Source organism: Serratia grimesii NBRC 13537, from assembly GCF_001590905.1.
Lineage (GTDB): Bacteria > Pseudomonadota > Gammaproteobacteria > Enterobacterales > Enterobacteriaceae > Serratia > Serratia grimesii.
The window spans coordinates 113,089-170,575 of sequence record NZ_BCTT01000006.1; the positions used below are offsets into that span (position 1 = coordinate 113,089).

Here is a 57,487-nt window from a genome sequence, read left to right on the forward strand (position 1 = left end):
TCTTGATATAGCGCCCAAATCTCTTTGGCGTACTTGCTGCCAAGCAGTTCAGGCGCATACTGGCCGTAATAATGCGACATGTTATTGATGTCGCGTTCGAACATGCTTTTGGCGTGGTTATTGGCGGCAGCGTCCACGACCTGCGGCAGATCGATAATCACCGGCCCATTTTTGTCCATGAGCACGTTGAATTCCGACAAATCGCCATGTACCAGCCCAGCGCACAGCATGCGCACCGCGTAGTTCATCATCAGTGCGTGATCGGCCCGTGCCTGTTCCGGCGTCAGGGTCACATCGCTCAAACGGGGCGCTACCAGGCCTTCTTCATCGGTAATGAGTTCCATCAGCAACACGCCATCCAGACAAATGTCGGGTTGTGGCACGCGCACGCCAGCTTTGGCGAGCAGATACAGCGCATCGACCTCGGTGTTCTGCCAGGCTTCTTCCTGCTGCTGGCGACCGAACTTAGAACCTTTGCTCATGGCACGTGCATCGCGGCTGTTACGTACTTTACGGCCTTCCTGGTAGTTCACGGCCTGTTTGAAGTTACGCTTGTCTGCTTCTTTGTAAACTTTGGCGCAGCGGATCTCTTCGCCGCAGCGCACGATAAAGACGTCGGCTTCTTTGCCACTTTTCAAACGGCGGATGACGTCGTCGATTAAACCATCATCTACCAATGGCTGGAGTCGTTTTGGAATTTTCATGCAGCCTTGTACCCTATTTAGGCTCCGGTGTGAATGGTTTGCTAAGGTGTTACCCTAATTTAGACCCGAAAGGCAAAATTTAGTTTGTTGCCGCCGCGACACATTGCCGCCGCGGCGCATTATCTACAGGGTTTCTGCCAGAACCCAAACGCTGACGCTGCCGCCGTTAACCGGAAAAGTAGCATTCCCGTGTTCGTCGGTGGTGACATCATCTTGCCGATGACCAAGCAGGTCACGCCAGTTTTTATGTGCCAGTTCAGCGCCCAACGAAACCGTTTTGCTGCTTTCAGCGCCATTGGTGAGCACCACGACGCAACCAGGGGCGTCAGCGGTACCGCTGCGACTGAAAGCCACGCAGTTTTTATCATCAAAATAATCGGTTTGCACGCCGTTGGCAAAGCGTTGTCGTGCTTGAATCAACTTTTCCAGTTCAGGGATAACCGGCATATCAATTTGGTATTCCTGGCCGTCGCTCCCTTTATCTTTATAACTGGCGCCGTACAGATCGGGATAGAACACACAGGGCACGCCTTGTTCGCGCAACAGGATCAAGGCGTAGGCCAGAGGCTTGAACCAAGGTTCGACCGGTGCTTCCAGTGATTGCAGCGGTTGCGTGTCGTGGTTGGCGACCAGCGTGACCGAATGTGCGGGATCGGCGGCGGTAAGGGTATCGGTGAAAATGTGCGCCATGTCGAACCCGTCCCCCTGCTTCGATGCCTGGTGAAACTTTAGGTGCAAGGCTACGTCGAACAGCATCACTTTGCCCTCGACCAGGTCAATATACTGCTGTAGCGCGGCCAAATCGTGTGACCAGTATTCGGCAACGATAAACAGATCACGTTGCGCGCTGTCGCGTACGTGGTCAGCCCATTCTTTAAAGAACCAGGCCGGAATGTGTTTAGCGGCATCCAGACGGAAGCCATCGCACGGCAAGGTTTCCATCAGCCACCGCGCCCAGTATTTCAGTTCTTCCACGACCGCTGGATTGCGAAACTCGACGTCGGCACCCATCAGGTAATCGTAATTGCCTTTTTCGTCGCCGACCTGATCGTTCCAGCCGTCGTCGCCATAGTCATTGGCGATTTTAAATACGCCTTTTTGATCGGGTTGTTCAACATAATCAACGCCACCAAAGCAGGTGTAATCCCAAATGAACTTAGAGTAGGTGCCTTGTCGGCCGGGGAAGGTGAAGCGGGTATAGGCCAGCGCATCGAAGCCCTGATCGTTAATATCATTGCGATTGTTGGCGTCCGCTTTATACACGTGCACCTGTTCTTTCTCGTCGGCACCGAGTTTATGATTGAATACCACGTCATAAATCACTCGCACGCCATTGTCGTGTAACGTTGTGGCAGCATGGGCCAGCGCCTCTTTGTCACCGTATTTGGTGGCGCGGCTGCCTTTTTGATCGAACTCGCCTAAATCGAATAAATCGTAGCTGTCGTAACCGACCGAGTAGCCACCGGAGGCGCCCTTATAAGCAGGGGGGAGCCACAGATCGGTAATGCCCAACTCGGCAATATGTGCAGCGCGTTCGGCGGCTTCCTGCCATAACTTACCGCCGTCGGGGTAGTACCAATGGAAAAACTGCAGCAACGTGGTTTTTTTCGTCATGAGCCAGCGTCCCTATTTGCCAAAAGAAGGTGCAAGATGAGCCGCAACCCATCCCATCCTGTTACAGCATGGGCTACTTTTGGCAAAAGGGAAACTCGGTTTGGGCGGCCGGATGTGCCGCCCTGAAGGTTAACGCTGACTGGCGTAATGCGGTGAGCGCGGGCCATACAAAATGGCACCGTTTTTACCGTTTGCCGACAGTAAGCGCGTATTGGCAATAGCGCCAATATCGAAGCCTTTGTCGCTGATGGTATCGGCGATTTGCGCGATGGCCGCGCTGATCACCATACCCAGCAGACCGCCACCGGAGTTGTTGTTATTTTCGTTGCTGGAGGCAGTGGCGCTGCCAGCCCAAAGCTGTTTACCGTTACGCAGATCGACCAACCTGGCGTTTACGGTGACGCGTGTTTCACTGCTAATCACTACATAGCTGGTGCCATATTGAATGACGTCCAGATACAGTACCGCGTCGGCACCGAAGATCTTATGCAACTTTTGAATGCTGACTGCGCGGATATCGTTGGCGTTAGTCAGGCCATTTTGCTGGAACGTTTCCTCGACCACGGCGACGGGCAGGACATAGTAACCGGCTTCCGCAAGCGGCAGCGTAGTGCTGGCAAGCACGCTGTGGCTGGCTTTGACATCCGGCGACTGATTGACCGGTGGCAGTACCAGGATTGATTTCGGCTTGCTCTCGTGGAACGCAGCATAATCGTAAGGAGCCTGTTTGGCGCAACCGCTCAGCAGCAGGGTGACAGCGATACCGAAGAAACCTAATGCACGTTTCATTTAAAGCTCCCCTTATCCTTGGCCATCAGGAAATTCATAAACGGCGCCGATTCCGGGAACAGTGATTTTTCCGTATTGAATTCGGTCATGGCGTGCTCGGTATTACCGGTTTTGCTGTACAGCAGGCCCAGTTGCGCATGCAGGCCTGGCGGTACGGCTTTATTCTTGGCGCGAGATTTTTCAACGATTTCTTTTAGCGTCAAAATCTGTTGCTCAGGGCTGAGGCCATCCTGCTGGTAATATTGATAAATCGAGGTTTGGTAGCCATCCCAGTTGTAGAGCGTTTTTGGCGCGGCACAGCCGGCCAGCAGGGTTGCTGCGACCAGCACCCCACCCATTTTTTTAGTTATCATATTTCTGCTTCTATTCCGTTAGTTAGCAGGGCGCCATGCGCCACTTTCGATACCGGCAACCAGGTTATTGACTGCTTCACGTACTGCCAGATCCAGAACTTTACCGTTGAGAGTGGAATCGTAGCTGGCGGTGCCGCCGAAGCCGATGATTTCACGGTTGGACAGCTGGTACTCACCGGCACCTTGCGTGGAGTAAACCACTTCTGAGGTTTGCACGTTGACCACGTTCAAATTGACCTTGGCATAGGCCACCTGTGTTTTGCCGCGTCCCAGAATGCCCCACAGTTGGTGATCGCCCACTTCTTTACGGCCGAACTCGGTAACATCACCGGTGATCACGTAGTTTGCGCCTTTCAGCGTCTGGGTTTTGCCTTGAATGCCGGCTTCAGTTTTCAGCTCATCCATATTGGCGCGATCCAGGACGTTAAAACGACCGGTCTGCTGCAGATGGGTGATCAGGATGGTTTTGGACTGGTTACCCAAACGATCGACGCCATCGGAGAAAATACCGTTCATATAGCTGGAACGATTATCGAATTTGCCGACGGAAATAGGGCTGCGTTGACCTTGGTAGCTGGTGTTGTAGGACGCCACTTTAGGTACGTCCAGTGAACGCGAGGATTCTGTGGCACACCCGGCCAGCAGGCTGACAGAAAGGGCGACTGAACAGATAACGAGTGATTTATTCATTGAAGTGCAATCTCTCCATGATGATAAAACAGCATAAGACATACCGCCTTACGCCCACCGTTTAAACAGATGGGGGGAATAACTGTGACTATTTAAACGCCGTAATCCTGCCATGGATGTGTAACAAAATACAACTTAATATCGACATAATGGTTGTTATTAGAGGTTTAATAACTCATTTAAATACAATGGATTGAGCAAGTGTATTATTCATATTTTATCTGCTTTGCTTTATTGTCTACTTTTGACTGATTAATTATTTATTTAATTTAAGTTAATTGGTTTTTTATTTTTTCAATTTAGCTAAATGAAGAAGGTAATTCTGTTAGCCTTGTCGTAGGAGCGTCGATGTTATGTCGGATCAATATTTATCCCTTATCAAATATCCGTTATGGTAGTGAAAATTAGGTAACACTATCAACTAACTGATGGGTTTCACTGCCCACAGAGACAGGATGATTGACTATGGACATCAGAGATTTCAGGGCGTTGTCACGCAATCTGGTTAGAGAGCTGGGCATGTTGAATAAACAGAGCAATGGGTCGCGTTTTTCACCGTTGCAGATCCACATTCTGATTGAGGTCAGCACGTTGCCACTGGGCGTTACCGATCTGGCAACCCGTTTGTGCATTGATAAAGCCAGCGCCAGCCGGGCTGTGCGTAGTCTGGTTGCCGCCGGCATGATTGAGGCTGTGGATTATCCCCATGATAAACGACACAACCTGAATCAGCTCACTAAGCTGGGGCGTAAAACGCTGGCGTCGATTGATGCTAATGCCGACGGTTTTATGCAGGATGCGTTGGCGCAGCTGGACGACGATGAATTGGCTGATACGACTGCGGCGATGAAAAAGATGGCTGCGGCATTACGCAGTGCTCGCAAACAACGTGAGGCTGCCTTGCAGGTTCGTCCAATAACCGAGGCGGATGACGCAGCGATGGCGGGTATTATTTGTGCGGTATTCCGCGAGTACGGCATGGACAAAATGGACGGTGTTAGCCTGCACGATCCCGACCTGGATCGCCTGACGGGCGTTTATCACGATCAGGGCGGCAAGTATTGGGTGCTGGAACAAGAAGGAAAGGTGGTGGGCGGGGTTGGCATCGCACCCTTGGTGGGTGGGGATGCTGGTTACTGTGAGTTACAAAAACTGTTTTTCAAACCCAGCGTTCGTGGGCTGGGTATGGCGCGCTATATGGTTGTACAGGCACTGAAAACGGCGCGTGCAGCAGGGTTTCGCTATTGCTATCTGGAAACCACTGAACAATTGAAGGAAGCACTGGGATTATATCGTGCGCTGGGCTTCACTTTGTTGACGGAGAAGCGTGGTAATACCGGCCATCACGGTTGCAATATCTACATGCTGAAGGATCTGCAAAGCGACTGAATGCTGCCGCAGATTACATAAAACAAAAGGCGGCCAAGGCCGCCTCTTTGCACAATTGCTGAATCAGCAATTAATTGTAGATGATCGCAGTACCGTGCAGTTTGTTGTCGCCGGTTGTTGAGATGATCTGGAATGATTTAGCGCCCGCTTCATCTGCTTTGGCCGCCAGCTTGTTTTCCAGGCTGGTCAGGTCGGAAGCACCACTGACGGTAACCACGCCGACTTTTTGCAAATCTGTCGGTTGAGCGTTAACCAAGTCTGCGGCGAAGCTGCCGAAAGAGGCAGAAGCAAGTGCGATAGCAGCGATGGTGATTTTCAGGTTTTTCATGATCTTATTTCCTATCTCAATATTCTGTACGATGTTTTTTTGTTGGGTCGTTAAATTAATTAACGATCGATAATTTAATGTTAGACGCCTGTTCGGCGGTTTGCAACTATTTTTTTAGTGTTCGTTAATTAATTCTTTTTTTGCCTTCTTTCGACGAGACGTCAGTCACGATCATCTAGGCAACGAATGAAGTCTAACTGATTGTTATTGATAAATTACTGCGGTTCCGTGAAGTTGGTTATTACCCCCGGCTCCAATGATGCGGAATGATTTTGCACCGGCTGCATCAGCTTTGGCTGCCAAACTGGCTTCCAGAGAGCTGAGATCGGAAGCGCCACTGACGGTGATCACACCTGATTCCTGCTGATTTGCTGGTTGGTTATGGACCTGGTCAGCTGCGAAGCTGCCGAAAGAAACCGAGGCCAGAGCGAGAGCTGAAAGAGTCATTTTTAAGTTTTTCATGATGTTAATTCCTATGCTAGAAGCGTAAACTGAGTGAATAAATGTGTGTCGTTATGATTACTTAACGATCGATAATTAAATGTTAATCGCTTCTCGACGGGAGCGCAATATTTTTTTATAATGATCGTTAATTTAATTCGTGAGCCCTGCTGCGGGGCAGGATAAGAGAGGGTCTATGAGTATCAATGAAGACGTCTGCGCCAAAAAAACGCGTGGCAGACCGAAACAGTTTGATCGTGACCGTGCGCTGGATAGTGCACTCGATCTGTTCTGGCGGCATGGTTATGAATCTACGTCGCTGTCCGATCTGGTCGAGGTGACTGGGGCCAAAGCGCCGACGCTGTATGCGGAGTTCGGCAACAAAGAAGGGTTATTCCGCGCGGCAGTGGAACGTTATCTGCAAAAATACACCACCTGCACTAATCAACTGTTGGAGCGGGATCTGCCGGTCGCTGAAATCGTGGAAGCCTATGTGCGCTCTTCGGCGGAGGTGTTTACCGATCCGGATACGCCTTCTGGTTGCTTTATGGTGTGTGCGTCTGCGGCACTGTCATCATCATCTGATGACGTTGCCGAGATGCTGCGCAAGAAACATCATTCGAATGAAGCCAGCCTGCGCGCCTGCTTTGACCGTAAGGTGCAGAAGGGGGAGTTATTGGCGAAAACCGATACCGCACTGTTGGCCAAATATATCGTTTGTACCATCGAAGGGATGTCAGTTCAGGCGCGTGAAGGGGCAAGCCGTGAGGATTTATTCCGTTTGCTGGATGCATTGATGCTGGTATGGCCGCGCCTGAGTCAGGTGGGCAATAAAGTCTAGGGAAGGGCGATACGGTTGAATAAGGCTAAAGGCCGCATTGCTGCGGCCTTGCTTTGTATTACTGGTTTACGGGGATCACTGCGCCTTGGTATTTTTGGCGGATGAAGTCCTGAATCGCTTTGGAGTGCAGCACTTTTACCAGTGCCACAATTTCGGGTTTATTCACGTCGGCTTTATGCACGGTGATGATGTTGGCATAAGGATTGTTTTCACCGCTTTCGACCGCGATCGGGTCTTTGGTCGGATTCAGCCCTGCATCGATGGCGTAGTTGGCATTAATCACCACGGCATCACCTTCATCATTGTTGTACATCTGCGGCAACAGTGCGCCTTCCACGTTTGCCAGGAACTTCAGATGTTTCGGGTTTTCCACCACGTCGGAGATGCGCGCATCGACCTTGTTTACGCCAGGTTTCAGCTTAATTACGCCTTCATTCTCAAAGATTGACAGAATACGCCCTTCTTCTGCCACGGCATCACGCATGATGATTTTGCCGTTGTCTGGCAGATCCTTCAGGCTTTTATACTTCTTGGAGTAAATGCCGATCGGCTCGATATGGATGGCGCCAGCGCTGACGAAGTCGTAGCTCTTATCACCAGCATGATCCTTCAGCACCGAATTTAGATATGGCACATGCTGGAAATAGTTGGCATCAATGTCGTGGCTGGCCAGCGCGGTGTTTGGCAGGATGTAATCCTGGAAAGGCTTAATCACCAGATCAATGCCTTCTTTTGCCAAAATCGGTTTCGCTTGTTCGAGGATTTCTGCGTGTGGCACATTGGACGCGCCGACCACCAGCTTGGTTTCTGCCGCTGCACTAAAAGAGGCCAGTGCAGTCAGAGAGGCGAAAGCCAGCATCATCATTTGCTTTTTCATCATCATTATTCCCTGGTTATTTATCGTTTATCGAGCATTGTTGTAATGGTGTCGCCGATGAATTGGATAACGAAAACGATCAACAGGATCGTCAGCGTTGCCACCAGCGTTACGTCACCGTGATTGCGTTGAAAACCTTCCAGATAGGCCAAATTACCCAGACCACCCGCGCCGATTACCCCAGCCATCGCGGTGTAGCTCACCAGGGCTATCAGCGTCACAGTCATACCGGAAACCAATGCCGGGGAGGATTCTGGCAGTAGCACGCGGAAGATAATGGTGCTGGTTTTAGCGCCCATGGAACGGGCTGCTTCAATAACCCCTTTGTCTACCTCACGCAGACCAATCTCAACCAGTCGCGCGTAGAATGGCGCTGCGCCAACAATCAGCGCTGGCAGCGCAGCATCGGCCCCTAAAATGGTACCGATCAGCGTCTTGGTAAATGGAATTAGCAACACGATTAAAATGATGAATGGAATGGAGCGGAACACGTTGACCAGCACTGAGATTAGTGAGTAGACGACGCGGTTTTGCAGTAACTGCCCACGTGAGGTCAGGAACAAAAGCACGCCCAATACAATACCAAGCACCAGCGTTGCCAACCCGGCAATGCCCGTCATATACAGGGTTTCCCAGGTGGCGTTCAGCAGTTGGTCAATACGCAGATGAGGGAACAGTGATTCAATCATGTTTAATGACCTCAACGGCGATCTCTTGTGCTTTCAGTAAGTTCAACATGCTGTCGATTTGCAGATCGTTGCCCTCGGCGTGGATATACAGCTCACCAAAGGACCCATTCAGGGTTTGGCTTATTTTGCCGTGCAGGATGTTAATGCTCACCTTGTAGCGCAGGATCACATCTGAAATCACGGCCTGATGGGTTTGTACACCGACAAACGTCAACTTGAAGATTGCACCTGGCAGATGTTGCGCGAGCAGCGGATTGAAACTTTCCTCTGTTTCTTGGTAATGCGAGACCTGCCTGACGAACTGTTGGGTAATCAGCTGCTGTGGCCGGGTGAAAACAGCGATCACCGGGCCTTCTTCGACGATACGGCCGTTTTCCATGACGGCCACGCGGTGGCAGATTTTTCGCACCACGTGCATTTCATGGGTAATCAGCACAATGGTCAGGTTCAGTTTGCGATTGATATCCAACAGCAACTCAAGAATCGAATCGGTAGTCTGAGGATCGAGCGCCGAGGTGGCTTCATCACACAGCAGAACCCCTGGATTATTGGCTAATGCGCGGGCGATGCCGACACGCTGTTTTTGCCCGCCGCTGAGCTGTGACGGGTAAGCATCTTCGCGGCCTTGCAGACCAACCAGTGCGATCAGTTCTGCCACTCGCGGTTTAATCTGTGCCTTGGGTACGCCGGCAATTTGCATTGAGAACGCGATGTTCTGGCTGACGGTACGTGACCACAACAGATTGAAGTGCTGAAACACCATGCTGATTTTCAGCCGTGCCTCGCGCAACGCGTTACCTTTGGCGCCGCCGATATCGAAACCATCGACCTGAATGCTACCGCTGGTGGGGGACTCCAACCCGTTAAGCAAACGGATCAGGGTACTTTTACCGGCACCGCTGTAGCCGATAATGCCGTAGATCTGCCCGGCTTCTACCGCAAGGCTCACATCATCCACCGCGACAACGCGGCCCTGTGTGCTGTCAAAAGTTTTGCAAACGTTCGAAAGAACGATCATAGAGAAGCGAATCCTTATTAATACATCACAGCATTCCGCCTGGAACGCGTAACACCGGACAGGGTTCGGTTTCTGGGAATAAGGGGCAGGCGGGACGTCTGTTGCTGGTGAATACAGGGCAATCCTACCGGGGGTTGATAGTGACAGGAAGAATGTAAATTCTATTAGTTATTCTGATTTGATATATAAAATGATGAGCAGAAGTGATGGGAAAATAGCGGTCAGCGTGCACGCTGACCGCTTGGAGTTATTTAACGTTTGGTCAGTTTCATGTGCAGTAACGGGAAGGGATTACCCTGACCGTCGAGCGCAGAGCGCCCCGTAATTTCAAAACCGTAGTGGCGGTAAAAACCGCTGGCCTGCGGGTTTTGCTCATTGACGTCCAACTGCAATTCGTTATGTAACGATTCGGCGTGTGTCAGTAGGGCTTTGCCAACGCCTTTGCCACGTTGCTCAGCATCGATAAACAACATCTCTACCTTATTGCCATCCAACCCGATAAAACCGCAAGGATGCCCGGGCCGATCCTCCGCAACCCAGACGTTGACCGACGGCAGATAGTCGTTGAGTACCAGCGGGTAAAGCTGGGCGATGTTTTCTTCAGTGAGAAAATGGTGGGTGGCGCGTACCGAACGCTGCCAAATCTCCGCCAGTTGCGCATTATCTTCCGCTGCGCGTGCTCTGATAGTGATCATAGAAATCCCCATGATTGAACCCATTAATTTTAAACGCGCCCCCACAGTTTGGCGACGGTCAGGGCGATAAAAGCTTCCAGTTTGGGTGACTGTCGTCGTTCAGGCAGATAGACCAAATGCATCGATCGCGGTTGTGGTGAATAGTCGGGTAACACCTGTATTAATCGGCCGGCGGCGATATCGTCATCCAGCAACATGCTGGCATGTAACACAACGCCAAAACCGGCGAGCGCTGCCCGACGCACCCCTTCGCCAGAGTCCATCCGCAGACGTGGCCTTACCGGCACGCTGATTTCCCCTTGTGGCCCCTGCAACCGCCAAACGTGGTTGCCATCCCACTGGCTGAAACCAAAACAGCTGTGAGTGCTGAGTTGTTCCGGTCGCTTTGGTGCACCATGCTTTGCTAAATAGTCCGGCGAGGCGGCCAATGTCATGCGGTAATCGGGCAAGGCACGTGCGACCAAGCCATCATCCGCCACTGGCCCAATGCGAAACGCGGCTTCGTAGCGTTCCTCAATCAAGTCCACCTTACGATCCGACAGCACCACTTCGGCTTCTACTTCCGGGTGGTGCTGGAGGAATTCGGTCAGGATCGGCGTTAAAACGCGGTTGCCAAACGTGACGGGCGCACTGATGCGCAGTAGACCACTGGGGGAACTCAACAGGGCCCGTGCACTTGCTTCAGCGGCATCGGCATCGGCCAGCAGGCGGCGGCAGCGTTCATAGAACACCCGACCGGCCTCGGTCAGCCCTTGCCTGCGGGTGGTTCGGTTCAGCAGTGGTGCATTCAGCCGGTGCTCCAGGTGGCGGATATGTTTGCCAACCATGGTTGGGGAGATAGCCATCTCCTCGGCCGCGGCGACAAAACTGCCTTTTTCCACGACTCGTACAAACACCGCCATGCTGGTTAATCGATCCATTATAAACCCCTGGTGTTTTCTGAACGCTCTGTGGGCCACTTTGCTTGATTATAGCGCTTTGCGATAATCATTCTATCGACCGTCAGTGCGTTATTGGCGGAAATTTCCCGGAGCAGCAACATGCATGCATTAGCGTTTGAACAATTTGGCGGGCCAGATGTGCTCGAATACCTTGAACTGCCGACGCCTGCGGTAGCGGCGGGCGCGGTGCAGGTGCGAATGGGGGCTGCCGGGTTGAATTTTGCCGATATTTACCGTCGCAAGGGCAATTACGTACTGCATGGCAATCCGCCACATATTGGCGGTTACGAAGGTGTGGGCACCATTATTGCTGTGGGTGCCGGTGTCAAAGGTTGGCAGGTAGGGGAGCGAATTGGTTTTGCTGATGTGCCTTTCTGCCATGCTACGCGCATCAATGTGCCGATAGAACATGCGTTACGGCTGCCGCAGGCGCTAAGTGATGTAGAAGCCGCGTCTATTTTGTTGCAGGGGCTGACGGCACAATATCTGATTAATGACAGCGTGCAGGTAAAAGCGGGCGATCGTACATTGGTGCATGCAGCGGCTGGCGGTGTTGGGCAAATCCTGACTCGCATGCTGGTTGCACGGGGTGCGCAGGTTTACGCTGTGGTGTCTTCGGCACATAAACAACAGATTGCTATGAATAACGGCGCAGCAGCGGCCTTCACCTATCAGCAAGACTGGGTTGCGCAAATTGCCGCGTTGACCGACGGCGGCGTGGAGTATGGTTTTGACTCGGTGGGTATCACATTGCAGCAGAGCATTGACGCACTGCGCCCCGGTGGTCGTGTGGTAACTTTTGGGATGGCGGGCGGCGAGGCCCCGGCAATTTCTGCTTATAGCTTGATGATGGACTCCAAAGGCGTAGTCGGTGGCGACCTCTGGACGTATCTCAACAGTGGCGAAGCGCGACGTGATCGCGCCGAACGCTTGTTCAGCAGCTGGCAGAACGGCGAATTTGCTGTGCCGCATATCGAAACCTTCCCACTTAGCGACGGGGCGGCGGCCCATCGTCGACTGGAAGACCGTAGTTTTGCCGGCAAAATTGTCTTGCTCAACGATCGCGACCCGCAGAGTTAAAAGCGCCGCTTGCCGACATGCTACACTGACCGCCGAAAGGTAAGCGGGGTCAGCAGGATGGAAGTCATACGCGCAGCAATAGAAAAACAGGTGATCAGTCTGACCGGGCTGGCTCTCGGCGGTGTCGATTTTGAAAATCCGCCGGGTGATCCGGGCCTGTTTGGTCCACAGTCGGTCATCTGGCGAGTACACAGTGACTTTACCTCTATGTTGTGCGGCGGTGTCAGCGCCTTGTTATTGCAGATGCTGCACCCCTTGGCGCTGGCCGGGGTGTGGGATCATTCCAACTTCCGTGACGATATGCTTGGCCGTTTGCGACGTACCAGCCAGTTTGTGTCTGTCACCACCTTTGGCCCTACCGCAGAGGCCGAACGGTTGATCGCCAAAGTGAAAGCGATTCATCTGAAGGTCAACGGGATCAGTAGCGACGGCAGGCCCTATGCCGCCAGCGATCCTGACTTACTCACTTGGGTACACGTGGTGGAAAGCAGCTGTTTTTTGGCCAGCCATTTGCGCTATCGCAACCCGCATCTCTCCCGAGACCAGCAAGACCGCTATTACGGTGAATCTGCGCGTGTAGCTGCCGCCTTGGGTGCACGCGATATTCCTACCTCCTGTACCGCGGTGGAGGATTACCTGCAACGGATGCGGCCTCAGTTGATGTGCGATGAACGCACGCGGGAAGTGGCGCGCATTCTGCTGGCAGCCCCGGCACCGAGCACGCTGGCGCGGCCCTTTGGTGCCCTGGTGATGCAGGCTGGTATCGATTTGTTGCCGGATTGGGCGCAACAGCAGTTTGGTTTTTATCCCAGTGCATTGCGGCAGCGGCTGGTGAGAGTCGGTGCCGGTGGCGTCGGTAAAGTGCTGCGTTCTTCGATGCGTAACGGTTCCTATCAGCGAGCCTTACGCCGAATTGGTCGGTCTGCCTGAGTCATCACACACTATAATTGTCATCAATAACCCAATGTTTAGGACCACTTTTGAGACTTTTACGGGTGATCCTGTCGCTAATGCGCTTTACACTGGGCACAAGCCAAATTCCATTTTATTTAGCGTGCAGCATTATTCTGCGCCTTGACCCTATTTGAGGTTATATGAACGAGTCACACGTACTTGCTGAAGTCAGTAATGAGAACCAGACGCTGGTGGCGGTGGTTCAGCAAGATAGTCGGGCTGCCTATTTTTATATTTATCCTTCAGAAGAAAATAGCGAACGTTTCCAGGTGCGTGCCTGTTGGTTACGCAACCTGGCGGCTGCGCCACTGCAAGAAGACAGTGCAGCACTGGCGCTGGGCCAGCCACCGATGCTGGCGGCCGAATTTTGCCGCAATCTGGAAGGCGAAGCGCCATTGAATCCGGAAGGATTGATGGTGGTATGGACAGAGAGTGATGACGGTGCGGCGCTGTGGTATTACGGTCAATTGTTGGCGGTGATCCCTGGCTGGAGTCTGTATATCGACCATTCGGTATGCTATTCCGCCAGCTGTATCAAAGAGAGCCCGTTGGCTTATCCACTCGGATCCGCGTCGACCAATACCCAGTATGCGCTGGCGGAAAACACCCGTCAGTTCTGGCGCAGTTGGCAGCGGGAAGAGGGTAACCCATGGCCAAAAATGCAGAACGACTATCAGGCGATTTACGATCAGCATTTTGGCCCTTCGGTTAAATACTATGCGATCGATCAGGGTAAATGGCCACCGATGGCGATTACTCAGCATGAGCGTGATGGTATCTACTATTTTCTCACCATGGGTGTCAGCATCCGACCGATGCCGTGGGTGGAGATTTTGTTTAATGACGACACGTCCCGCTATCGCCGTATGGAAATGGGCATCGCCATCGATGGCCAGTACATGAACGAAGAGAATGCTGTGCAGATGGCCAGCGCACTGGCCGGGTTCGCCCATGCGCCATGGGCTAAAATTACGTGGTTTGGCGAAGGTCATACTCTGGAATCGGAGGTGGCACCTCAGGGTTATGAGGGCTACGTGCTGTCCTCCTCGTTTTACCCCTATAGTGAACATCTGAACCTGCCGAAACAATATGGCGACCCGGTGAATATTTTTTGGGCCAGTCCGGTATTTGAAGCCGAGCGCCTGCTGGCGCACGCGACGCCGAATGGCGGTCACGATCTGGTGAATAAGTTGCGTGAACAGGGGGTTGACCATATCTTCCGCCCACGCCAACCGGTATGCTAATTTCCGATTCTATTCACGGGGGTTATCATGAAGTCAGCGCTGTTGATTATTGATGTGCAGAAAGGATTATTTACGCCGCCGCCAGCAGATGCAGAGGCGACGATTAATCGCATTAACAGCTTGAGCACCGCTGCCCGTCGGGCCGGAGTACCTGTAATTTTTATCCAGCACCAGACCCCGGACGACGAGCTGGCGCACGGCAGCGATGCCTGGCAGATTGACCGCCGTTTGCAAGTGCAAGACGGCGATCATCGGGTGGAGAAAACCACGCCGGACTCCTTCCTGCGGACCGGGCTGGGGCCGTTGCTGGTGGCTAATGGTGTTTCGCACCTGGTGGTCTGCGGCTACTCCAGCGAGTTTTGCGTCGACACCACCACCCGTCGTGCCGCTGGGTTAGGCTACCCGGTGACGCTGGCCGCCGATGCACATACCAGTCACGACAAAGCGCACGCGACCGGTCAGCAGATTCGTGATCATCACAATGCCACGTTATCTAGCATCGAAAGTTTCGGCGTACTGATCAACGCACTGCCGACGGCGGAAATTCACTTTTGAGCGCCGGATAAAAAGCGGGCCCGATATATGCGTTGGGCCCGCTAACGTTATTTCAATCCCGCCCTGCGTGCTGCCACTTTGGCCAGCGCTGACCAGTCCAAATCTGCATCGCCCTGCGCCACCGCATCAAGGAAATTGTCCTTCAACACGCTGGCGAACGGCATGGGGGTGTGGCTGTTGGCACCGGCCTCCAATGCCAGGCTCACGTCTTTCATACCCAGGCTTAATTTGAAGCCGGCCGGTTCGAACTTCTCTTCGGCAATCAGGGAACCATAACCCTTGTAGGCCGGGGAAGCGAACAGGGTGCTGCTGAGCATTTGCAGATAATCCGCGCCGGAAACCCCATAGTTGCGCACCAGCGCACTGCCTTCGGCCATCGCTTCAATCGCACTGGCCAGCGTGAAGTTGGCGGCGATTTTGACGATATTGGCCTGTTCGGGCTGTTCGCCAAAATGCCAGGTCTGCTGGCCGAGTACCTCAAACAGCGGCTGCACTTTGGCGATCAGTTGCGCATCGCCTGCCGCCAGAATGTTCAGCTTACCGGCTGCGGCAACGTCTACCCGCCCCAGTACCGGTGCGGCGATATAGCCAATATTGTGTTGCGCGTGCAACGCAGCCAGTCGCCTGGCCAGTGCGACCGAGACAGTCGCCATGTTGATGTGGATGGTTCCCGGTTGCAGTCGTTGCAGCAACCCGCTTTCCACCACCACCTGTTCGGTCGCGGCGTCATTTGCCAGCATGGTGATCAGCACATTCACGTCGGCCAGTTCATCAGCCTGCTGTACCTGCTGGGCTCCGGCGGCGGCCAACGGTTGTGCTGCCTGAGGGGAGCGATTCCATACTTTCAGCGTATAGCCCGCTTGTAACAGATTGGCAGCCATCGCGCTGCCCATACCGCCAAGTCCGGCAAATCCGATCTTCATACTGCGTTCCTTTTTCAGGTTGGATCCCTTCACCCTAACGCGATGGGCCAGGAACGCAAATGGCGCAATGTAACGCTTTCTTAACCGACCCGCGCGCCGCCGTTAATCGAGGTGATGGTGCCGGTAACGAACGAGGCTTCTTTTGACGCTAACCACAGTGCGGCGCTGGCGATGTCTTCTACCCGGCCGGTGCGGCCCATCGGCGTTTCAGCGGCGATGGCGTCAATGCGATCCTGCGGTAGCCCGGTGCCGAAGAAGCGAGTATCGGCGATAAAGCCCGGCGCAATGGCGTTGACAGTAATCCCCAACTCGCCAAGTTCACGCGCCAAACTGAGGGTAAAAACCTGCACGCCGGCTTTGGCGGCGGAATAACCTAATGCACCCGCGCTGCCGCTGCCGCATTGGGCGGCAATCGAGCTCAGATTAATGATGCGGCCGCCCGGTTTGCTCAGGTGTGGCAACATCGCCAGGGTAAACAGGAAGGTACTTTTCAGATTCCCTTCGATCACCGCATCCCATTCTTGTTCGGCCTGCGCCAATGGCGTATTGCCGCTGAACAGGCGCTGAATTGGCAACCTGCGGTGATTGACAACCCGCATACCGGGGGGATACCTTAAAAGCATGAATATACCGATGCAATCCACACTCAATCAGTCTTGGTGGCGCCTCTTCTAAAGGCGGCACGGGTATTCACACCTCTTTTTTAATGCCGCCGGTTCTGGCGGCATTTTTATTGCGTTGTTCCGGCGGTTTTTGACTTTCAGGAGCAATGCAATGAGCTATACCATTCTGACCGGCGATCGTCCCACCGGATCCCTGCATTTAGGCCACTACGTCGGTTCACTGCGCCAGCGCGTTGAGTTGCAACAGCAGCATCAGCAAACGGTATTGGTGGCCGATTTACAGGGGCTGACCGATAACGGCAGCAATCCGCAAAAAATCAGCACCAATGTGCTTAATCTGGTGGCTGACTATCTGGCGGTGGGTATCGACCCGCACAAAACCACAATTTGCCTGCAATCTGCACTGCCTGCGTTGGCGGAACTGACGATGTATTACCTTAATCTGGTCAGTGTGGCGCGGCTGGAACGCAATCCGACGGTGAAAAGTGAAATCCTCGAAAAGGATTTTTCTCGCAGCCTGCCGGCCGGTTTTCTGGTCTACCCGGTTAGCCAGGCGGCGGACATTACCGCCTTTGGTGCCACTCACGTGCCGGTCGGCGACGACCAACTGCCGATGCTGGAGCAAACCAACGAGATCGTCCGGCGTTTCAATCGCATTGCCGGCCAAGCGGTATTGACGGAATGCCAGCCTTTGCTGAGTAACGTGAGCCGTCTGCCGGGGTTGGACGGGCAGGGCAAGATGTCGAAGTCGCGTGGCAATACCATCACCTTGGGTGCCGGTGCCGACCAGGTGCATAAGGCGGTAATGAGCATGTTTACCGATCCGGGTCATCTGAACGTCAACGATCCTGGCCGGGTTGAAGGCAATATGGTGTTCACCTATTTGGATGCTTTCTGTGAGGATGCTGCGTTGGTGGCAGAGCTGAAGGCACATTACCGCCGTGGTGGGTTAGGAGATATGAAAATCAAACGTCTGTTGGAAGATTGTCTGCAAAGCTTGCTGGAGCCGATCCGCACCCGACGAGCGGAATACATGGCCGACAAGGGCGAATTGCTACGCATTCTGCAACAGGGCACTCAACGTGCCGATCAGATCAGTCGACAAACGCTGGGGCAGGTGAAGGCCGCTCTGGGGCTGGATTTCTTTACTCTGAATTGAACTGAAACGCACCGGGATGCTTCCGTCATCCCGGTGATGAGCTTGATCACGCGTCATTTCCCAGCCATAAAACCATCATCCCGTTGTCACAAAGTTATTCGTTAATAGGTGCCCATAATGATTAGCCACTGAAACCAGAGAAATCATATGGCTCAGGCACTGTTAAAACTTGCACCGACTGACTTTCCAGGGCAACAAGCGATTCCATCTCGTAAGGTGTTATCGGTAAAAGGCTTAGGTAAAGCATATAAATCTCAGCAACGGGTATTGGACGATATCAATTTCGATCTGCACGTTGGTGAGTTTGTTGCGGTGATCGGGCGTTCCGGCGCCGGTAAATCCACGCTGCTCCATACCTTAAACGGGACGATTCCTTCGAGCTGTGGCGAGATGCTGCATTTTGAGGACGATGGCGTAGCGCAGGATATCGCCCAGCTTTCCGCCCGTCAGATGCGTCAGTGGCGTGCCCGTTGCGGCATGATCTTCCAGGATTTCTGCCTGGTACCACGGCTGGATGTGATGACCAACGTGCTGTTGGGCCGTCTGAGCCACACCTCTACCCTGAAATCCTTCTTCAAAATGTTTGATGACGCCGACCGTGCTCGTGCTATCGAACTGTTGCAATGGCTCAATATGCTGCCGCATGCCCTACAGCGTGCCGAGAACCTGTCAGGTGGCCAGATGCAGCGTGTGGCGATCTGCCGGGCGCTGATGCAAAACCCCAAAATCCTGCTGGCCGATGAGCCGGTGGCGTCACTCGATCCGAAAAACACCCGTCGCATTATGGATGCGCTGCAAAAAGTCAGTGAAAACGACATTGCGGTCATGGTGAACCTGCATTCGGTCGAGCTGGTGAAAGAATATTGCACCCGGGTGATCGGCATTGCCCAGGGCAAGATCGTGTTTGACGGGCACCCTTCGCAATTGAACGAACGGATATTGCACCAGCTGTATGGCGAGGACGCCAATCAGATCCATTGAGTATTTCTTCACTTTTACCTTTACACACACAAGGCATCGTAATGAAAAAAGTATTGAGTCTGACCACCCTGATGGCTGGCGCGATGATGGTCTTTAATGCAACGGCAGCGGATGTACCTAAAGTACTGAATCTGGGGATTCTCGGCGGGCAAAACGCCACCCAGCAGATCGGTGATAACCAGTGCGTGAAGCAGTTCCTGGATAAAGAACTGAACGTGGACACCAAACTGCGTAACTCTTCTGACTATTCCGGCGTGATTCAGGGCCTGCTGGGCGGCAAGATTGACCTGGTGCTAAGTATGTCACCGTCGTCATTTGCGTCGGTGTACATCAAGGATCCGAAAGCCGTAGACATTGTGGGTATCGCGGTTGATGACGTTGACCAGTCACGTGGTTATCACTCGGTTGTGATCGTTAAAGCCGGCAGCCCGTATAAAAAGCTGGAAGACCTGAAAGGCAAAGCTGTTGGTTTCGCCGATCCGGATTCCACTTCCGGCTTCCTGATCCCGAATCAGGAATTCAAGAAACTGTTCGGCGGTACCGTCGACAACAAATACAACAACACTTTCTCTAGCGTCACCTTCTCTGGCGGCCATGAGCAAGATGTCCTCGGTGTGTTGAATGGTCAGTTCGAAGGTGCCGTAACCTGGGCGTCGATGATCGGCGACTACAACACCGGTTACACCAGCGGCGCGTTCACCCGCATGATCCGTATGGATCATCCAGACCTGATGAAACAGATCCGCATTATCTGGCAGTCGCCATTGATCCCGAATGGCCCGATCCTGGTAAGCAACGCGCTGCCAGCGGAGTTCAAAGCCAAAGTTGTCACCGCGATCAAGAAGCTGGATAAGGATGACCACCAGTGCTTTATCAAAGCGATGGGCGGCAAACAGCACATCGGTGAAACGACGCTGGCAGAGTACCAGAACATCATCGATATGAAGCGTGAGCTGACCAAAGGCGACCGTTAATCATCGGATTACGTCCTGACCGATCCAAAGGGGTTCAGCGTGCTGAGCCCCTTGTTTCATAAGATGGAAACCTATTTTGAATAAAGATTTTGCGCACTATTACCAGCAAGTCCGCAGTAAGCAAAAACGCGAGACATTGATCTGGTCGCTTGGCCTGGTGGTGCTCTATCTGGGTGCCGGCAACATCGCCGAGTTCAACTTGCACACCGTATGGGTGTCGATCCCTCACTTCTTTGATTATCTGGCAGAAACTATCCCGACATTGCATTGGTCGTTGCTGTTTGCCGATAGCCATACCGAAGGGTCATTTGCCTACTGGGGCTATCGACTGAACATCCAATTGCCGCTGATTTGGGAAACGCTGCAACTGGCGCTGGCGGCGACCATCCTTTCAGTGCTGGTGGCGGGAGTCCTGGCGTTTTTGGCGGCCAATAACACCCATAGCCCGGCATCACTGCGCATGGCGATCCGCACGCTAGTGGCATTTTTGCGCACCATGCCAGAATTGGCCTGGGCGGTCATGTTTGTGATGGCCTTCGGCATCGGTGCTATTCCCGGCTTTTTGGCACTGGCGCTGCACACCATCGGCAGCCTGACAAAACTGTTTTATGAGTCAATTGAAACGGCGTCCAACAAACCGGTACGCGGGCTGGCCGCCTGCGGCGCAACGCCGTTGCAACGCATGCGCTTCGGCATGTGGCCACAGGTGAAACCGGTATTCCTGTCATACAGTTTTATGCGACTGGAAGTTAACTTCCGCCAGTCGACCATTCTTGGACTCGTGGGTGCAGGTGGCATCGGGCAGGAACTGATGACCAATATCAAGCTCGATCGCTATGATCAGGTCAGTATGACGCTGTTGCTTATTATCGTGGTGGTTTCGTTGCTGGATTATGCCTCAGGTGAACTACGCAAACGGGTCGTGGAGGGGAAAAAATGATGTCAGCACCAACCATCTCGGCTGAAAAGCTACAGACTCTTAAACAAGAGCACCCAGAGATTTTTTCACAGCAGCGCCGTTACCTGCGTACTGTCGGGATTATCGCCACGGCTATCGTTTTATATTATCTATTTTTCTTCCAGTTCTTTGGGATCTCCTGGCCGCAGTTTATTAACGGCTGCCAACAGCTCGGCCGCTACTTTATGCGCATGTTCGTTTGGCATGATTTTGTTAACTGGCCGTTTATGTACTACTTCCAGCAAATCTTTATCACTATCGGCATTGTGTTCGCCGGTACGATTACCGCGTCATTGATTGCATTGCCGCTGTCATTCTTTGCTGCGCGCAACGTGATGTCGACACCATTACTACGGCCGCTCTCCGTGGTCGTACGCCGCTTGCTGGATATTCTGCGCGGTATCGACATGGCCATTTGGGGTCTGATTTTTGTACGCGCCGTCGGTATGGGGCCCTTGGCCGGTGTGCTGGCGATCGTGATGCAAGACGTTGGGTTACTCGGCAAGTTGTATGCTGAAGGCCATGAAGCTGTGGAGAAATCCCCAAGCCGTGGTCTGACGGCAGTCGGTGCCAACGGTCTGCAGAAGCACCGTTACGGTATCTTTACCCAGTCGTTCCCCACTTTTCTGGCACTTAGCCTGTACCAGATTGAATCCAATACCCGCTCTGCAGCGGTGCTGGGCTTCGTTGGGGCAGGGGGGATTGGTCTGGTGTATGCGGAGAACATGCGGCTGTGGAACTGGGATGTCGTGATGTTTATCACCCTGATACTGGTGGTGGTGGTGATGATTATGGATAAGGTGTCGTCGATTCTGCGTAATAAATACATCATTGGCGAAGACATCCCGCTGTATCAGCAAAAAAGCCAAATCGATTGAGAAACCCCGCTCTGATCCCTATACTGCCGCACATATTCAAGCTGTGCGGCCGTACCCGTCATACTTGAAGCTGCCTCTTTGTTGGCTGCATTTGTGCGCCTCGGTCACATAGGTAACCGGGGCGCACAAACTTGCCGCCGCAATGCAGCGCTATATATTTTGGGTACAGGGTGTATTTTTCATTTCACAATGCGCACAGCTCTTCCGGTTTACAAGCTAAAGGCAATTCTATGATCAACAATGACGTGCTGCGCAGCGTGCGCTACATGCTGGGCATCAACGACGCGAAAATGGTTGAGATTATCAAGCTGGATAATTTCGACGTAGCGGTCTCGGCAATGGGTGCTTACGTCATCAAGGAAGGTGAGCCCGGTTTCGAAAAATGCCCGGACGAAGTCATGGCACATTTCCTGAACGGTCTGGTGTACTTCAAGCGCGGTAAAGATGACAAGTTCCCTGCGCCGGAAGTGGAACTGCCGATCACCAACAATTTGGTGTTGAAAAAGCTGCGTGTGGCGTTTGAGTTGAAAGATACCGACATGCACGAAATCTTTACCGCCGTTGACTTTCGCATTTCCAAGCCGGAACTGAGTGCGCTGTTCCGCAAAGAAGGCACCAAAAACTTCCGCCCGTGCGGTGATCAGATGCTGCGTTATTTCCTCAAAGGTTTGGCGCAGCGTATTCGCGGCGTAAAATAAATAACCGCAGGATGTTGATGAAGGCGTAATCGCAAGATTACGCCTTTTTTATTGGTTTTCAGACCTAAGGGGACTCAGCAACTGCTGCGCCAGCGATTCTGCGTGTTGCGCTACCTGCGGTAATCCCATCAGCTCGCCAAAACGGCCACGGGCGGCGGGGCCGACGACGAACAGGTGCTCATTGCTCTGATTCTGGCGGTTCATTGCCCGGGAACAGGCGTCGACCCAAATTCCTAATGCCAGCGGATCGGGCTGGATTATCCCTTCACTGGTGAGCTGTTTCAGCAAAGCATCACTCTGCAACAACGCGCCGTGTGCCGGGCCGGTCGTGACAATCAGTTTATCCACCAACCGTGTTTCTGTTGTCGTACGACCACGTGCTTTTAGCGTCAGGGCGAGGGCCGTGTTATCCACGGACACCTGTTTTAGGCTGGCGGCCAGCACTTCAAGTTGCCCATTTTGCTGCATGTCGGTCAGAACATCGCTGACCTGCGGCGCGATGCGATAACGATGTACGTCCCACCATGGGCGCAGATGACGCAGAAAACGCCGTTGCTCTTGCAGTGACCACTGCTGCCAAATCTGCTGGCCGTTAAGACGAATGTCATCCAGTACCCGTTGCCAGGGCTGATGTTCTGCATTCGCCAGTGCCACCTCCTGCCGGACCCGCCGCAGCCAGCCACGGGCGGTTGCTGCCTGCGGTCGTTGGTAATCAAGCTGGCGAACGGCATAGTCTCCGCTCAGGTTTGGACGGGGGAGTTGACCGCGGCGTGAGAAAGCCAGGATCGGCCCGCGATGCCCTTGGCGATGCAGCGACGCAACCACATCCGACATGGTTAAACCGGTGCCGATGATCGCGACCCGATCATCGTTACCCACCTCTGCCAGAGCTTCAGTCAACCACGGGTTGGCAATCAGCCCTGGATGGTCTTTCAGTGTCTGCTGAAGCTGTTTCGGTACGGCAGGCGGCGGGTGACTGATGGCCAGCACCACGTCATCGGCAGGGTATGTATGCCCGGAGGCCGTCAGCACAACCCCGTGGCGTAACGCCACCGCATAGTCCTGAACGTGGATGACCTGTACCGCCGAGGTGGTTAGCGCGGTAGCCAGTTTTTCGGCAATATAGCGGCCAAACTGCCCCCGTTGTGGATAGAGGCTGCCATCGGGTCTGAGAGCCTTTACATCCTGCTTGAAGGCTACCGAAGCACGGAACCAGCGGTCGAAATCGCCTTCTTCCTCGTCGGAAAGCTGCATTCGGGCGGCGGGTACATTGATGCGGTGTGCCGGATCGAGGGTACCGTAAGCGACGCCCTGCGCCAGCTGGGCACGAGGCTCAATAATCACCACCTTCAGCCCAGCCGTTCCTCTGCGCACCAGATGAATTGCCAGGGCTGTACCACTAAAACCGCCGCCAATGATGACTATCTGCCGATCAGCCATGGTTTGGCACCGGCTGCTGCTGGCGCTCCAGCTCACGCACCAGTGGGATCACTTCACGGCCAAAGAATTCCACCTCTTCCTGGAAGTGCAGAAAGCCCAGTAGCATCAGATCTACGCCCGACTGTTTTAGAGCGATAATCCGCTCTGCGATTTGCTGCGGTGTACCAATCAGGTTGGTTTTGAATCCATCGTTATACTGCACCAGATCCTCCAGCGTTGATTTAGCCCAGTTACCTTCTCCCTCTGGTGAGGCGCTACCGGCATTTTTAACCTCAGATTGAAAGCCTTTCACCGCATCGGGATTGGCATGATCAAGGATGTCACGCAGTACGCTTTGTGCTTCCTGTTCAGTTTGGCGGGCAATAACAAACCCATTGACGCCGATTCTCACCTTGTGTTGATTTTCCGCGGCTTTGTGTTGGATATCATCAACCTGCTGACGGATAGCTTCTGGAGTATTGCCGTTAGTGAAATACCAGTCGGAGACCCGTGCTGCCATATCGCGTGCGGCTCTTGAGCTACCACCCTGAAAAATTTCCGGCTGCAGGTCAAGCGGTTTCGGCTTCAATGAATAGTCGCGGAAGCGGTAAAAATCGCCGGCAAAGGTGAAGCTATCCTGCTGCCAGATACCCTGTAGGCAGCGGATAAACTCTTCAGAGCGCAGATAGCGCTCTTCATGATCCAACCAGGGTTCACCAATGGCTTTGAATTCGCCGCGGAACCAACCACTGACGACATTTATCGCAATACGCGCGTTGGACAGGTGGCTGATGGTCGCTATCTGTTTGGCCGCCAGCGTTGGATTCCACGGGCCTGGCAACAGAGCGGCAATGACCTTGAGTTTTTCTGTTGCGGCCAGCAAGTCTTGTGAAAACGTCACCGACTCATGTTGGTTATCGGCACCATAGCCGGCGGTAAAGCGGATCTGCGTCAGGGCATAGTCAAATCCGGCGTGCTCGGCAATTTGTGCCAGCTTGCGGTTATAGGCGGCATCCCAATGGGTACGCTGAGGGATCTGGCTGATCACCAGGCCGCCTGACACGTTAGGTACCCAGTAGGCGAACTTAATTGGCTCATTACTCATGGTTTGCTCCTCAGTTTCACTTTTGCACCGGACGACGATCGCCACCGATGGTTTCTCCGAATGGGCCGGTGTTGACCGTGCGCTGACGTTTCACATCGTTCATCGCCAACGGCAATAGCGGCATGACCAGTTCGGCAAATCGGTGTGCTTCTTCCAGATGCGGGTAGCCCGAAAAAATAAAATTAGTGATCCCCAACGCCTGATATTCACGGATGCGCTCTGCCACCTGTTGCGGATTACCGACCAGAGCGGTTCCTGCACCACCCCGTACCAGTCCTACCCCTGCCCACAAATTGGGCGCGATACGCAAACTGTCCTTCGAACCGCCATGCAGGGCGCTCATCCGGGCCTGCCCGGTTGAATCCATGCGCGAAAATATTTTCTGTGCGGCGGCGATGGTGACTTCATCCAGATGGGCAATCAGTTTGTCGGCAGCTGCCCAGGCTTCCTCTTCGGTTTTCCGTACAATGACATGCAGGCGAATGCCATAGTCCAGCGTGCGACCACGCGCTTGTGCACGTTGACGGACTACAGCAATTTTTTCCGCCACTTGCTCAACCGGCTCTCCCCAGGTGAGATAGGTGTCGATCTGGTTCGCCGCGACTTCCAGAGCGTCTTCAGAAGAACCGCCAAAAAATAGCGGTGGCCCGTTTTCCTGCGCCGGCGGGAACAGGACCTCAGCGCCTTCTACCCGCAGATGCTCACCCTGGAAATCGACCTTTTCACCCTTCAACAGGCGAGAGTAAACCTCAAGAAACTCACGGGTGACCTGATAACGTTCGGCGTGGCTCAGGAATATCCCATCGCCTTTGTTCTCTACCGGGTCGCCGCCGGTGACCACATTGATCAACAGACGGCCTTCTGAAAGACGATCCAGCGTGGCAGCCATTCGTGCGGCAAGGCTAGGGGGTTGCAACCCAGGACGCACGGCGACCAGATAGCGTAGGCGTTTCGTTAGGGGGGCGAGTGCGGCAGCGACTAGCCAGGAATCCTCGCAGCTCTTGCCGGTGGGGATCAGCACGCCGTAATAGCCCAGATTGTCTGCAGCTAGCGCGACTTGCTGTAAATAGGGTAAATCTACCGCTCTTCCGCCCTCGGTGGTGCCCAGATAGCGGCCGTCACCGTGGGTGGGTAAAAACCAGAATACGTTGATGTTGCCCGTCAACTCTTCGTTCATTATCCGTTTCCTATATAACGATATCTTAATTTATTTCATAGAATGTCAAACCTTGGTTATAAACAGGTAAGCAGGAAGTATGCCAAAAATGGATTCCTGATTTTCTGTTAATTATTAGTTAGTTAGTGTTATTTATTGGGGCGGGGTTGTGCTGCAAATGCAGCAGTGACTGGCGCTATGCTGCTGCATTTGCAGCAAGGCGGGTATTTCACCTCTCGTTATCCCTGGCGTCTGACGGTATGGTTTCCATTCAACTTCCTTACAGGTCACGACAATGCACGCTTCCGGCCCAGGGTTAATTGATCCCGCCTCTATAGCTTTCCAACGTGTTTTGGATCGTTTGGCTCCGACAGATGCGACAGTGCTTATCGTTGGCGAAACCGGCACGGGTAAAGAGGTGGTGGCGCGTTATCTTCATCATCAGAGTCCACGGCGTGAGGGGCCCTTTCTGGCGGTGAACTGCGGAGCTCTGACCGAGAACCTGGCCGAATCGGAACTGTTTGGCCATGAGAAAGGGGCTTTTACGGGGGCAGTGGATCGCCATCAGGGATGGTTTGAGGCGGCGGAAGGTGGCACGCTGCTGCTAGATGAAATAGGTGAATTGAGTCTGCCGTTGCAGGTAAAACTGCTGCGTGTTTTGCAGGAACGGGAAGTGACCCGGGTTGGTTCTCATCGGCCGGTAAAAGTGAATGTCCGGGTCGTGGCTGCTACGCATGTGGATTTGGCGAACGCCATCCGCGAACGCCGCTTTCGTGAGGATCTCTATTATCGGCTGAATGTGGCTGCCGTTTCTCTGCCGCCTTTACGCCAGCGGCGAGAGGATATCCCATTGTTGGCTGAGCATTTCCTGACGCTGTATGCACGGCGGCTGGGGCGACTTCAGTTGCGACTCAGTGAAGAAGCGCTGGCAACCTTGATGAACTATTCATGGCCGGGGAATATCCGCGAACTGGAAAACACCCTGCACAATGCGGTGCTGCTAAGCAAAGAGCCGTTGATTACGCCACAGCAGCTCAGGTTGAGTGCTGAAAATGTCGGTTCACAGATTTATAGCGATGATTCGCTGGATGTGTTTCTTCGCCAGCAGCTTGAGGGTAATGATAGCCCTCTTTATCAGCGGGTGCTGGATTCTCTGGTGCGTAATGCTTTTGAACTGAGCCAGGGCAATCAGTTGCAAGCCGCGACACTGTTGGGGATAAGTCGTAATACATTACGTACCCATTTGGGGCATCTTGGTCTGATTAAGGCCAGACGAAGTGCAAAGGGGGGGAGACTAAACACCGCTCCGCGTGCCGTCAGTAATGAACGTGAGCTGCGCATTGGCTATCAGAAGTTTGGAAATCTGGGGATCCTCAAAGCACGTCAGTCATTGGAGGCTCACTTTGCCGACAGTGGCGTGAGTGTGTTGTGGAGCGAATTTCCTGCCGGCCCTCAGTTGCTGCATGCCTTGGCTAACCGTGAAATCGACTTTGGCACCACCGGTGAGGTTCCACCGTTATTTGCTCAGGCTGGCAACAGCCCGTTGTTGTATGTTGCCTGGGAACCCGCAGCGCCACAAAGTGTGGCATTGCTGGTAGCTCACGACAGCCCGATCCTCACTCTGGCCGACCTGCGTGGCAAACGGATTGCGGTCAACAAAGGCTCCAACGTTCATTATCTTTTGCTGCAACTGCTTGATGAAGCAGGGCTAACGCTGGAAGATGTGCGAGTGGTCTATGCACCGCCTAAATACCCACTAACCCCCAGCGATCATCACGCTGTGGATGCCTGGATGATGTGGGATCCCCTGCTGAGTGATGCTGAGCAACATGGTCAACTTAGGGTTATCGCCAATGGTGTTGGACGGGTAAAAAACCATCAGTTTTATCTCGCACATCGTGATTTTGTCAGGCACTCTCCCGATTTATTGCACGGGCTGATGGCTGCATTGGAACAAACCGGTCACTACATTGACGCCCACCGTGATGAGGCGGCGGCACTGTTATCGGCTGAATTGGGATTGGTGCCGTCTTCGCTCACCCATGCCTTGGCCCGCCGTAGCCATCAAACCCGCCGGATGGATGTGAATATTATTCGCCAGCAGCAGGCAATAGCTGACCGCTTTTATGCTTTAGGGTTGTTGCCACGTGCAATTAAAGTGCGTGAGGCAGTATGGCAATGATATATAGTCGTACTCATCAAGATAAATGCTCAAAATGTCTTTTAGTTTTGCACTGTCTCTCTGCTTCTTTCATTATGGATAATGTGATTATGCAATGATGACGTGCACGCAAAGAATATAATGCAGGTGACTACTTCTGTTGTGTGGTCGCTCAGCCACTCCTCACTGTTAGTACCCAAGATAATTCCCGGTTAATTTCTCATGGTCACTGATATGAAAAAGTAACTTTGAGGAATAAAAATGCCAACTATCACTAAATCTAAATCACTTTATACGTTGCCAAGACCGGAATGGTTAGATGCAGCGGGAATGAGTAAAGGTATTGGTCACGATCGTCAGCATCTGGGGATTATCCTCCCTGCGGGGCAAGTGCTGCGAGTGCGCCAAACTAATACAGCGTTTTCGACCAAACTGAAGCTGCGTTTGTTAAATGATGATAATAAAACGGAGGCTGAATTCAACGTTGGTAGCGATTGGGTTGAGGCACGCGTGAGCGCAGTCTCTGTACCGTTTATTGACACGCCTTATGTAGCAGGCGCGCCTGCCGTAGAGTTTGAATACCCGGATACGGTCAAGGCGTTACCCGTCTACCGTAAAGGTGAAAGCGAAACGGCATTTTTTGCGCGCTGGGATGCGCAGGATGCTGAGTTCTCGCTCGTAGATTCTGAATATGCAGTGCTCCTGGTACCTAAAGTCAGTAAAAATGATCTGAAGTCGTTGGGGGAAGCAAAAAATATTGATGGTCTGATCGCCTATTACGAGCGCATCTTCACATTTTATAATGCGCTGGCAGGCATTTCTTTTGAGGCTGAAGACAATTCCAGTCGTAATATAAAAAACCGATATTTTATCAAGGCCGATAAAAATGGCGCAGGTGCGGCTTATTATGGGGGCAATTGGACGGCGGAAAGTACCCCGTCAGTCAGCAGCTTCTGGTTGACGGCGAAAGATAATAACTGGGGGAGCCTGCATGAAATTGCACACGGTTACCAGGGGCACTTTATGGGCGATAAGTATTTTTCCACCGGTGAAGTGTGGAACAATATTTATGCCGCCTGCTATCAAAGTGTGATGTTGGGTGATCGTAAATACAAAGAAGGTTGGCTGTATAATTACGGCAATATCCTCTCTGTTGAAAAGCAAATTACCGACTATGTTATTCAGGCGAAACCGCTCAATCAGTGGGATCTACGCTCTAAACTGTACTTTATCGTATTGATGGTTGAGAAGGCTGGCCGTAACGCGTTTACGTATTTTAATCAACAGTATCGCAAGGATTGCAATACGGCGGGCTTTGTCCCTAGCGAACATGCTTTGTTGGATATGCTGTCGGAAAGCTTTGCCGTGGCCGGTAACAAAGTGGATGTTACGCCATTTATCCAATGGGTCGGTGGCTATGTGACCCAGACGCAGTGTAATCGAAACGCTTTTAGCCACGCCAAAGCCGTTTATCCGCTGTGCCAATTGGTCGGTGCACAGGATCTTGAAGCCGTGAAATTGCAGTTGAAATTGGATTCCACGTTGCAGTTGGTTGACTCAACCCAGTTGAAAGCCAGTGGCCTGAAAGGCAATGCGACACTGCATTTCAATATTGACGATTTTGCACAGATTTATGGCGAAGACCTGATCCTGATGGAAGGGGCGCGTTACGCCTATAAGACGCGGATCAACAGTCCAACCATGGTATTGAGCGAGTTACCCATTGGTGTTTACACTCTGCGTCTGCCAACCGGAAAAAACCATAAGTATCAGCCGACGCTCGGCTATCTGGTGCTGAAGCAGGGGGATAATGCGGTAGACATTCACTATGTTAAAAAGGTCTCCTCACCCATTGTTTCTCAAGACATTAACCTGCTGGGGCTGAGTGATGCTGTTTTCGCCACCGTGGTTGCCGATCACGGTAAAGGTAAGGTGGTGATTGACGTTACCAGCACCACGCCACACGCTTATTTTCCTGATATGACCTATGCCAAAATTATCGTGCGTAACCAGCAAAATGCGGTGGTTTTCAGTAAGGACATTCCTGGCACCAAGGCGACGTTGAGTCATGATGAATTGCCGTTCACCGTAGGTGACAAAATTGAAATTTATCATGAGGAACCGGGGCGGGTACGGGTGAGTCCGGCGTATCCAGACATTATTGATAGCAAAAACAAAACCAACGTTTTGCTCATTACCAAAAGCGGAATGAAAAATGAAGCGTTGATGGGCGACCCGGATCTCGCGTTATTGTCGCGCCTTGAGAGTGCAGCGCAGCGTTTACGCAGTGACCGTCAGGCTTATTATGCGCCGTTCTCGGTGTTTAAAGACGATATCTATTTGGCGATCAATACGTTTACCAGCCCTCAACGTGAACAGTTATTAGAAACCTATAAGGACTGTGTTCCTGCCAGTAATACCCGCCCAGAGGGCAATGTGGGTAATCTCTTTACCGTCGCTTGTAAGGGGATTAGCGATTGGCAGTTTCTGACCGGCACGGTTGATCTGGTGAAAAAAACCTTAACGGTGAACATTGAAGGCGGCATTGCGCACCACTACTTCCCAGAGATTTATGCCGCGATCAGTTATGACGACGCAGACGGTAATACTCTGTACCACCACGAAGTGATTGGCAGTGAAGCACGGCAAGCCAGTTCGGTAGTCCTGCCGATCTCAGGTTATGGCGGTGAGGTGATTCACCTGCATCATGAAGAGCCGGACAGCCGGTTAGTGATCACCAATGAGATGCAACATGTACGGTTGAGTGGGGTGGGCAAGCAACAGACTTATTGCATTACCCCGGTAGGTCTGGAGCGGATTACTGATTAACGTCCCCAGGGGGTCAGACCCCAATGCGAGAGGCGCCGGGAGATTTCCCCGGCGCTGTTTTAAGTTAGGATGCGTCACGTGCCAGAATATGGGTTGGCGGGTGCACACTGATACTGATCCGTTTTTCCCCTGCCGTTTGTCGGTATTCGTTAAGCATTGCGAGGATATCGTCGTCCAGATAATTAATCCCTTCGCAATCAATGATCACCGTGCTGTTAGGCTCAATCTGTCCCAATAGATGCTTTAACCGCATCTTGTTGAGAAAAGTCAGGTTTTGCTGGCACTGGAGCAAATAATGGTCGTTGTAGCGAGTCAGACGCAAGGCGTGACGATTGCTTTGATACAGGCTCCACAGCAGTTGCACGACCAGACCGAGTGCAATACCCGCTAACATGCCGAATGCCAGAATGCCACCGAGCGTGGTGATAAAAGGGACAAATTGCTGCAGGCCCTGACGCCACAGAGTGATAAAAATACGCGGATGTGCCAGTTTAAAACCGGTGTAAATCAGGATAGCCGCCAGACTGGCGAGTGGAATGTTGTTGAGCAGCTCAGTGAACAGCAGGGCGCTGAATAACAGTAGCACGCCGTGGAGTAAAATCGACACCCGGCTACGTGCGCCGGCCTGTACATTGGCGGAGCTGCGCACAATCACTGCGGTAATGGGCAAGCCGCCCAATAACCCGCTGATCAGGTTGCCCACGCCTTGGGCGCGCAGTTCTTTATCGGCAGAAGGTTCCGGCATCATTGGCGCCATTTTTTTCAGCGCTTCCTGACTCAGCAACGTTTCCAGACTGGCAACAATAGCCAACGTGATAGCGACCAGGTATACCGCCGGGTTGCGCCAAGCCTGCCAGTTTGGCAGAGAAAATTGCGTTTGCAGTGCTTCAATACTGGTCAGTGCCGGTAATTCTATTCGTGGCAACGTGCCTGTGGCGGGCCAAACCTTCTGGCCTAACCAGACAAACAAACACCCCCACAGTACGGCAATCAGCGGTCCGGGTAATGCCGTCAAACGCAGACGTTGTTTGAGCGACGATTTCCCCCAAAACGCAATCAGCAGTAGCGCACCCAGCGTCAGCATGACAGCCGCTGGAGCGATATCGTTTTGCAGTTGTGCGACTGACGGTTTCTCACTCAGGCCATGCCCAAGGGGATAGCCCATAGCCAGTGGCAACTGTTGAATGATCAGCAAAATGCCGATAGCTGCCAGCATGCCGTGGATCACCGCTCCGGGGATAAGTGCTGCCAGCTTGCCACCCCGCAGCAGGCCGAACGCCAGTTGCAAGATACCGGCCAGTAATAGCGCCAACAAAAACGACGGAAAATCACCTAACGTCACCATAGCGCCGGTCACTATGGTCACTAACCCGGCAGCAGGGCCGCTGACCGAAAAGGGCGAAGGGCTGAGCAGGGTGACGACAATGCCGCCGATCACCCCAGTGAGCAGCCCAACGAAGGGCGGCACGCCGCTGGCTTGCGCAATACCCAGGCTCAATGGTAGGGCGACCAGAAACACCACTAGCCCGGCGGGCAGGTCAAAACGCAGGTCTGCGCGATTCATGTCACCCTCCCGCCAGCGTTTCGCTGTTCCAGGACATTCAGAAAACCAGTGTGGAGATCGTAAATGCAACCGAACAGTGTTAATGCCGTATTGCGTTGCCAGGCTCGTTGAATCAATTGGGTTTCACTGAGGGTATTGAGCTGAAGCTGTACGTTAGTGCTTACTGCATTCTTCAGATGGGCTGTGTCGTCTGAACGGGAATCGGTGTCTGCCGGCAGATGCGGTTCCAGATTTGCGCGTAGTGTGTTGAGACGGCGGGTGAGTGAGTCCTCACTGGGGCTACTCTGGTTGCTCAGGGCAGATTGAATTCCACCGCACCCATAATGCCCACAAACCACAATAGCGCCGACGCCCAGATGCTCGACGGCGTATTGCACCACGCTCATCAAATTATCATCCTGCTCTTCAATCACGTTGGCAATATTACGGTGTACGAACAGTTCACCGGGTTGAGCTCGCACGATAGTTTCGGCGGGGACCCGACTGTCGGAACAGCCAATCCACAGAATTTGCGGTTTCTGCGCTTGTGCCAATTGCGGGAAGAAGTTTGGATCACGCCATTGCTGCTGGGTTGCCCAACTGCGATTTTTGACCAGTAAATGATTAATCGATGTCATGGGGGGCTCCTTGGGTGGGGGATATTTAGCAGCGATACAGATCGGCACTGACACGCAGGCCGCCGCCGTTGCCACCACCGGACACCAATGAATTAATACGGTAGTGGCTGGCACCGCGCTGTTTGGCAAGGGCATCTAGTTGGCTTTTGGCATCATCAGGTGACACGACGTTGCGTGACAATGAAACCGAGCCTATTTTTTGGCAATTATCAGCGGCTGCATTCAGTTCGACGGCGCTGTAGCTGAAGGTTGAAAACAGCACCAGCAGGGGAATGGCGAGAAAGACTTTACGTATAATCATCAGTAACTCCTGTAAATGGGTAGCCTAATTGCTGTACCGATAATAAGCAGGGGTTGTGTAAAGCTTTCAGCGGCGGGGGTAAATCTGGTTGAAAATGATGTAATTAAGCTTGTCAGGTAATAGAGTAACATTACGTCAATTTTTAGGTTTTTATTCCATTTGTTTTTAATTTTATAGTTTTAAATTTTATAAAATTCAGGGTTTAATGTTTTATCGTGCTATTGGTAATTTTATCTTAATGATTAACCAACCATGTTGCTGTGTAACTAATTAATTCAATCGAATGGCTTTCTGCTTATTTATGATTAATCGAAACGTGGTATTCCGCTGAATACACAGATTTTGTGGTTAATACCTCGCGCTCAATTTTTGGGGGACAATAAAATAGAAGCGCTCCTGCACCTTTTTTGTTCGCCAATTGCGCGTCGTTGGTGCAGGTTTTTTTAATCTTTAGTCATAAGTTTTAATTATAATTTATTGGAATCAGCCAATTAAAAATTGGCACGCTGGTTGCTCTGGTGAATCCCATCTTGTGTACTAGATGGAATTCAGCCAATGACCCAGTCTGTTAATCTGCGCGGTTTCACCCTCAGTGAATGGCAGCATTATTATCACACCCACTCGGCTGGCGAGCGGGTGGCTTGTGTGCGTGCAACGTTAGCCGCATTGGTCGCGGCTCTGCCGGCAGATGACAATGCCTGGCTGTATCTTGCCGATGCGGCACAACGCGAAGCGCAGTGCCAGCGGTTGGCGCACCAGCTTGAAGCCGTTGCTGGAGATATCAGCCGCCTGCCACTGTTTGGCGTGCCGTTTGCAGTCAAAGACAATATCGACGTTGGTGGCTGGCCGACGACCGCGGCCTGCCCAGAGTTCGCTTATCAAGCGGCAGTTGACGCCACTGTCGTCGCCAACCTGTGCGCCGCTGGCGCTATTGTCATCGGTAAAACCAATCTTGATCAGTTTGCCACTGGCCTGGTAGGCACCCGCTCGCCGCACGGCGCGGTGGTTAACAGTTTCGATAGCCGCTATGTCAGCGGTGGCTCCAGTTCCGGGTCGGCCTCTGTGGTGGCCCGTGGTTTGACGCCGTTCTCACTGGGTACCGACACGGCTGGCTCGGGGCGTGTCCCGGCGGGGTTCAACAACATTGTTGGCCTGAAACCCACCAAGGGATGGTTGTCGAACCGTGGCGTGGTCCCCGCTTGTCGGTTGAATGACACCGTATCGGTATTTGCCCTGACAGTGGCGGACGCCGCGCTGGTGGCCGAACTGGCAGGTGGTTATGACGCTGCCGATGCCTACTCCCGCATTAATCCCCATACTGCCCCGGCGGATCTCCCCGCAGCCCCCCGCTTTGCCGTGCCTGCCCAACTTGAGTTTTTCGGCGATGTACAGGCCGAACAGGCATTTCAACGGGCATTGGGGCAGCTGCAACGCTGCGGTGTGACGCTGGAAACGCTCGATTTTACCCCGTTTCGTGTACTGGCTGAGCAGCTGTATTACGGCCCTTGGGTGGCGGAGCGTACCCTGGCGGTCGAAGCCATGCTGAGCGCTAACCCGCAGGCCATCAACCCGGTGGTGCGCGGTATCGTCAATAACGGACTGAAGTACAGCGCCTGTGATGCTTACAAAGCAGAATATCTCCGTGCCGAACTGGCGCGGCAGATCGGGCAACGGCTTGCCGCTTTCGATGCATTGGTAGTACCGACCTCACCGACTATTCGTACCTTAGCGGAAATGGAACAAGAACCGGTGTTGTTCAATTCGCAGTTTGGGACTTACACCAATTTCACCAACCTGGCCGATCTGAGCGCATTGGCACTGCCAGCAACGATGCGTGATGACGGCTTGCCTGCGGGCATCACACTGGTTGCACCTGCCTGGCACGATCGAGCGTTGGCGGCATTTGGGCTGCGCTGGCAGCAGGCCCAGGATCTACCGCTTGGCGCGACCGGTCGCTCGCGATCACCGTTGCAGTCGTTGATGCCGTCTCCTCAGTACGTACGGGTGGCGGTCGTCGGCGCTCACCTCAGTGACATGCCACTGAATTTCCAGCTCACACAGCGTTCGGCGACCCGGGTAGAGCAAACCACGACCGCGCCTTGCTATCGCCTCTACGCGCTGGCCAATACTCAGCCGCCAAAACCGGGGCTGGTTAAAGCTGAGCGGGGGGGCGCTATCCACGTTGAACTGTGGGATATCCCGCTGGCGCGTTTCGGTGAGTTTGTCGCTGAGATTCCTGCCCCACTGGGTATTGGCACGGTGTTACTGGCAGATGGCCGCCGGGTGAAAGGCTTTATTTGTGAATCTTGGGCGTTACCGGAGGCCACGGATATCACCGAATTTGGCGGTTGGCGCAACTACATCGCCAGCCAGAAGGGGGCTTGATCATGTTTACTACCGTACTTATTGCTAACCGCGGCGAAATTGCCTGTCGCACCATTCGTACCCTGAAACGTCTGGGAGTGACCAGCGTAGCGGTCTATTCAGACCCTGATCGTAATGCACCGCACGTGACCGAAGCCGATATGGCGGTTGCGCTCGGTGGCGAAAAGGCGAGTGACAGTTACTTGTGTATTGACAAGATCCTGGCTGCGGCGAGAGAAAGCGGCGCACAGGCGATCTACCCCGGTTATGGCTTCCTCTCTGAGAGCGCCGAATTTGCCGAAGCCTGCGAAGCAGCGGGCATCACTTTTATCGGCCCTACGGCGGCGCAAATTCGTGAGTTTGGCCTGAAACACCGGGCGCGTGAGCTGGCGGCGGTGGCGCAGGTGCCGATGACGCCAGGTACCGGCTTACTGGACAGCATTGAAGAGGCGGTTAACGCCGCCCGAGAGATTGGCTATCCAGTGATGCTGAAAAGTACCGCGGGAGGTGGCGGTATCGGCTTGACGCGCTGCGACGACGAAGCTGCATTGCGTGAGGCCTTCGACAGTGTGAAACGGTTGGGCGAGCAGTTCTTCCGTGATTCTGGGGCGTTTATCGAACGCTTTGTCGATCAGGCTCGCCATGTCGAAGTGCAGATCTTTGGTGATGGTCAGGGATGGGTGGTGGCGCTCGGCGAGCGCGACTGTTCATTGCAACGTCGTAACCAGAAAGTCGTGGAGGAAACCCCTGCACCGAACCTACCGGCGGCTACCCGTCAGGCGTTACATCAGGCGGCGGTGGCACTGGGGGCCTCAGTCAATTACCGCAGCGCGGGTACCGTAGAGTTTATCTACGACGGCGCTCGCGACGAATTTTATTTCCTTGAAGTGAATACGCGTCTGCAGGTGGAGCATCCGGTCACAGAGAGGGTGACCGGGTTGGATCTGATTGAATGCATGTTGCAGGTGGCGGCGGGTGATGCGCTGGATTGGGCGGCGCTGCAACGACCGCCACAGGGAGCATCGATTGAGGTGCGTATTTATGCTGAAGATCCGCTGAAGAACTTCCAGCCCAGCCCGGGCGTCTTGACCGATGTGTACTTCCCGGAGTCCGTACGGGTTGACGGCTGGGTTGCTACCGGCAGTGATGTGTCCGCATTTTACGACCCGATGATCGCCAAGTTGATTGTTCACGGGGATGATCGCCAACAGGCGCTGGAGAAAATGCGGGTAGCGCTGGATGCCACCCGGTTGCACGGCATTGCCACCAATTTGGATTACCTGCGGCAGGTGATTGCGACGGCCGAATTTCAAACCGGGAGCGTGTGGACCCGTATGCTGGACAGTTTCCGCTACCACTCCAATAGTATTGAAGTGTTGCAGCCGGGCACATACAGCAGCGTACAGGATTACCCAGGACGTCTCGGTTATTGGGATATTGGAGTGCCGCCATCGGGCCCGATGGACGACTTCGCCTTCCGGTTGGCTAACCGCATCGTTGGCAACCACCCCAGTGCTGCCGGGTTAGAGTTTACCCTACAGGGGCCAACCTTACGCTTCCATTGTGACGCCACCATTGCCTTGACGGGGGCGGACTGCCCGGCTGATCTGGACGGTGAGGCCTTGGACTATTGGAAGCCGATAACCGTTAGGGCCGGGCAGGTGCTGAGGCTTGGTCGTGCTCAGCATGGATGTCGCAGTTATTTGGCGGTACGTAACGGTTTCGACGTCCCGGTGTACTTAGGGAGCCGTTCGACTTTTGTGCTGGGGCAGTTTGGTGGTCACGCTGGGCGCACCTTGCGCGTAGCGGACATGCTGGCGGTATCTCAGCCGGCGCTGGCGGCCTCTACCACCCCAGCGCCGGTCGCCGCACCGCAGGCGATGGACGACAGCCTGATCCCGCAGTATGGCAACCTGTGGAACATTGGTGTGTTGTATGGCCCTCACGGTGCACCGGACTTCTTCACGCCAGAATCTATCGACAACTTCTTTGCTGCCGAATGGCAGGTGCATTACAACTCCAACCGACTGGGCGTGCGCCTGTCTGGACCCAAACCCGATTGGGCACGGCAGGACGGCGGTGAAGCAGGGTTACATCCGTCTAACGTACACGACTGCGAATACGCTATTGGTGCGATTAACTTCACCGGCGATTTTCCGGTGATCCTTACCCGTGATGGGCCGAGCCTCGGTGGTTTTGTCTGTCCGGTGACTATCGCCAAGGCTGAGCTGTGGAAGGTCGGTCAGGTGAAACCGGGCGATCGCATCCGTTTTCATCCCATCGGCTTTAAACAGGCGCAATCACTGGAGCAGGCACAGCTCGGCAGCATCGAAGCGTTAGCCGCAGTGAAGGCTATTACCCTGGCACCGCCGGACCTGACGCCGGGTATCACCGCTTCCGCTACCATTCTGGCGGCATTACCTTCCAACAACAGTCGCCCGGCGGTGGTCTATCGTCAAGCCGGGGATGGTTACATTTTGCTGGAGTACGGTGACAACGTACTCGATCTGGCACTGCGGCTGCGCATCCATCTGCTGATGCAGTCGCTCAAGCAGGACATGATCCCCGGCGTTGAGGAGTTGTCACCCGGCGTACGATCGCTGCAAATCCGTTACGACAGCCGCACGCTTGGTCAGGCCGATTTATTGGCGCGCTTGCTGCTGCGTGAAGAGACGCTAGGCGATGTCAGCCAGTTGAAGGTGCCGACGCGCACGGTTTACCTGCCGATGGCGTTTGAAGACTCTGCCACCTTGGGGGCGGTGGAGCGCTATCAGCAAACGGTGCGTTCATCCGCCCCATGGTTGCCAAACAATGTTGATTTCATCCAGCGCATCAATGGGCTAAGCACCCGTGAACAGGTGCGCGACATCATTTTTGATGCCAGCTACCTGATCCTCGGATTGGGCGACGTTTACCTCGGCGCGCCGTGTGCGGTACCGATCGACCCGCGCCACCGATTACTCAGTTCCAAATATAACCCGGCGCGAACCCATACAGCAGAAGGCACGGTTGGCATCGGCGGCATGTACATGTGCATCTATGGCATGGATTCACCGGGCGGCTACCAACTGGTCGGACGCACGCTACCGATCTGGAACAAATTCCTCAAAAACCCTCAGTTCAGCGCCGGTGAACCCTGGTTGCTGCATTTCTTTGATCAGGTGCGCTTTTACCCGGTCAGCGAGCAGGAACTCGATGAACAACGCGAGGCTTTCCGTGAAGGTCGCGCTCAGATCCGCATCGAAGACAGCGAGTTTGATTTTGCCGAGTATCGCCGTTTCTTGACGAATAACGCTGAGGAAATCAGCGCATTCCAGCAGCGCCAGCAGCAGGCATTTAACCACGAAGTGACGCGGTGGCAGGCTGAGGAAGGCGAAGCTGAGGCCCAATTGCTGCCGCCGCAGGACGATGAAGAAGAGATCGATGGTTATCTGGTGAGCGCCGATCTGAACGGCAACGTGTGGAAAATTCTGGTGGAGCCCGGCCAAACCGTGGAAGCCGGCCAGCCGCTGATCGTGGTCGAGGCGATGAAAATGGAGCTGGCGGTTACTGCGCCACGCGCCGGGATCATTAAGCGTATCAGTTGCCGACAGGGGCGACCAGTGGGGCCAGGGGATGCACTGTTGTGGCTAGAGCATGCCAGCTAGCGGTGGTACTGGCCATATTGAGATTGGGCAGGTACGGCCAGCGCGTTGGTTTTGATCAGGAAATTCACGAGCGACATCGAGGAATGCGATGCAAATCATTAATAGCCGCAGTAAAGCGCGACCAGAAGGGTTGGCGGAACGTATCTATCTCCAGCTCAAGGACGATATTTTCGATTTCCACCTGCTGCCGGGTGATCGCTTTAGCGAAAACGAAGTTGCACAACGGATGGACGTCAGCCGTACACCGGTACGACAGGCCTTGTTTTGGCTAGAGCGTGAGGGCTATGTCGAGGTGCATTTTCGCAGTGGTTGGCAGGTGCGTCCGTTCGATTTTGCCTACTTCGAAGAGCTGTATGACCTGCGCATCGTGCTGGAGTGTGAAGCTGTCAAACGGTTGTGCGCTCGGCCTGTGGGGGCATTGCCGCTGCAATTGGAGATGCTCAACAGTTTCTGGATCGACGAGCCGCGATTGGAAGACGGCAAGACGGTATCGCTGCACGACGAGCAATTCCATATGGCGCTGGTGGAAGCGGCAGGCAATGGAGAAATGGCGCGTATTCATCGTGACCTGACCGAGAAGATCCGCATTATCCGTCGGCTGGATTTCACCCAGATAAGCCGGGTTGAAGCGACCTACAACGAACATGCCGCCATTTTACGGGCGATCCTGCAACACCAGGCCGAGGAGGCGCAAACGCTGCTCAGTAATCATATTGCCGTGAGTAAGGCTGAGGTACGAAAAATAACGCTGCACATGCTGCATCAGGCAAGGCTTCAGCAGTAACCCGTCGTTTTTCAAGCTGCGGCGTTGTTAGCGGTGGGGGCTCACCCCGGTCACTGACTGGAGTCAGCTCCTGGGGACTCTCGCCCTTACCGCCTGGCTGCAACTCGAAATCCATAGGGTTAATTCTTCTTCAAGAAAGGTTGGTTTCCTAACACAACACACATCAGGAGTTTGAATTATGAAACGTCGTCATTTTATAAAAGCGTTTGCGCTGTCTGCCACCATGGTCGGGATGGGAATGGCATTGAGTGTGCAGGCTGCCGACACCATTAAGGTGGGTATCCTGAGTTCGCTGTCCGGCACCATGGCCATTTCTGAAACGCCACTAAAGGACGTGGCACTGATGACCATTGATGACATCAATGCCAAGGGGGGCGTATTGGGTAAAAAACTGGAGGCGGTGGTGGTTGATCCGGCGTCCAATTGGCCGTTATTCGCCGAAAAGGCACGTCAGTTGCTGAGTCAGGATAAGGTGGCGGCGGTGTTTGGTTGTTGGACTTCAGTATCGCGCAAATCTGTACTGCCGGTATTTGAAGAACTGAATGGGCTCCTGTTCTACCCGGTGCAGTACGAAGGGGAAGAGATGTCGCCCAACGTGTTCTACACCGGTGCAGCGCCTAACCAGCAGGCGATTCCGGCGGTGGAATATCTGTTGAGCGAAGACGGTGGCTCGGCCAAACGCTTCTTCTTACTGGGTACCGACTACGTGTATCCGCGCACCACCAACAAGATCCTGCGTGCCTTCCTGCATTCGAAAGGTATTCAAGATAAAGATATCGAAGAGGTTTATACGCCGTTCGGTTACAGCGACTACCAAACCATCGTCGCCAACATCAAGAAATTCTCTGCCGGTGGCAAAACGGCGGTGATCTCCACCATCAATGGGGACTCCAACGTCCCGTTCTACAAAGAGTTGGCTAATCAGGGCATCAAGGCCACCGATGTGCCGGTGATTGCATTCTCGGTCGGGGAAGAAGAACTGCGTGGCATCGACACCAAGCCGCTGGTCGGCAACCTGGCAGCCTGGAACTACTTCGAATCGGTGGATAACCCGACCAACAAGCAGTTTGTCAGTGAGTGGCGTGCGTATGCCAAGGCGCACAATCTGCCGAACTACGCCACCGCGGTGACCAACGACCCGATGGAGGCCACTTATGTCGGCATCCATATGTGGGCACAGGCGGTTGAGAAGGCGGGCACGACTGACGTTGACAAGGTGCGTGCCGCCATGGCCGGGCAGACTTTCGCCGCGCCGTCGGGCTTTACCCTGACCATGGATGCCACCAACCATCATCTGCACAAGCCGGTGATGATCGGTGAGATCGAAGGCAACGGCCAGTTCAACGTGGTGTGGCAGACCGATGCTCCGGTGCGTGCCCAGCCGTGGAGCCCGTACATTGCCGGGAACGACAAAAAGTCGGAAAGCCCGGTAAAAGGCGGTAAGTAAAATCGCAATCCCGTGCTAACGCCATGGGCCGGGCATACCCGGCCCCTATAGAAGAGGCTGCCGATGCAACTCCCATTTTTCGTTCATTCCCGACGGTGGCTTTGGCTGCTCTGTTGCCTGCCCATGTTCGCGCAGGCGGGGCCAGCTGATGATTTTGCTGTGGCCAACCGCGCGCAGCAGGCCAAATTATTGCAGGCGTGGGCGAGTGCGCCAGACGCTTCACGCTTGCCGTTACTGCAGGCGCTAAAGCAAGAAAACGTGGTGATCGACGAGGCTAAACATGCCTTTATTCAACAGGGCGACCGTTATCAACCACTGGACGGTGCCGCAACCCCAGTCGGCACACCAAAGAAACTGTGGTTGAACAACCGGCTGCGTATTCTGATCGCCAACGCCTTGTCGGCGCAGCGGTTAGTCAGTGAGGATCCGGCGCTGCGTTTACAGGCGGCGCAGGCCTTGCAGCGTGAAGCACAAAGTGAACAGTTGCCGCTGTTGAGCCAACGGCTGGCGCAGGAGAAAAACAGCCGGGTACACGCAGCGTTAAGTATTGCGTTGGCCAATCTGCAACTCAATGACGCCGATGCTGGGGTGCGTCTTAATGCGGTAAGGCTCCTCGGCAGTTCGGGCGAACCGGAAACCCAAACGCGGTTACAGACATTGACTGATGCCACGCATGAACCGGATGCTGCCGTGCGTGCTGAAGCGCTGAAAAGCCTGTCCAGTGTGAAACATCGGTTGATGATCGGGGATCTGATCGGCCAGGCGTTTACCGGACTGTCACTTGGCTCGATCCTGCTGCTGGCAGCGCTCGGATTGGCGATCACCTATGGCCTGCTGGGGGTGATCAACATGGCGCACGGTGAAATGCTGATGCTCGGCGCTTACTCGGCTTATCTGGTGCAGGGGCTGTTTCAACAGTTTGCTCCGCAGTGGCTGGCGTTATATCCACTGATAGCGTTACCGGTGGCGTTCATTATTACCGCCTGCATCGGTATGGCACTGGAGCGGACGGTGATTCGCCATCTGTATGGTCGTCCATTGGAAACCTTGCTGGCGACCTGGGGGATCAGTCTGGTGTTGATCCAAGGGGTGCGGGTGTTGTTCGGCGCGCAAAACGTAGAGGTCGCCAATCCGGCCTGGCTGTCGGGCGGCATTCAGCTGCTGCCGAATCTGGTGCTACCGTGGAATCGCATTGCCGTGATCCTGTTCGTGGTGCTGGTGTTGGTGCTCACCTGGTTATTACTGAATAAAACTCGCCTTGGCATGAATGTGCGTGCCGTGACACAGAACCGCGCGATGGCGGCTTGTTGCGGCGTACCCACCGGCCGTGTCGATATGCTGGCATTCGGCTTGGGTTCCGGTATTGCCGGGTTGGGGGGCGTTGCGCTGTCGCAACTGGGCAATGTCGGACCGGAACTGGGCCAGGGTTACATCATCGACTCATTCCTGGTGGTGGTGCTCGGTGGCGTCGGCCAACTGGCCGGTACCGTAGTGGCGGCCTTTGGCCTTGGCATCGTCAACAAAATTCTTGAGCCAGAGATTGGCGCTGTACTGGGTAAGATCCTGATCCTGGTGCTGATTATTCTGTTTATTCAAAAACGTCCTCAGGGGCTATTCGCCTTCAAAGGCAGGGTGATCGACTGATGAGCCAACCATTGACTGTAACCGGCGTGCAAAAAGCACCCCGGCTGGCGCTGGGCATCGGCGGGCTGGTGTTACTGGCACTGTTAATCATGCCGTTTCTTGCGCTGCTGCCGGCGGATAATCCGCTGGCAATTTCCACCTATACCCTGACGTTGGTGGGAAAAATTCTGTGTTATGCCGTGGTGGCGGTGGCGCTTGACCTGGTGTGGGGTTATGCCGGGCTGCTGTCGCTGGGACACGGATTGTTCTTTGCCCTCGGTGGTTATGCCATGGGCATGTACCTGATGCGTCAGGCATCGGGTGATGGCCTGCCCGGATTTATGGCGTTCTTGTCGTGGAATGAGCTGCCATGGTTTTGGAGTGGTACGCAGTATTTCGCTTGGGCACTGTGCCTGATTGTGTTGGTGCCTGGGGTACTTGCTTTCGTGTTTGGTTACTTCGCTTTTCGTTCAAAAATCAAAGGTGTGTATTTCTCCATCATGACTCAGGCGCTGACCTACGCGGGTATGCTGCTGTTCTTCCGTAACGAAACCGGCTTTGGCGGGAACAACGGCTTTACCGGGTTTACTACGCTGCTGGGCTTCTCGATCACCGCGACCGGCACGCGAGTGGCGCTGTTTCTGGCAACGGTAGTGCTGTTGGTGGTCAGTCTGGCGATCGGCTTTGCTTTGGCGCGCAGTAAGTTTGGTCGGGTATTGACCGCAGTACGTGATGCGGAAAACCGCCTGATGTTTTGTGGTTACGATCCTAAGGGCTTCAAGCTGTTTGTTTGGACGCTGTCGGCGGTGCTGTGTGGGCTGGCCGGTGCGCTGTACGTACCGCAAGTGGGGATTATCAACCCGGGCGAAATGTCACCGACCAATTCAATTGAAGCCGCCATCTGGGTGGCGCTTGGCGGACGCGGCACGCTGGTGGGACCGTTGCTGGGTGCCGGTATTGTCAACGGTGCCAAGAGTTGGTTCACCATGGCAATTCCAGAGTACTGGCAGTTCTTCCTTGGCCTGATGTTTATCGTCGTTACATTGTTCCTGCCAAAAGGGGTTATCGGGTTACTGCGCAGAGGTAAGCCACAATGAATTCACTGCAAATGACTGACGAGCTGTTTACCCAAGCACTACCGGCAGATAAATACCGCCAGCAAACCGATCCGGTACTGCTGCTCGATAAGATCAACGTCAGCTTTGAGGGTTTTCGCGCACTGAGCGATCTGTCGTTACAGATCGGCGTGGGTGAATTGCGCTGTGTGATCGGACCCAACGGTGCGGGTAAAACCACGCTGATGGACGTGATCACCGGCAAGACACGTCCGGACAGCGGCAAGGTGTTTTACGATCAAACTGTCGATTTGACTGCGCTGGATCCGATGCAGATCGCCCAGGCTGGCATTGGTCGCAAGTTCCAGAAACCCACGGTGTTTGAGGCACTCACGGTGTTTGAAAATCTGGAGATCGCACAGAAAACCCACAAGTCGGTATGGGCTTGCCTGCGTGCCAGACTGAACAGCGAACAGCGCGATCGTATCGACGAAATGCTGAAAACTTTGCGGCTGGGTCATGAGCGAAACCGTCTCGCCGGGCTATTGTCCCACGGGCAAAAACAGTTTCTCGAGATTGGTATGCTGTTGGTGCAGGAGCCGCATCTGCTGTTACTCGATGAACCGGCAGCGGGCATGACTGATGCGGAAACAGAGTATACCGCCGAACTGTTCCGCGCGTTGGCGGGTAAGCATTCGCTGATGGTGGTAGAGCACGATATGGGGTTTGTCGAAACCATTGCGGATCACGTCACCGTACTGCATCAGGGCAGGGTGTTGGCTGAAGGTTCATTGGCGCAGGTTCAGGCCGACGAGCAGGTGATCGACGTGTATTTAGGGCGCTAGGAGCAGCTATGTTGCAAGTGAACGAACTGAATCAATATTACGGGGGCAGCCACATTTTACGTGGCCTGTCGTTTGATGCTCATGTCGGTGAGGTCACTTGCCTGCTGGGGCGCAATGGCGTGGGTAAAACCACGCTGTTGAAGTGCCTGATGGGATTGATTCCGGCCAAGAACGGTAGCATTCGCTGGCAGGGTGAGAACCTCAACGGCAAAAAGCCGCATCAACGCGTGCAGGCAGGGATCGCCTATGTGCCACAGGGACGGGAGATATTTGGCCGTCTGACGGTGGAGGAAAATCTGTTGATGGGGTTGGCGCGTTTTTCTGGTGCTGAGGCGCGTAAGGTGCCGGATCATATCTATGAACTGTTTCCGGTGCTGTTGCAGATGAAGGATCGGCGCGGCGGCGATCTCTCTGGCGGGCAGCAGCAACAGTTGGCTATTGGTCGTGCATTAGCCTGCCGACCACAACTGTTGATCCTTGACGAGCCAACAGAGGGGATCCAGCCTTCCGTGATCAAAGAGATCGGTGCTGTGATCAAACAGTTAGCCGCACGTGGTGATATGGCGATCCTGCTGGTCGAACAGTTTTATGATTTTGCCGCTGAACTGGCGGACCGCTATTTGGTAATGTCGCGCGGTAGCATTTTACAACGTGGGGTCGGCAGCGCGATGGATCAAGACGGTGTGCGTAGGCTGGTGGCAATTTAAACTCAATAGAACTGAGCAGTGAAAGGAGCAATGATTATGTCCTGTCGCCTTTCACTGTTTTAATAAACACATCACGCTTCCATTTCACCGCGCCCCCTCCGTTATTCTCTCGATCCTTGTAAGATGCTTTTTTACAAACGTGTACGTTAAACCTGAAGGCTGTAACCACGTTAACGTACAGAAATACAAGGAACTCTGAGTTTTATACTCATGATGCTTGAGGCTGTCTCAGTGCTGGCGGTGTCCGCTCATCGCGTTATTTATGCTGCCGGAGACACACGGGGTTGCCGCCTTGATGCAATTCCCCTTATCTGGGGTATATATCACTAAAAATTAAGGATAATGATGAACGAAATCACTATGTCACGCCTGAGCTGTATCCTGCTGTCACTCTTTCCGGCTCTTTGGGGCATTTTCAGCTTGCTGAATAATACTGCCGATTTTGCGGGGACCGCCCAACATGCCGTGGCGCCGCTGCTTACTATGCAGGATACCTATCAGGTTCCTGGGCTAATGTGGCGCGCCGTCACTGCTGAATGGGCCGGGCAGCTTGGATTGGCGATTATCACGGCGCTGGAATCTCTGGCAGGTATCGCAGCAACGGTAGGTGTTGTGCTGATGCTGAAACATCTGGGCCATTCCTACACGGCCTTTGCCAAGGGCAAAGCCTGGGCCATGCTGGGCGCACTTTGTGCGATTGCAGTGTGGGGACTGGGCTTTATGGTGGTCGCTGGCGACTGGTTTATGGCCTGGCAGGCCAAGGAGAACCCGTTGGCGGTGCAATTGGGGGCGTTGCTGTATATGGTGCCCAATGCACTGACGTTGATGTTTCTGATGTTGCAACGCGATGCTCGTGAAACGGTGAGATGTGACTAAAACTGCGGTGATATTCGCGAAAGTGTTGCCAAATGCTAACCTGCCGAGTTGTGTCACATTTCGTTCATAGTTGTGCCATAGCATAAAGGTTATTCAATAAATTTATAACAAATCAATAAGTTAAAAATTTTCGAGGGAACACATATGAACGATAAATCGCATAAGGATCTGCCACCGTCGGCAGCAGAAGAGCAGGAGCAGCAACCGAGTAATCCGGCGCGTCGGCGTTTCCTCGCAGGTGCAACGGCGTTAGGGGTGGGGGCTTCCATTGCGCCGTTGGCCAGAGCTGCGGCTGACGGCAACAAAAAAGTGCTGTTAAACACGCTCCCCGCCAATGCGCAAAACGCGCTGCTGCGACGGCATGTGAAAAATGTGGTGGTGATCTATGCCGAAAACCGCAGCTTCAACAATCTGTTTGCCAATTTTCCTGGGGTAGAAAAACCGTTGTCGGCACTCAAGCCTGAAGAATACCAGCAGCGTGATCGCGATGATCGCCTGTTGGATTCGTTGCCGCCAATCTGGAAGGGATTAGTGCCAAAAGCGCAAGAAGTCGGTCATGTTAACTACAAAGTCGACGAAAATGCGGTATTCACGACACAATTGCCGAATCAGCCGTTTGTGTTGATCGGGCCGCAGGGCGAAAATCTGCCGCACGGTGTGGTAACGCGCGATCTATGGCATGTGTTTTATCAGAACCAGATGCAAATCAACGGAGGTAAAAACGACAAGTTTGTCGCTTGGGCCGATTCCGGCGCCTTAACCATGGGCTATTACGGGGACGGTGCTTACAATCTGCGACTGTGGACCTTGGCTCAGGAATTTACCCTGTGTGATAACTTTTTCCAGGGCGCGTTTGGTGGCTCTTTCCTCAATCATCAGTATCTGATCTGCGCTCGCCCACCGTTTTACCCCGACGTACAAAACTCGATAGCCAAAGAGGGTATTGCCCAGCTCGAAAGTGATGACGTGACGGACTCACGCCTGAAACCACTGAGTGACTCGCCGGTCAGCGCCTCGTTTGGTATCCCCCTGTTTGGCAAGAGCTTGCTGACACCGGACGGTTATGCGGTCAATACCATGGCACCACCGTACTGGCCATCGTGGACTCAGGATGAGAAAGACCCGACACTGGCAGATGCCACTATGCCGAACGTCATGCCACCGCAAAAACACCCCCACATTGGCGACTTACTGAGCCAAAAAGGGATCGACTGGGCGTGGTATGCCGGTGGCTGGCAGTACGCGTTGGATAATCGCAAAGATCAGGGCGATTTCCCCGGCGCACCGGATTTTCAATATCACCATCAACCGTTCAACTATTTTGAAAACCTGGGGCCGGCTAACCCGCAGGCCCGCGAAGCGCATTTGCGTGACGGGGGTATTGGCGATTCAGTTGCCAGCAATAAATTTTTGGCCGCCGTGGAAGCAGGTACGTTACCGCCAGTGGCGTTCTACAAGCCGCAGGGCAACCTTAATATGCATGCCGGTTATTCCGATGTGGAAGCTGGTGATCGCCATATTGCCCATATCATTAACAGCCTGCGTAATGGGCCGCAGTGGGACAACAGTGTGGTGGTGATTACCTTTGATGAGAACGGTGGCTGGTGGGATCACGTGGCACCACCGCAGGGCGATCGCTGGGGACCTGGCTCACGTATCCCGGCATTGGTTGTCTCACCGTTTTCCCGCAAAGGCTATGTTGATCATGAAGTCTATGACACCGGCTCGATCTTGCGTTTAATCAGCCGGGTATTTGATCTGCCGCCGTTAGATGGGCTGGCAGAACGCGATAAGGCGATGGCGGCGCGCAGTCAAAAACCGTTGGGGGATCTGACCGGCGCGTTGGCGTTTCCGGGCTAGTGGTTACAGTGCTTTAGACATATACCAGATGCCGATGGAGCCTTGGGCGCTGGTGTAACAGGTCTCACCGCAAATACTCAGCCCCTGGCGTTGGTAAAAACGCTGGGCGCTGGTATTGCGCTTTAACACTTCCAACCAGAAAGTGTCTTGCTTACGCTCTAGCGCCCGTTGCTGCACCTGTTCGAAAAAACGCTGGCCATAACCCCGGCCGGCATATTCCGGCAGGAAATAGATTTTCTGTAGCTCTGCGCCAAGGTTTTGGGTAGGGGCCAGCAGACTGTCAAAATTCAGCCGCGCATATCCCACCAGATTCTCGCCTTCATACCCCAGTAGCCAGCACACATCCGGGTCCTGTAGCGTTTTCTCCAGTGCTTCAACTGCAAAATCTTGCGCCAGAAAAGCGTCCAACTCCGCTTTATGGTGCCAAAGTTCGCCAAAATGGGCCTGATAGGTCCGGATACCCACGTCGCGAACCTGCGCTAAATCACCGCTCAAAGCCTGGCGGATGCTGAACATGTAGACCTCTTTGGGGAAAATGAGTAACGGTTGCTGCCCTGAAGGGAACGGACTGCTGCTGATAAAGATTAGCCAACGCAAAGCATGCGCGATATTTTTATCCGGCAGGGAGTATGACGTGAAAGGACGCGCCCATCAAAAATTCTTCAAGGTATAGGGGGCGTTGTGAACGTCAGAAGCTATGTCCAACCGTGGCATGCAGGATGGGGGGACAATTATTCAGCAAGATGTTTTGGTGTTTCCCGTCTGAACCCCAGCCCAATAATCCGCCCAAATAAACGGGGTAACCAGCGGCTGTTGCCGACTCGCATCATCAGGTTTTTTCCACCCTGTTCGCGGCGTTTTTTTGGCCTGCGCTGACCCATTTTAATTTGCAGGAACTGTGTGGCTTTCGTGGGGAAATTACGGCGACGTTGCACACGCAACAGGTGTTTTAACTGCAAGCTCTGGTTGCGTAGCGGAGGAATAATGGCGTTGGCGGTCGCGACGGCATCCTGAATCGCCAAATTAACCCCGACACCGCCAATGGGTGACATAGCGTGCGCGGCGTCACCAATGCACAGCACACCTGGTTTGGCCCACTGATCGAGCCGATCAATACGAATGCTTAGAAGTTTCACCTGATCCCAACTGAGGATATCCTGTAAGCGATGGTCCTGGAAAGGGGCAACTTCGGCGATATGCAGCAAAAATTTTTCCAGCCCGTCCTGTTGGATCGCTTCAAAACTGCCTTTGTCGATCGAATAACCGCACTGCCAGTATTCGCCCCGGTCGATCATGATAAAGTTTTGCTTTGGTCCGGTGTGACCCATCGACCAGGCGGGGTCGCCGGGTTTTTTAGCGAGCTTCATCCACAACACGTCGCGCGGAGAGCCAAAAGAGCGACTGCTGAGAGCCGCCTGTTCACGCACCACCGAATTGCGCCCGTCGGTGCCGATCACTAATTGGCAGCGGACGCGGATCGGTCCCTCCGGTGTATCCGCCAGCACGCCACAGACCTCGCCACGGTCGTACAGCAGTTGATGTACCTGAGCCGATTTGATCAGCGTGAATGCTGGAAATGCAGCCGCTTTTTCTGCCAGAAAGTTGAGAAACTCCCATTGCGGCATAAAAGCGATAAATTTGCAGCGTGTGGGCAGGTGCGTGAAGTCCGCAAGCCGAACATCACGCCCGGCTATTTCGGCGTGCAGTGTTTCTGCACGTTGGTGGGGCAGTGCCAGTAATTCTTCCAGCAGGCCAAGCTGGTGCATGATTTCTAACGTTGAGGGGTGAATGGTATCACCGCGAAAATCACGCAAGAAATCGGAGTGCTTTTCCAACACCATCACGTTTATCCCCGCACGCGCCAGCAGATAGCCAAGCATCAGCCCTGCGGGGCCGCCGCCAACGATGCAGCAGCGGGTGACATAAGGTGTAATCAGTGATGGTGACATAGTGGCTGACCTCAAGGGGCCGCATCCGGCAGACCCTAATTGAAAACTTATTATTGATAATGATTATCAATATCAGCCATGGCTGTCAACCCGTGGCACAGTGTGGTCAAAGGGCATGGAAAGGTGGCCGATACGGTAAAGCTGAGTATTGAATACGATTGTGGTCGGTGGTACTCGCCATAAGTCCAGCCGCACCAACTGCCAGGCGGTGGGATCAAACGCCACTATGCTGGCCAGTGCATTGGGAGCTGCTTGTTGCTGTTGACGCAGTACATGCAGATCACTATAGGGAGCAATCGGCAGTGTTTGGCGGGTAGCGTAGGTGGCTTCGGTAAGTTGCGGATGGTTGAAATGTGTAAGCCATGGGAGCCATTGTCTGACGTGTGGCCAGCCAAAAGCCCGACTAAGCCCCATAAAACCCTCACCGCTGAGGAAGTCGCTCATCCCGGTACTGCTATTCCACAGATAAAACGGAGCGTACAGATTTTCCTCGCCGTGCTCACCTTTCTGCGCATAGAGATAAGCTTTAATCAACAACTGTGGGGCGCTGTCCAACAGAGGACCGAAACGGGTGATGCGATCGTGGATAATGTTCATATCGTAATCTGCGGGCAGGGTGAAACTGTATTGCATGGCAAGCATGATGATTCTCCTGAAAGCGGTTGACCGGGTGAGCATCGCACGCCATCTTTATCAGTAAAATCGGCATTATTTTGATTCATGGTTCTGAAAAACGGGATGGTCATTATGGGGCGAGTCACTTTCGATCTCGACGATCTACGCAGTTACGTAACCGGCATTGAGTTGGGCAGCTTCGCTAAGGCGGCAGAACGACTGGGGCGTTCAACCTCGGCAGTCAGCGCACATCTTAAAAAGTTGGAGCAGCAGGTGGGGACGCCGATCCTGGCGAAGGCCGGACGCGGTATGGTAATGACGGAAGCCGGTGAAACATTACTGGGCTACGCCCGCCGATTGCTGGAGCTCAATGATGAAGCTGCTGCTGCGGTACGCGGGCTGGATCTGCAAGGGACTGTACGCCTGGGGCTACAGGAAGATTTCGGTGAAACCTTTTTGCCTCAGGTTTTGGGCAGTTTTGCCCGGGCACATCCACGGGTACGTATTGAAGCGCGTATTGCCCGCAATGCCGAACTGATCGACTGGGTGCTGAAAGGGCAGTTAGATTTGTCACTGGCGTGGGACGGAGGTATTAGCACGCCGTTTCATCAGATGCTGGGACAGAGGCAGATGCATTGGATAACGTCACCCCATTTTGAACGGGCGTCTTGGCGTCAGGGAGACGAACCATTGCCGCTGGTGATGTTTGATGCCCCTTGCCTGATGCGCAGCGCGGCGACACTGGCGTTGGATCGCGCCGGTATCCCATGGCGTATTGCCTTTACCAGTCGTAGCCTGAACGGTGTCTGGGCAGCAGTCAGTGCAGGATTGGGGGTGACGGTACGTACCGATGCCGGGCTGCCGTCGGGATTATCCCGTTTGCCGCCCGGTACGTTACCGTCATTAAACGCGCTAGGTGTCGTACTGCACCGCGCGGAAGATCATCCGTCTGGTGCAATCCAGCGCTTAGCGCAGATCGTGGCCGATCGGATCCAGAATTAGTCCTGTTCGATCGGCTGTTTGCCGCTCAGTGCGCCCCATTCACTCCAGGCGCCGTCATAGAGTTTCACCTGCGGTGCATTAAGGGATAACAAGCCGAAGGCCAGCACAGCTGCGGTTACGCCTGAACCGCAGCTGGTGATGATTGGGCCATTGATATTCACCCCTTTATCGGTGAAGGTCTTGTTGAGCGCTTCCAGCGATTTGAAACGGCCATTTTCCAGCAGTTCGCCGTAAGGAATGTTGATGCTGCCGGGAATATGGCCGCGGTGTAGGCCTGGGCGGGGTTCCGGCGCTTCGGCGTAAAAACGGGGAGCGGCACGTGCATCAAGAATTTGCACTTCAGTGTTCAGCGCCTGCTCCACTTGCTGCATATTGACTACCGCATCCGCATTAAAACGGGCCTTGAAAGTTTGCGGCGTACGCTGTGCAGTACCGGTTGCCAATGCCTGGCCTTGTGCTATCCAGCCGTTTAAACCTTCATCCAGCACATAAACCTGCTGCGCGCCAAAGTTGCGGAAAGTCCACCAGCCGCGCGGGGCAGAGAATTGGTTGCCCTCGTCATAAAATACAATGGTCTGTTGTTCGTTGATGCCCAACTTGCCCACCGCTGCGCTGAATTCATCTGCGGTCGGCAGCATATGCGGCAAATCGGTATTCTTGTCTGCGACGTTATCAATATCAAAGTACACCGCGCCCGGTATATGGCCGCGTTCAAACTCGGCGAGCATGTCTTTTTTCGGCACCAGACCGACAGGAGACATTCTGACATCAACGACGACCAGATTTTCATCGTTGATGTGCTGCGCAAGCCATTGTGGAGTAACCAGAAACGGAGAGTTCATCGTTATTGTTCGCCTGTGGTGAAACGGTTTTTTACTATACCCTAAATCTTTGGCGTTGCATCACGGCAACAGGTTTGTACGCCCTCAGAAACAGAGATAACGATGTAACTGGGGCGTATAAACGTAGCCAACAAAGATGCGACTTCCACTATGACGAGATGGACACCTGTCGTTCTGGCGATGTGATCCATCAGTAAAAATTATCAGGCTGCCTCAGCGCGTAACGTGGCAACAATGGTGGCCAGGGCCGCATGTGAGGTCTCTTCGAGTGGGCTGTTCGCCTCGGCCACTTCATTCTCAGATATCAGTGTCTGAAGGCCGATCAGCCAATCGTAGATATAAAATGCCGTATTTCTTGCTGGCGTCGGTGCCAGTTTGGCTAACCGCTGTTGGCTACCCCAGTTAACAGCGGGTTGCGGCGGCGGGGAAAAGATCGGTTGGCCGTGATTAATCCGGCTGGCAGGACGTAAAGCCGCCTCGCGTTGCTGGAAACCTAACCAGGTGACGAAATCCCCCAATATTGCTAGCGCTTGGCTCACCTGCCGATCTTCGCCTTGTTCCGGCAAGGACCCGGCAGGCAACGCACGTGCTAGCGATTCAGCCATCTCCAACCGACAAGCGGCCGTGATCAATGCATCAACCAGTATCTCCAGATGCTGTTTTCCGACGCCCAGCAATATCCGTAATTGAGGATTGTCGGGCAGGGTGCGCAGGTGATTCACCCAATCGGCAAACACCCGTTGAGCAAAGGGGGAACCGCCAGGTTCTGTTGGCGTGGCGGAGGTCATATTCCCGTCGCCAAACAGATCGATCTCTTCATCGAACGGAGAGGCTGATGTTACGGGGGCGGGCAAGCTGTGCTGTTGTTGCACATATAACTGACGCAGCGTATTGGACTGCGGCAGCAGCCATTCGAGCAGTTCGCCGTGAACACCCGCTTGCGACTGGAGCGCACGCAGTAAGTGTTGGGCACGTTGGTGCGTTAACTGCGGGTCTGTTGTGCGCAGCCAATTGCCCAGTAAACTCTCCGTGAGTTCGCGTTGTAGCTCCTGCTGCTGCGCCAAAACACAGTCACGCTTCAAGGACGGGCGTGCTTGTGCGGCCAGATACGCCACCATACGATGGCAATCACTCTCATCGACTGCCAGCAGTGTGGCCCAACTTTCGCCCGGTTCACCGACATAGCGTTGAACGGCATCGTCTGGTCGCAATTTCCCCTCTTGGCGTGAGTCGAATGCCGTGATAGTCCAGATTAAGCCCGGCTTTCTGCGGTTGCGCACCTCTGTGTTTTCACCTTGGGTTTGCCTGACCCAGTAGGCCAGCGCGTTGCCTGCCCGACTAGCGTCTTGCGGCGTGTTGGCTGCATTGGTAACCAGTAGCAGATTAGCGTGCAGGCTATCGGCAGCGAGAATCAGCAAGCTGGCACGCTTCGCCTGCTGCATGCGCTCTATCAGCTCAGCACTTGGGCATCGGCTGCTGGTCGGCAGGTCAAGCAATTCCACGTCGTCTGGCAACCCGGCGCCTTTTCTCTGCGGCAATGTGGTTGTCACTTCTGCTGCCAACCAAGCCAGATCGGTGAGTGCAATACCCGCCATGTCACCTTTTTCCGTCAGTACGCTAAGTTTGACTTCGGTAGGGGGCGTCATCATACCGGCATGCAGTATGCCGCTCTCTGGGTGCAATACCTGACGTGGCGCCTGTACTCGTTCACAGTGACCCAAATCGTGCAGCGCATGTGCCAACTGCCGATAGCTGGTTGTCAGAACAGGATCCTCGCCCCAGAGCGGCGCAAACAGTCTGGCACGGTCATCCACGCTCAGATACGGCGCCAGTAAGATGGCCTGGGGCCAGAAGTGTTTTTCCAGTGTCTGTTGCCATTTGCCACTCTGGTGACGAAGGCTGTCCCACAGCGCAACAACCGCGTTACTGTCCAGGCCGTTGATAACCATAGGCTGGCGGTGGCGCTCCAATGCAGCAAGATGCGCGGCTACTGCGCGCGTGTCCCAGTCAGGATGAAAACCGCCCATAACCGCGGTGCTGATCATCATGGCAATCACCTGCGCTTCATTAAGCAAGGAAATGGCAACAGGGTAAGAAGAGGGGGACTGAGGGCCGGAAGCGCTATAACGCACTGTCAGTGTGGCATCTTCGGTCAAGGGTGTTGCACCGGGAGCCAGTGCGGCCAATAAGTGGGCTTTGGCTGCGGCGTTATGGCCATAGAGGCCGATGCCAACGCGGTGATGCATCGCGCTGTCCAACTGTCTGGCACGGTTGTGACAGCGGCGCAGGCGAATCGTCAGATTATCTGCTTCTCTGTTCAGGCGCGTGGATTGCTGTCGCGTGCTGGCTACCCAGTCAATCGCCTGAATGATGCTGTTACCGAGGCTGTTTATCGGCTCTGGCCCGCCGGAGTTGATAGGTTTCATCGTTGATAAATGCTCCCGCTGTCGATCCAATAATGGGTTGCGCCAGAGGCGCTGGCAGCCAAGGTATTGAGTTTTAATTGCAGATGATGTGCGGGAATAGGCGTTCCGTCGGCTAAATGAGCCTGGGCGATGCTGACCCCTTCGGCACCCTGTTCATCGTTGCCGGTAATCGCCAATCGCAGGTTGATGACTGCATCGCCAGCCAGTTTACGTGCTAGCTGCGGGTCGGTAATAGTGAGTGTATACAGTGGCGATGCCGGCCAGCGTTCGTTATCTAATTGGCGGAACCCCAGGCGCAGGGGGCCACGCAGCTGAAAGTATTTGTCAGGATCCAGCGAAAAGTCTGCGCAATCCAGATCGATATCGCGGTAGTAGACATTATCGTCCGCCAGCATGTTATTGCTATCCAACATGCCCAGATGGCGAATGGTGGAATATGGCTGGAAGTCCCCGACGTTAAAATAAAAACTTTCCAGGCGCAGATCGATCGCCAGCAGGCACAGCATGGCTCCCACGGCGGCGGTTGATTTGGGGTTATCGATACGCCCACGCTTATTAAAGGGGTACCAACTGCGTGTGTGATATCCCTCTAACGGCAAGATTCGGCTGGCAGGAAGCGGTTGCAGGTGACGCAATAACGTCTGAACCCCCGGGAAACGCGCCGGGCGGCCGGTCAGTAGCAACACATCGCAGGCGTACAACGCCACAACTTCGGAAAGCAGGCGCAGACAGTGGTTTATGCCGATCCTGTCGGACAGAAAGGCTGCGTGTAAGGCCCCCAGGCGAATGACCAGCGGGGTTTGTAGAATATCGAAGGCAGTGACCGAGGACTCGCGCTGAACTTCACCGTTGATAAACGCCAGTACCTGTGAGGTTGGGGTCTGTGGCAGCAACTCACCCAAACTGGTGGCGATTTCCGCGTGGGCGTCCAGCGGATCGTAATCCTCATAAGCGCTCAGTAATGCACGCCCGGCAGGCATGAAAATTTGCAGCGTGGCCTGCTGACGCAGCGTTGAAAACCCGTCTATACGACCTTCATTGCCAAACAACTTGTCCATTATCGCCGGGGTTGCGGTGACCCCGGCATTTTCGAACGCGTGCTGTACGGCAGGCAAGATAAACTGTTGAATGATATCCAACAAAATATCGTCACCGGCGACTTTAAATCCTTCGCGGAATAACAAACGTGGATTGATTTTAATGTTGTTGCCAACACCATCATCCAGTGCGTATTGGGTGATGGCCAAATCGGTCGTGCCGCCACCGATATCAATGGAGGCGATACGCAGCATTTTTCCCGGTTGCGTTCCAGGCTCTGTTGGCCGGTCCGGCCTGGCCATTGCGGCAAAAAAGGCGTCAGTACGGCCGGCAAAATTCACCTGAGTTTCGTTATACAGATAAACCATCTGGCCACAGGTCGCTTCGTCCCATTCCATATGTACCTGAGGTACAGGCACGCGTGTGTTGTCGCCGTTGAATGGCGCATCCAGAGGGTGCCAACCCATGGCTTTCCATACCAGACCAATGGCTTCCTGCATGCGGCGGCGGAAAATTTCACGCTCTGGTTTGGGCATCGCTGAAGGCAGTGTCAGGATGATGGTGCGCAACCGACGCGGTGCGGAGGTGTTCGGCATTTTAAGCCGCTGAGCGATGCTGTTGATTTGCATCAGCACTTGCGTCAGCAGTTCGGTCAGCATCAAGGTCATGACCGCACTGCGGCTATAATGGGCAGCAAAAACCGGCAGTCGTGCCTCTACGGGTAACCCGGACAGCGGCAAACCTTCGTCGTTGAGCAGTGAGGTCAATGGTGCTGCGGCGGCCATGGGTTCTTGTTTACCGTTAAAGCGCCAGCCGGGCGCATAGCGTTCTTCATCCCACAGGTAACGGCGCGGGCTGG

General features: G+C 54.0%; 51 protein-coding genes (2 of these 51 running past the window's edge). 25 read left to right on the forward strand and 26 right to left on the reverse strand.

What is annotated here, in order from left to right:
* From SGR01S_RS07210 to SGR01S_RS07230, 5 genes are all read right to left on the reverse strand, one after another.
* Positions 1 to 704: the 5' portion of a PA4780 family RIO1-like protein kinase gene (locus SGR01S_RS07210; RefSeq protein WP_037425137.1), read on the reverse strand. It extends 145 nt beyond the left edge of the window; 704 of the gene's 849 nt are visible here — the first part of the coding sequence; its start codon is at positions 702 to 704; its stop codon lies off the left edge, out of view.
* Positions 705 to 827: 123 nt separating this feature from the next.
* Positions 828 to 2,318 (reverse strand): alpha-amylase, encoded by a 1,491-nt coding sequence (gene amyA, locus SGR01S_RS07215; RefSeq protein WP_061806964.1) that lies wholly within the window; start codon positions 2,316 to 2,318, stop codon positions 828 to 830.
* 129 nt (positions 2,319 to 2,447) lie between these two features.
* Complete coding sequence (locus SGR01S_RS07220; protein ID WP_061806965.1) at positions 2,448 to 3,107, reverse strand: DUF799 domain-containing protein; 660 nt, start codon at positions 3,105 to 3,107, stop codon at positions 2,448 to 2,450.
* Positions 3,104 to 3,460 (reverse strand): DUF4810 domain-containing protein, encoded by a 357-nt coding sequence (locus SGR01S_RS07225; RefSeq protein WP_037425143.1) that lies wholly within the window; start codon positions 3,458 to 3,460, stop codon positions 3,104 to 3,106. The genes SGR01S_RS07220 and SGR01S_RS07225 overlap by 4 nt, the downstream gene beginning before the upstream one ends.
* Before the next feature lie 18 nt (positions 3,461 to 3,478).
* Positions 3,479 to 4,150: a CsgG/HfaB family protein gene (locus tag SGR01S_RS07230; protein ID WP_061806966.1), complete on the reverse strand. Its 672-nt coding sequence runs from the start codon at positions 4,148 to 4,150 to the stop codon at positions 3,479 to 3,481.
* Between the two features lie 465 nt (positions 4,151 to 4,615).
* Here SGR01S_RS07230 and SGR01S_RS07235 point away from each other — a divergent pair, with 465 nt between their 5' ends.
* Complete coding sequence (locus SGR01S_RS07235; protein ID WP_037425149.1) at positions 4,616 to 5,539, forward strand: bifunctional helix-turn-helix transcriptional regulator/GNAT family N-acetyltransferase; 924 nt, start codon at positions 4,616 to 4,618, stop codon at positions 5,537 to 5,539.
* Between the two features lie 70 nt (positions 5,540 to 5,609).
* Here the strand turns inward: SGR01S_RS07235 and bhsA (SGR01S_RS07240) are convergent, their stop codons facing one another.
* Positions 5,610 to 5,867, reverse strand: a complete 258-nt coding sequence (bhsA, locus tag SGR01S_RS07240; protein WP_037425152.1) for a multiple stress resistance protein BhsA — start codon at positions 5,865 to 5,867, stop codon at positions 5,610 to 5,612.
* A gap of 204 nt (positions 5,868 to 6,071) precedes the next feature.
* On the reverse strand, positions 6,072 to 6,329 hold the full coding sequence (bhsA, locus tag SGR01S_RS07245) for a multiple stress resistance protein BhsA (RefSeq protein WP_061806967.1): 258 nt from the start codon (positions 6,327 to 6,329) through the stop codon (positions 6,072 to 6,074).
* Between the two features lie 175 nt (positions 6,330 to 6,504).
* Between bhsA (SGR01S_RS07245) and SGR01S_RS07250 the strand changes: the two genes are divergently transcribed.
* Positions 6,505 to 7,149 (forward strand): TetR/AcrR family transcriptional regulator, encoded by a 645-nt coding sequence (locus SGR01S_RS07250; RefSeq protein WP_061806968.1) that lies wholly within the window; start codon positions 6,505 to 6,507, stop codon positions 7,147 to 7,149.
* A 58-nt stretch (positions 7,150 to 7,207) separates the two neighbouring features.
* Here SGR01S_RS07250 and SGR01S_RS07255 read toward each other — a convergent pair whose 3' ends face one another.
* The 5 genes from SGR01S_RS07255 to SGR01S_RS07275 all read right to left on the reverse strand — a co-directional run bounded on the left by SGR01S_RS07255 (position 7,208) and on the right by SGR01S_RS07275 (position 11,348).
* Positions 7,208 to 8,029 (reverse strand): MetQ/NlpA family ABC transporter substrate-binding protein, encoded by an 822-nt coding sequence (locus SGR01S_RS07255; protein ID WP_370452775.1) that lies wholly within the window; start codon positions 8,027 to 8,029, stop codon positions 7,208 to 7,210.
* A 17-nt stretch (positions 8,030 to 8,046) separates the two neighbouring features.
* The gene (locus SGR01S_RS07260; RefSeq protein WP_037425159.1) at positions 8,047 to 8,715 is read right to left on the reverse strand and encodes a methionine ABC transporter permease; all 669 of its coding nucleotides are present in this window, start codon (positions 8,713 to 8,715) and stop codon (positions 8,047 to 8,049) included.
* Entirely contained in the window at positions 8,708 to 9,733 is a 1,026-nt protein-coding gene (locus SGR01S_RS07265) for a methionine ABC transporter ATP-binding protein (RefSeq protein WP_061806969.1), read from the reverse strand. The genes SGR01S_RS07260 and SGR01S_RS07265 overlap by 8 nt, the downstream gene beginning before the upstream one ends.
* 251 nt (positions 9,734 to 9,984) lie before the next feature.
* Complete coding sequence (locus SGR01S_RS07270; RefSeq protein ID WP_061806970.1) at positions 9,985 to 10,428, reverse strand: acetyltransferase; 444 nt, start codon at positions 10,426 to 10,428, stop codon at positions 9,985 to 9,987.
* A gap of 29 nt (positions 10,429 to 10,457) precedes the next feature.
* On the reverse strand, positions 10,458 to 11,348 hold the full coding sequence (locus SGR01S_RS07275; RefSeq protein WP_061806971.1) for a LysR family transcriptional regulator: 891 nt from the start codon (positions 11,346 to 11,348) through the stop codon (positions 10,458 to 10,460).
* A gap of 120 nt (positions 11,349 to 11,468) precedes the next feature.
* On the opposite strand from SGR01S_RS07275, the gene SGR01S_RS07280 reads away from it, so the two are divergent.
* From SGR01S_RS07280 to SGR01S_RS07295, 4 genes are all read left to right on the forward strand, one after another.
* Positions 11,469 to 12,449: a quinone oxidoreductase family protein gene (locus tag SGR01S_RS07280; protein WP_037425169.1), complete on the forward strand. Its 981-nt coding sequence runs from the start codon at positions 11,469 to 11,471 to the stop codon at positions 12,447 to 12,449.
* Between the two features lie 57 nt (positions 12,450 to 12,506).
* Complete coding sequence (locus tag SGR01S_RS07285) at positions 12,507 to 13,379, forward strand: oxygenase MpaB family protein (RefSeq protein ID WP_061806972.1); 873 nt, start codon at positions 12,507 to 12,509, stop codon at positions 13,377 to 13,379.
* 164 nt (positions 13,380 to 13,543) lie between these two features.
* On the forward strand, positions 13,544 to 14,647 hold the full coding sequence (locus SGR01S_RS07290) for a suppressor of fused domain protein (RefSeq protein ID WP_061806973.1): 1,104 nt from the start codon (positions 13,544 to 13,546) through the stop codon (positions 14,645 to 14,647).
* Positions 14,648 to 14,674: 27 nt separating this feature from the next.
* The gene (locus SGR01S_RS07295; RefSeq protein WP_061806974.1) at positions 14,675 to 15,202 is read left to right on the forward strand and encodes a cysteine hydrolase family protein; all 528 of its coding nucleotides are present in this window, start codon (positions 14,675 to 14,677) and stop codon (positions 15,200 to 15,202) included.
* Positions 15,203 to 15,249: 47 nt separating this feature from the next.
* On the opposite strand, the gene SGR01S_RS07300 is transcribed toward SGR01S_RS07295, so the two are convergent.
* Positions 15,250 to 16,125 carry an NAD(P)-dependent oxidoreductase gene (locus tag SGR01S_RS07300; RefSeq protein ID WP_061806975.1) on the reverse strand — a complete coding sequence of 292 codons (876 nt, stop codon included), beginning with the start codon at positions 16,123 to 16,125 and terminating at the stop codon, positions 15,250 to 15,252.
* Positions 16,126 to 16,205: 80 nt separating this feature from the next.
* On the reverse strand, positions 16,206 to 16,724 hold the full coding sequence (locus SGR01S_RS07305) for an SDR family oxidoreductase (RefSeq protein ID WP_255212219.1): 519 nt from the start codon (positions 16,722 to 16,724) through the stop codon (positions 16,206 to 16,208).
* A 175-nt stretch (positions 16,725 to 16,899) separates the two neighbouring features.
* On the opposite strand from SGR01S_RS07305, the gene trpS reads away from it, so the two are divergent.
* From trpS to SGR01S_RS07335, 6 genes are all read left to right on the forward strand, one after another.
* The gene (gene trpS, locus SGR01S_RS07310; protein ID WP_061806976.1) at positions 16,900 to 17,907 is read left to right on the forward strand and encodes a tryptophan--tRNA ligase; all 1,008 of its coding nucleotides are present in this window, start codon (positions 16,900 to 16,902) and stop codon (positions 17,905 to 17,907) included.
* A gap of 147 nt (positions 17,908 to 18,054) precedes the next feature.
* A complete protein-coding gene (gene phnC / locus SGR01S_RS07315) occupies positions 18,055 to 18,888 on the forward strand; it encodes a phosphonate ABC transporter ATP-binding protein (RefSeq protein WP_037425186.1) in 834 nt (277 codons plus the stop codon).
* A 41-nt stretch (positions 18,889 to 18,929) separates the two neighbouring features.
* Complete coding sequence (gene phnD, locus SGR01S_RS07320) at positions 18,930 to 19,862, forward strand: phosphonate ABC transporter substrate-binding protein (RefSeq protein WP_061806977.1); 933 nt, start codon at positions 18,930 to 18,932, stop codon at positions 19,860 to 19,862.
* Positions 19,863 to 19,938: 76 nt separating this feature from the next.
* On the forward strand, positions 19,939 to 20,802 hold the full coding sequence (phnE, locus tag SGR01S_RS07325; protein WP_061806978.1) for a phosphonate ABC transporter, permease protein PhnE: 864 nt from the start codon (positions 19,939 to 19,941) through the stop codon (positions 20,800 to 20,802).
* Positions 20,799 to 21,698 carry a phosphonate ABC transporter, permease protein PhnE gene (gene phnE, locus SGR01S_RS07330; RefSeq protein ID WP_037425192.1) on the forward strand — a complete coding sequence of 300 codons (900 nt, stop codon included), beginning with the start codon at positions 20,799 to 20,801 and terminating at the stop codon, positions 21,696 to 21,698. Before phnE (SGR01S_RS07325) ends, phnE (SGR01S_RS07330) begins: the two co-directional genes overlap by 4 nt.
* Before the next feature lie 230 nt (positions 21,699 to 21,928).
* Positions 21,929 to 22,396 (forward strand): YehS family protein, encoded by a 468-nt coding sequence (locus tag SGR01S_RS07335; protein WP_061806979.1) that lies wholly within the window; start codon positions 21,929 to 21,931, stop codon positions 22,394 to 22,396.
* A gap of 48 nt (positions 22,397 to 22,444) precedes the next feature.
* On the opposite strand, the gene SGR01S_RS07340 is transcribed toward SGR01S_RS07335, so the two are convergent.
* Genes SGR01S_RS07340 through ssuD form a run of 3 tightly spaced genes read right to left on the reverse strand, consistent with a single transcriptional unit; the run spans position 22,445 to position 26,097 of the window.
* Positions 22,445 to 23,836 (reverse strand): FAD/NAD(P)-binding protein, encoded by a 1,392-nt coding sequence (locus tag SGR01S_RS07340; RefSeq protein ID WP_061806980.1) that lies wholly within the window; start codon positions 23,834 to 23,836, stop codon positions 22,445 to 22,447.
* Entirely contained in the window at positions 23,829 to 24,920 is a 1,092-nt protein-coding gene (sfnG, locus tag SGR01S_RS07345; RefSeq protein ID WP_061806981.1) for a dimethylsulfone monooxygenase SfnG, read from the reverse strand. The genes SGR01S_RS07340 and sfnG overlap by 8 nt, the downstream gene beginning before the upstream one ends.
* Before the next feature lie 16 nt (positions 24,921 to 24,936).
* Positions 24,937 to 26,097: an FMNH2-dependent alkanesulfonate monooxygenase gene (gene ssuD, locus SGR01S_RS07350; protein WP_061806982.1), complete on the reverse strand. Its 1,161-nt coding sequence runs from the start codon at positions 26,095 to 26,097 to the stop codon at positions 24,937 to 24,939.
* Positions 26,098 to 26,371: 274 nt separating this feature from the next.
* Between ssuD and SGR01S_RS07355 the strand changes: the two genes are divergently transcribed.
* Together SGR01S_RS07355 and SGR01S_RS07360 are read left to right on the forward strand one after the other, a co-directional pair.
* On the forward strand, positions 26,372 to 28,258 hold the full coding sequence (locus SGR01S_RS07355; RefSeq protein ID WP_061806983.1) for a sigma-54-dependent Fis family transcriptional regulator: 1,887 nt from the start codon (positions 26,372 to 26,374) through the stop codon (positions 28,256 to 28,258).
* Between the two features lie 240 nt (positions 28,259 to 28,498).
* A complete protein-coding gene (locus SGR01S_RS07360) occupies positions 28,499 to 31,066 on the forward strand; it encodes a putative mucin/carbohydrate-binding domain-containing protein (protein WP_061806984.1) in 2,568 nt (855 codons plus the stop codon).
* 64 nt (positions 31,067 to 31,130) lie between these two features.
* On the opposite strand, the gene SGR01S_RS07365 is transcribed toward SGR01S_RS07360, so the two are convergent.
* The 3 genes from SGR01S_RS07365 to SGR01S_RS07375 are packed head-to-tail and all read right to left on the reverse strand — an operon-like array spanning position 31,131 to position 33,548.
* The gene (locus tag SGR01S_RS07365; protein ID WP_061806985.1) at positions 31,131 to 32,630 is read right to left on the reverse strand and encodes a SulP family inorganic anion transporter; all 1,500 of its coding nucleotides are present in this window, start codon (positions 32,628 to 32,630) and stop codon (positions 31,131 to 31,133) included.
* A complete protein-coding gene (locus tag SGR01S_RS07370; protein WP_037422733.1) occupies positions 32,627 to 33,247 on the reverse strand; it encodes a carbonic anhydrase in 621 nt (206 codons plus the stop codon). The genes SGR01S_RS07365 and SGR01S_RS07370 overlap by 4 nt, the downstream gene beginning before the upstream one ends.
* Before the next feature lie 25 nt (positions 33,248 to 33,272).
* A complete protein-coding gene (locus tag SGR01S_RS07375) occupies positions 33,273 to 33,548 on the reverse strand; it encodes a YdgH/BhsA/McbA family protein (protein WP_051922599.1) in 276 nt (91 codons plus the stop codon).
* A gap of 555 nt (positions 33,549 to 34,103) precedes the next feature.
* On the opposite strand from SGR01S_RS07375, the gene atzF reads away from it, so the two are divergent.
* The 10 genes from atzF (at position 34,104) to acpA (ending at position 48,756) form a co-directional block, all read left to right on the forward strand.
* Positions 34,104 to 35,933: an allophanate hydrolase gene (gene atzF, locus SGR01S_RS07380; protein WP_061806986.1), complete on the forward strand. Its 1,830-nt coding sequence runs from the start codon at positions 34,104 to 34,106 to the stop codon at positions 35,931 to 35,933.
* A gap of 2 nt (positions 35,934 to 35,935) precedes the next feature.
* On the forward strand, positions 35,936 to 39,559 hold the full coding sequence (gene uca / locus SGR01S_RS07385) for an urea carboxylase (RefSeq protein WP_061806987.1): 3,624 nt from the start codon (positions 35,936 to 35,938) through the stop codon (positions 39,557 to 39,559).
* Between the two features lie 88 nt (positions 39,560 to 39,647).
* Positions 39,648 to 40,343 (forward strand): GntR family transcriptional regulator, encoded by a 696-nt coding sequence (locus SGR01S_RS07390; RefSeq protein WP_037422722.1) that lies wholly within the window; start codon positions 39,648 to 39,650, stop codon positions 40,341 to 40,343.
* A 178-nt stretch (positions 40,344 to 40,521) separates the two neighbouring features.
* Entirely contained in the window at positions 40,522 to 41,790 is a 1,269-nt protein-coding gene (urtA, locus tag SGR01S_RS07395) for an urea ABC transporter substrate-binding protein (RefSeq protein ID WP_061806988.1), read from the forward strand.
* Between the two features lie 63 nt (positions 41,791 to 41,853).
* Positions 41,854 to 43,434, forward strand: a complete 1,581-nt coding sequence (gene urtB, locus SGR01S_RS07400) for an urea ABC transporter permease subunit UrtB (RefSeq protein WP_061806989.1) — start codon at positions 41,854 to 41,856, stop codon at positions 43,432 to 43,434.
* Entirely contained in the window at positions 43,434 to 44,510 is a 1,077-nt protein-coding gene (gene urtC, locus SGR01S_RS07405; RefSeq protein ID WP_061806990.1) for an urea ABC transporter permease subunit UrtC, read from the forward strand. Before urtB ends, urtC begins: the two co-directional genes overlap by 1 nt.
* The gene (gene urtD / locus SGR01S_RS07410; RefSeq protein WP_037422712.1) at positions 44,507 to 45,313 is read left to right on the forward strand and encodes an urea ABC transporter ATP-binding protein UrtD; all 807 of its coding nucleotides are present in this window, start codon (positions 44,507 to 44,509) and stop codon (positions 45,311 to 45,313) included. The genes urtC and urtD overlap by 4 nt, the downstream gene beginning before the upstream one ends.
* A gap of 8 nt (positions 45,314 to 45,321) precedes the next feature.
* Positions 45,322 to 46,020 carry an urea ABC transporter ATP-binding subunit UrtE gene (gene urtE / locus SGR01S_RS07415; protein WP_061806991.1) on the forward strand — a complete coding sequence of 233 codons (699 nt, stop codon included), beginning with the start codon at positions 45,322 to 45,324 and terminating at the stop codon, positions 46,018 to 46,020.
* Between the two features lie 345 nt (positions 46,021 to 46,365).
* On the forward strand, positions 46,366 to 46,896 hold the full coding sequence (locus tag SGR01S_RS07420) for a DUF2165 domain-containing protein (protein WP_037422706.1): 531 nt from the start codon (positions 46,366 to 46,368) through the stop codon (positions 46,894 to 46,896).
* Positions 46,897 to 47,040: 144 nt separating this feature from the next.
* Positions 47,041 to 48,756 carry an acid phosphatase gene (gene acpA / locus SGR01S_RS07425; RefSeq protein ID WP_061806992.1) on the forward strand — a complete coding sequence of 572 codons (1,716 nt, stop codon included), beginning with the start codon at positions 47,041 to 47,043 and terminating at the stop codon, positions 48,754 to 48,756.
* 3 nt (positions 48,757 to 48,759) lie between these two features.
* On the opposite strand, the gene SGR01S_RS07430 is transcribed toward acpA, so the two are convergent.
* From SGR01S_RS07430 to SGR01S_RS07440, 3 genes are all read right to left on the reverse strand, one after another.
* Positions 48,760 to 49,272: a GNAT family N-acetyltransferase gene (locus SGR01S_RS07430; RefSeq protein ID WP_037422700.1), complete on the reverse strand. Its 513-nt coding sequence runs from the start codon at positions 49,270 to 49,272 to the stop codon at positions 48,760 to 48,762.
* A 215-nt stretch (positions 49,273 to 49,487) separates the two neighbouring features.
* Entirely contained in the window at positions 49,488 to 50,705 is a 1,218-nt protein-coding gene (locus SGR01S_RS07435; RefSeq protein WP_037422697.1) for an FAD-dependent oxidoreductase, read from the reverse strand.
* 72 nt (positions 50,706 to 50,777) lie between these two features.
* Complete coding sequence (locus tag SGR01S_RS07440) at positions 50,778 to 51,347, reverse strand: DUF4865 family protein (RefSeq protein ID WP_037422694.1); 570 nt, start codon at positions 51,345 to 51,347, stop codon at positions 50,778 to 50,780.
* Positions 51,348 to 51,452: 105 nt separating this feature from the next.
* Here SGR01S_RS07440 and SGR01S_RS07445 point away from each other — a divergent pair, with 105 nt between their 5' ends.
* Entirely contained in the window at positions 51,453 to 52,322 is an 870-nt protein-coding gene (locus tag SGR01S_RS07445; protein ID WP_061806993.1) for a LysR substrate-binding domain-containing protein, read from the forward strand.
* Here SGR01S_RS07445 and sseA read toward each other — a convergent pair.
* From sseA to SGR01S_RS07460, 3 genes are all read right to left on the reverse strand, one after another.
* Complete coding sequence (gene sseA, locus SGR01S_RS07450; RefSeq protein ID WP_061806994.1) at positions 52,319 to 53,164, reverse strand: 3-mercaptopyruvate sulfurtransferase; 846 nt, start codon at positions 53,162 to 53,164, stop codon at positions 52,319 to 52,321. The genes SGR01S_RS07445 and sseA overlap by 4 nt on opposite strands.
* Positions 53,165 to 53,367: 203 nt before the next feature.
* Complete coding sequence (locus SGR01S_RS07455; protein ID WP_061806995.1) at positions 53,368 to 55,590, reverse strand: virulence factor SrfC family protein; 2,223 nt, start codon at positions 55,588 to 55,590, stop codon at positions 53,368 to 53,370.
* A protein-coding gene (locus tag SGR01S_RS07460) for a virulence factor SrfB (protein WP_061806996.1) crosses the window boundary here: on the reverse strand, positions 55,587 to 57,487 show its 3' portion. The gene runs 1,045 nt beyond the window's last position; the window shows 1,901 of its 2,946 coding nt (coding positions 1,046-2,946); the start codon falls outside the window, past its right edge — the gene reads right to left on this strand; the stop codon is at positions 55,587 to 55,589. The genes SGR01S_RS07455 and SGR01S_RS07460 overlap by 4 nt, the downstream gene beginning before the upstream one ends.

Excerpts from the sequence above, each read along its gene's own strand:
- SGR01S_RS07255 (WP_370452775.1), bottom strand. The coding sequence starts at position 8,029 with ATGATGAAAAAGCAAATGATGATGCTGGCTTTCGCCTCTCTGACTGCA.
- SGR01S_RS07390 (WP_037422722.1), top strand. The coding sequence starts at position 39,648 with ATGCAAATCATTAATAGCCGCAGTAAAGCGCGACCAGAAGGGTTGGCG.
- atzF (WP_061806986.1), top strand. The coding sequence starts at position 34,104 with ATGACCCAGTCTGTTAATCTGCGCGGTTTCACCCTCAGTGAATGGCAG.
- SGR01S_RS07300 (WP_061806975.1), bottom strand. The coding sequence starts at position 16,125 with ATGAAGATCGGATTTGCCGGACTTGGCGGTATGGGCAGCGCGATGGCT.
- trpS (WP_061806976.1), top strand. The coding sequence starts at position 16,900 with ATGAGCTATACCATTCTGACCGGCGATCGTCCCACCGGATCCCTGCAT.
- SGR01S_RS07270 (WP_061806970.1), bottom strand. The coding sequence starts at position 10,428 with ATGATCACTATCAGAGCACGCGCAGCGGAAGATAATGCGCAACTGGCG.
- SGR01S_RS07225 (WP_037425143.1), bottom strand. The coding sequence starts at position 3,460 with ATGATAACTAAAAAAATGGGTGGGGTGCTGGTCGCAGCAACCCTGCTG.
- bhsA (WP_061806967.1), bottom strand. The coding sequence starts at position 6,329 with ATGAAAAACTTAAAAATGACTCTTTCAGCTCTCGCTCTGGCCTCGGTT.
- uca (WP_061806987.1), top strand. The coding sequence starts at position 35,936 with ATGTTTACTACCGTACTTATTGCTAACCGCGGCGAAATTGCCTGTCGC.
- urtC (WP_061806990.1), top strand. The coding sequence starts at position 43,434 with ATGAGCCAACCATTGACTGTAACCGGCGTGCAAAAAGCACCCCGGCTG.
- phnD (WP_061806977.1), top strand. The coding sequence starts at position 18,930 with ATGAAAAAAGTATTGAGTCTGACCACCCTGATGGCTGGCGCGATGATG.
- urtD (WP_037422712.1), top strand. The coding sequence starts at position 44,507 with ATGAATTCACTGCAAATGACTGACGAGCTGTTTACCCAAGCACTACCG.
- sfnG (WP_061806981.1), bottom strand. The coding sequence starts at position 24,920 with ATGAGTAATGAGCCAATTAAGTTCGCCTACTGGGTACCTAACGTGTCA.
- SGR01S_RS07360 (WP_061806984.1), top strand. The coding sequence starts at position 28,499 with ATGCCAACTATCACTAAATCTAAATCACTTTATACGTTGCCAAGACCG.
- SGR01S_RS07235 (WP_037425149.1), top strand. The coding sequence starts at position 4,616 with ATGGACATCAGAGATTTCAGGGCGTTGTCACGCAATCTGGTTAGAGAG.
- urtE (WP_061806991.1), top strand. The coding sequence starts at position 45,322 with ATGTTGCAAGTGAACGAACTGAATCAATATTACGGGGGCAGCCACATT.
- phnC (WP_037425186.1), top strand. The coding sequence starts at position 18,055 with ATGGCTCAGGCACTGTTAAAACTTGCACCGACTGACTTTCCAGGGCAA.
- bhsA (WP_037425152.1), bottom strand. The coding sequence starts at position 5,867 with ATGAAAAACCTGAAAATCACCATCGCTGCTATCGCACTTGCTTCTGCC.
- SGR01S_RS07250 (WP_061806968.1), top strand. The coding sequence starts at position 6,505 with ATGAGTATCAATGAAGACGTCTGCGCCAAAAAAACGCGTGGCAGACCG.
- SGR01S_RS07355 (WP_061806983.1), top strand. The coding sequence starts at position 26,372 with ATGCACGCTTCCGGCCCAGGGTTAATTGATCCCGCCTCTATAGCTTTC.
- SGR01S_RS07370 (WP_037422733.1), bottom strand. The coding sequence starts at position 33,247 with ATGACATCGATTAATCATTTACTGGTCAAAAATCGCAGTTGGGCAACC.
- SGR01S_RS07375 (WP_051922599.1), bottom strand. The coding sequence starts at position 33,548 with ATGATTATACGTAAAGTCTTTCTCGCCATTCCCCTGCTGGTGCTGTTT.
- ssuD (WP_061806982.1), bottom strand. The coding sequence starts at position 26,097 with ATGAACGAAGAGTTGACGGGCAACATCAACGTATTCTGGTTTTTACCC.
- SGR01S_RS07295 (WP_061806974.1), top strand. The coding sequence starts at position 14,675 with ATGAAGTCAGCGCTGTTGATTATTGATGTGCAGAAAGGATTATTTACG.
- SGR01S_RS07365 (WP_061806985.1), bottom strand. The coding sequence starts at position 32,630 with ATGAATCGCGCAGACCTGCGTTTTGACCTGCCCGCCGGGCTAGTGGTG.
- acpA (WP_061806992.1), top strand. The coding sequence starts at position 47,041 with ATGAACGATAAATCGCATAAGGATCTGCCACCGTCGGCAGCAGAAGAG.
- SGR01S_RS07220 (WP_061806965.1), bottom strand. The coding sequence starts at position 3,107 with ATGAAACGTGCATTAGGTTTCTTCGGTATCGCTGTCACCCTGCTGCTG.
- SGR01S_RS07335 (WP_061806979.1), top strand. The coding sequence starts at position 21,929 with ATGATCAACAATGACGTGCTGCGCAGCGTGCGCTACATGCTGGGCATC.
- SGR01S_RS07340 (WP_061806980.1), bottom strand. The coding sequence starts at position 23,836 with ATGGCTGATCGGCAGATAGTCATCATTGGCGGCGGTTTTAGTGGTACA.
- SGR01S_RS07260 (WP_037425159.1), bottom strand. The coding sequence starts at position 8,715 with ATGATTGAATCACTGTTCCCTCATCTGCGTATTGACCAACTGCTGAAC.
- SGR01S_RS07430 (WP_037422700.1), bottom strand. The coding sequence starts at position 49,272 with ATGTTCAGCATCCGCCAGGCTTTGAGCGGTGATTTAGCGCAGGTTCGC.
- urtA (WP_061806988.1), top strand. The coding sequence starts at position 40,522 with ATGAAACGTCGTCATTTTATAAAAGCGTTTGCGCTGTCTGCCACCATG.
- SGR01S_RS07285 (WP_061806972.1), top strand. The coding sequence starts at position 12,507 with ATGGAAGTCATACGCGCAGCAATAGAAAAACAGGTGATCAGTCTGACC.
- SGR01S_RS07435 (WP_037422697.1), bottom strand. The coding sequence starts at position 50,705 with ATGTCACCATCACTGATTACACCTTATGTCACCCGCTGCTGCATCGTT.
- SGR01S_RS07290 (WP_061806973.1), top strand. The coding sequence starts at position 13,544 with ATGAACGAGTCACACGTACTTGCTGAAGTCAGTAATGAGAACCAGACG.
- urtB (WP_061806989.1), top strand. The coding sequence starts at position 41,854 with ATGCAACTCCCATTTTTCGTTCATTCCCGACGGTGGCTTTGGCTGCTC.
- SGR01S_RS07440 (WP_037422694.1), bottom strand. The coding sequence starts at position 51,347 with ATGCTTGCCATGCAATACAGTTTCACCCTGCCCGCAGATTACGATATG.
- SGR01S_RS07275 (WP_061806971.1), bottom strand. The coding sequence starts at position 11,348 with ATGGATCGATTAACCAGCATGGCGGTGTTTGTACGAGTCGTGGAAAAA.
- SGR01S_RS07455 (WP_061806995.1), bottom strand. The coding sequence starts at position 55,590 with ATGAAACCTATCAACTCCGGCGGGCCAGAGCCGATAAACAGCCTCGGT.
- SGR01S_RS07280 (WP_037425169.1), top strand. The coding sequence starts at position 11,469 with ATGCATGCATTAGCGTTTGAACAATTTGGCGGGCCAGATGTGCTCGAA.
- SGR01S_RS07265 (WP_061806969.1), bottom strand. The coding sequence starts at position 9,733 with ATGATCGTTCTTTCGAACGTTTGCAAAACTTTTGACAGCACACAGGGC.
- phnE (WP_037425192.1), top strand. The coding sequence starts at position 20,799 with ATGATGTCAGCACCAACCATCTCGGCTGAAAAGCTACAGACTCTTAAA.
- amyA (WP_061806964.1), bottom strand. The coding sequence starts at position 2,318 with ATGACGAAAAAAACCACGTTGCTGCAGTTTTTCCATTGGTACTACCCC.
- SGR01S_RS07230 (WP_061806966.1), bottom strand. The coding sequence starts at position 4,150 with ATGAATAAATCACTCGTTATCTGTTCAGTCGCCCTTTCTGTCAGCCTG.
- SGR01S_RS07445 (WP_061806993.1), top strand. The coding sequence starts at position 51,453 with ATGGGGCGAGTCACTTTCGATCTCGACGATCTACGCAGTTACGTAACC.
- SGR01S_RS07420 (WP_037422706.1), top strand. The coding sequence starts at position 46,366 with ATGAACGAAATCACTATGTCACGCCTGAGCTGTATCCTGCTGTCACTC.
- SGR01S_RS07305 (WP_255212219.1), bottom strand. The coding sequence starts at position 16,724 with ATGCGGGTTGTCAATCACCGCAGGTTGCCAATTCAGCGCCTGTTCAGC.
- sseA (WP_061806994.1), bottom strand. The coding sequence starts at position 53,164 with ATGAACTCTCCGTTTCTGGTTACTCCACAATGGCTTGCGCAGCACATC.